The following is a 55,247-nucleotide window of genomic DNA, read 5'->3' on the forward strand; positions in this document are numbered from 1 at the left end:
CCCTGGGCATCTTCCCCGGCCACCTGGAATACCTTCTTCGCCAAATCCACGGCGACTGTCGTGCAAGCCGACACATCCACTGCAGACATGGGCTTCTTCGTCGTCGTATGCTTTTTCATGGCCTCACCCTCACTGTCGGTGGCTTCTTAGAATGCCACCGTGGCGCTTCGACGCCTCGGTGAGGGTGAGTCCATCCAATTACAGGGAAATGCCGTACCTCCCGGCAGACTGTAGGAGCGGGCCCTGCCCGCGAATCGCGCGCAGGGCGCGCTCCTACATGGGAATGGCGTGGGCGGGGCAGCGTAGGAGCAGATCTCATCCGCGAACCGCGCCGGTGGTTCCGGCTATCGCGGCCTTAGAACGCCGGCGGCCGGCGGGTGATCAGCCCCTGGCGGGCGACGCGGGTCAGCTCGTGGACCAGCGGCTGCAGTTCCTCGGCGCGCGGCGACTGGACCACGGCGAAGTCGAAATGATCGCGGGGGAAACGGGCGATTTCAGCGAGGTCGCCGGCGAACTGGATGAGGAAGGTGCGCGAGCCCTGCCAGCGCTTCGGCCAGCCTTCCAGGTAGCGGACCAGGGTGGGCTGGTGGTGGCCGCACAGGAGGATGCGCGGGTTGCGCCGCAGCAGGCCGGTGGTGATGGGGGCCAGGCGCACCTGGGGATTGGGACAGGTCATGGTGTCATGTCTCCGCCTCTGGGGTCCTGCTGGACGCGGCGAGAGGCACACCGAACCAGCGCTTTAGCGGTATTTCGATGCCCCAGGGGCATCAGCGCCCCGCAAGTTGCTACTTAAATCGGCGCTGTGCGGCATCCTAGAGAAGCCCCGGCGATACTGTCAAGGCGACTTCCGGCCAACGAGAGAGCCCCGATGAGCACCCCACCCCTGCGCCTGTTCTTCGCCCTGCCCTGCCCGGAAGAAATCCGTACGCCCCTGGCCGCCTGGCGCGACGGCCTGGCCATCGACGGCCAGCCGGTGACGGCGGCCAACCTGCATCTCACCCTGGCCTTCCTCGGCGCGGTGCCGCGAGCCCGCAAGGCCGAGCTGCTGGCCCTGGGCGCGAGCCTGCCGCGTACGCCCTTCGAACTGCTCCTGGACCGCCTGGAACGCTGGCGCAACGGCATCCTGCACCTGGCGCCGACGAACATTCCGCCTGCGCTGCCCAGCCTGGTCCAGGCCCTGCAGGACGCCCTGCAGGTCGGCGGCTTCGAGACCGAACGCCGGCCCTTCCGCCCGCACCTGACCCTCGCCCGCCACTGCCGCCGGACGCCCGAGGCCACGGCGCGGTTCGCCTGGCCGGCCCGCGAGCTGGTGCTGTACAGCTCGGAGAACAGCCCCCACGGCGTGCACTACCGGGCCATCGGGCGCTGGCCGCTGGACGGCGAGCCGCTCAGGAACGATTGAGCGCGGCCCAGCCTTCGGCGAAATCGAGGAAGCGGCGCAGGCCCGCGGTGGGGTACTTGTCCACGTGCAGGGCGCGGAAGAAGGTGCGCCGCAGCGGCCCCAGGGGGTTGTCCAGGGCCACCAGCTCGCCACGCGCCAGCTCGTCCGCGACCACCCGCCGCGACAGGCAGCTGATGCCCGCGCCGCTGGCCACCAGGTGCTTGATCGCCTCGGCATTGCTCACCTCCAGCGGCGCCGCCAGGCTGCCCAGGCGCGGCAGCACCTGCTGCTCGAAGGTCACCCGGGTGCCGGAGCCGGCCTCGCGGAGGATCCAGCGTGTCGCCGCCAGTTGCCCGGGGCTCACCTGCGCCAGGTGCGCCAGGGGGTGGTCGGGCGCGGCGACCAGCAACAGCTCGTCCTCGACCCAGGGCAGCAACTGCACCTGGGGATGCTGGATGGGCGCCTCGATGTAGGCCACGTCCAGGCGGAACTCGCAGAGCGCGGCGAGAATCTCGCGGCTGTTGGCCACCTGCAGCTGCAGGCGGCTGTCCGGCAGCTCGGCGAGGAATCCCGCCATCACCTGCGGCAGCAGGTAGCCGCCGATGCTGCGGCTGGCGCCCAGGGCCAGTTGCACCGGCGCATGCTGGAACAGCGTCTCCAGTTCGGCGCCCTGGGCCAGCAGCGCGCAGGCCCGGGGGTACAGGGCGCGGCCGTTGTCGTTGAGCGCCAGGCGCTTGCCGCTGCGGTCGAACAGGCGCGTCTGCAGGGTGCGCTCCAGCTCCTGCAGGGCCTGGCTGGCCGCCGACTGCGAGAGGGCGATGGCGGCGGCCGCCTGGGTGACGTTGCCGTGTTCGGCGATGGCGGTGAAGGTGGCGAGCTGGCGCAGGGTGATTCGCGGGCCCATATCGATAAAACCGTTTGATCCAATAAGAACAATCCGTTTTTACACTAAGCGCCCGCCGCGCACCATGGCAGCACCTTACACAAGGAGCCCGCCATGCCTACCCTGCTGCGCCGCACGCCCTACCTGGTCCCCGGCGCCCTGCTCTGCCTGCTGATCGCCGGCGCCACCAACCTGCTGGTGCGCATCCCCGCGATCCAGCACCTTGGCCTCGGCAGCCTGACCCTGGCCATCCTCCTCGGCCTGCTGCTGGGCAACCTCGGCCTGGCGCGCTTCGGCGGCCTGCGTCCCGGCGTCGAGCTGTCGCGCCAGCAACTGCTGCGCCTGGGCGTGGTGCTCTACGGCCTGCGCCTGACCTTCCAGGACATCGCCGCGCTCGGCCCGGCGGCCCTGGTGATCGACGTGCTGATGGTCGCCAGCACCCTGCTGGTGGCCGCCTGGGTCGGCGTGCGCTGGCTCAGGCTGCCGCGCGAGAGTGCCCTGCTGATCGGCGCCGGCAGCGCCATCTGCGGCGCCGCCGCGGTCATGGCGAGCAGCCCGGTGCTGCGCGCCCGCGCCGAGCACACCGCCGTGGCGGTGGCCACCGTGGTGCTGTTCGGCACCCTGGCCATGCTCCTGCACCCGCTGCTGTTCGCCCACCTGCCGCACCTGTTCGGCAGCGCCAAGGCCTTCGGCATCTTCAGCGGCTCGACCATCCACGAGGTGGCCCAGGTGGTCGCCGCCGGCCGCGCCATGGACCCGGCCGCCGCCGACGCCGCGCTGATCAGCAAGATGCTCCGCGTGCTGCTGCTGGCCCCGGCCCTGCTCTGCCTGGGGCGCTTCGCCGCCAGCGACGAGGCCGGCGAAGGCAGGCGCCGCCTGCACGTCCCCGGCTTCGCCGTGGCCTTCCTGCTGGTCACCGGCCTGCGTTCGCTGGGCCTGGTGCCGCACGCCTGGCTGGCGCCGCTGCAGCAGCTGGACGACGTCATGCTGGGCATGGCCATGGCCGCCCTCGGCCTGGCCACCCGCCTCGGCGACCTGCGCCGCGAAGGCCCCAAACCGCTGCTGCTGGGCGCCGGGCTGTTCGTCTTCCTGCTGGTCGGCGGCGGCCTGATCAACAGCGGCGTGCAGCACCTGCTGGGCTGAAGCGCAAAGCAAAGGAAAAAGGCGGATGCCGGTGGGCATCCGCCTTTTTCATGGCTGCCGGATCGCTCAGCTGGAGAGCTTGCGGTCCAGGGAGAAGGGGCCGGCGCCGCTGATGAGCAGCGCCACGCTGATCATGATCAGGGTGAAGGCGTACTCGAAGCCATTGTTGGTGATGAAGAAGCCATTGGCGATGTGCACGCTGAACACGGCCACCAGCATGGCGACGATCAGCGGGATGCTGGCCAGGCGCACCAGCAGGCCGAGCACCAGGAACAGGCCGCCGAAGAACTCCGCGCTGCCCGCCAGGGTGGCCATCAGGTAGCCGGGGGTCACGCCGAGGGATTCCAGCCACTGGGCCATGCCCGACAGGCCCGGACCGCCGAACAGGCCGAAGAGCTTCTGCGAACCGTGGGCCATGAAGGTCAGGCCGGTGGTGATGCGCAGCACGGCCAGGCCGGCGCCGGCGTTGGTGGACAGGACGGATTTGACGAGAGCGTTCATGGGGCATCCTTGTGCAGAGGGAGTGGGTAGGGGCAACCGTCGTTGCTTGAGGCGCAATATAAATCATCAATTCGATATAAAAAGCACAAAAATGCGCTTAAACATATCGAGCCAATCGATCAAATCACTTCTGGACGGAAGCTACCCGCTGCCGGGACTCCAACCCATCGCGCTCCCGCTGATAGGCAAGATAGTACTTGTTGACGCTGCTGACGTAGTTCACCACGCCCATGCCCACTTCCTCGGCCGCCACGCGCTCCACCTGGAAGAACCAGCGGTCCGGGTTCAGGCCCTGGCGGCGCGCCTGGGCGCGCAGGCCCTGGACGCGCTCGGCGCCGACGTTGTAGGCGGCGAGGATGAAGCCCAGGCGCTCGTGCTCGTCCATGCGCGGGCTGTTGAAATAGTCGCGGCGCAGCATGGCCAGGTACTTGCTGGCGGCCTGCACGTTGTTCTCCTTGCCCTCCACCGACTTGAGCCCAACGCTGCGCGCGGCCGCCGGGGTGACCTGCATCAGCCCGGTGGCGCCGGACGCGCCGCGGGCGCCCGGGGTGAGGTTGGATTCCTTGTAGGCCACCGCGGCCAGGGCCAGCCAGTCGAGGCGGTACTGCTCGGCGAAGCGCTGCAGGGTCGGGCGCACCGCCTCCAGCTTCTTGCGGTCGCCCTTCCCCAGCGGGTTGCGCACCTGGTAGGCATGGCGGTAGAGGCGCTGGAAATTGCCGTCCTGCTCCGCCGGGGCGCGGTAGTCCTTGAGGAAGCGGTCGACGCTGGCGTGCAGCATGGAGGCGTCGCGGCGCACGTACCAGGTCATGTTCTGGCGGTTGTCCAGCACCAGGTGGCGGTCGATGCGGAGCTTCTTGAACACCTTGGCCCAGCGCTCGGCGATCGGCTGCTCCACCACGGTGCAGGGGTAGATGCCGGCCTGGACCATCTCCAGCACGTCTTCCACCGCCAGGGACGGGTCCACCCAGTCGATGCCGATGGGCGCCAGGCGGCGTTGCGCGAGGCGTTCGTTGACCTGCCCGATGGCCTCGCCGGCGGCGCTGCCGGGAGCCAGGGCGATGCGCTTGCCGGCCAGTTGCTCCAGGCGCGCGTAGCGCCTGTTGCCCTGGCGCGAGACCAGCACCAGCGGCACTTCCTGGCGCCACGGCAGGCTGGCGGCGACGTCCTGGCCGTCACGGGCGACCAGCACCTCGCCGGGCGCGACCAGGTCGCCCTCGCCACGCAGCAGCGCAGCCAGCAACTGGTCCTTGGCCTTGGGAATGAACTTCAGGGTAAGCGGCTTGCGCCCGGGGGCGTTGTCGTTGAGGTATTGCTCGAAGGCGCGCAGGCGATTGTACTCGACGCCGATGGGCTCGCCCTTGATCTCGCCGGAGCTGTTGCGGCTCTGGTTGACCAGCACGCGCAGCACGCCGCTGCTGCGGATGGTGGCCAGGTCGCGGGTACCGGCGCTCTCGTGCTGCCAGTTGTCCGGCTGGCTGGTCAGGCGCGCGGCGGCCGGCTGCGGCAGCCATGCCAGCAGGCAGAGAGTGAGCAGCAACAGTCGCGTCATCCAGGTCTCCAAGGAGTGGTCATTCGCCAGCGGTCCTGAGAAACCGGCGTCCTCCACAAGTTCCCGGCCTCGAAAAAGGGGCGCGAGCGTCTCACAGGTGGAGATCGATGCCAATCCAAAATTCCCGAAGCACTTTCACAAGTGCATTCAACAGGCTGTTTTTTAAGACTTTCTTAAGAAAACAGGGGATTCTGCTATGCTGCCCGCCCGAATCCAGGGAAGAACCATGCAACTGATCGACATTGGCGTCAACCTCACTCACCCGACTTTCGCCAACCGGTTGCCGGCGGTCATCGAGCAAGCCATCGACGCCGGCGTGACGCAGATGGTGCTGACCGGCACCAGCCTCGACGAAAGCGAAGCCGCCCTGCGCCTGTGCCGCGAACGCGACGAAAGCGGCCAGCGGCTGTTCTGCACCGCCGGCGTCCACCCCCACGACGCCAGCCACTGGAACAGCGCCAGCGCCGCCGTCCTGCGCGGCCTGCTGGCGGAGGACAGGGTACGCGCGGTGGGCGAATGCGGCCTTGACTTCAATCGGGATTTCTCGCCGCGGCCGCAACAGGAAAAGGCCTTCGAGGAACAGTTGGCCCTGGCCGTAGAGTTGCAGCGCCCGGTGTTCATCCACGAGCGCGACGCCGGCGAGCGCCTGCTGGCCATCCTCAAGGGATTCCGCGACCCGTTGCCGGCCGCCGTGGTGCATTGTTTCACCGGCGAGCGGCGCACGCTCTACAACTATCTCGATCTCGACCTGCACATCGGCATCACCGGCTGGATCTGCGACGAGCGCCGCGGCACCCACCTGCAGGAGCTGGTGCGGGAAATCCCCCGCGGCCGCCTGATGCTGGAGAGCGACGCGCCCTACCTGCTGCCGCGCAGCCTGCGGCCGAAGCCCAGGCACGGGCAGAACGAGCCGGCCTTCCTTCCCGAGGTGCTGCGCGTCACCGCCCTGCATCGCGGCGAGACGGAAGACGACCTGGCCGCCCATACCACGGCCTGCGCCCGGCGTTTCTTCGGCCTGCCGGAAATTGTCGAACAAGGCTGACGAATACCCCTCAAGAATGTCCGGGAAGCGACGCTAACCTGGGAGGCGAAGCTGTCTTGACCCCCATCAAGGCAGACTTCTTCTCTTCAACGAGAATGAAGGCCAAAAGCCATCACTCCCACTACAAGAAGCATCCCATGGGCGCCTGGATCCGCGATATCTCACTGAAGTACAAGTTCTGGGCCGTGAACGCGGTCGCCTTCTTCACCACCTTGCTGCTCGTGCTGTTCGCCATGCACCAGGAAGTGGACGCGCACAACCAGGCCGCCCGACAGGGCGCCGAGGCCCAGGCCCGGCTGCTGCAGGGCTGGCCGGCCGGCACGGCGCTACCCGCGGCCGACAACCTGCTGAGCTTCGCCAGCGGCAGCGCCCCGCAGTTGCCCGGCGTCGATACCCAGGCCCTGGCCCGCGGCAACGGCTGGGTCGAGCTGAACGGCGTTTCCGGCCGCCTCGGCCTGCTGGCCGGCGCCTGGGTGCAGGACGCAGGCGACGGCCAGCGCATCGCGGTGCTGGCCCCCGGGGCCGACCTCTGGAAGGTGTTCAGCGAGCGCGCCCTGGCCTACGCCGGCGCGGTACTGGCGCTGATGCTGGCCCTGCTGGCCGCCTCGCAGTTGCTGATCCGCTTCATCCTCACCCACCTGCTGAAGCTGCGCGACGTGATGCTCCACGTCGAGCGCAGCGGCGACCTCTCGGCCCGCGTGCAGTTGGACAGCCACGACGAGGTGGGCCAGATGGCCACCGCCTTCAACGCCATGCAGGCCGGCTACCAGCGCGTGGTCGGTACCGTGGCGCAAGCCGCCGGGCGCCTCGACGAAGGCGCGCGCAGCCTCGCCCAGAGCATGGGCCAGGTGCGCCAGGGCATGCTCGGCCAGCAGAGCGAGACCGACCAGGCCGCCACCGCGATCAACGAAATGTCCACCACCGTGCACCACATCGCCCAGCACGCCGCCGACACCCGCGACCAGTCGCAGGAAGCCGACCGCCTGGCCGGCGCCGGCCAGCAGGTGGTCGGCCGCGTCGGCCAGTCCATCGCCGGGCTGTCCCAGGGCGTGCAGCAAACCGCGCAGATGATCCAGCAACTGGCCGAGGACAGCCAGAAGATCAGCAGCGTGGTCAGCGTCATCCACGGCATCGCCGAGCAGACCAACCTGCTCGCCCTCAACGCCGCCATCGAGGCCGCCCGTGCCGGCGAGATGGGCCGTGGCTTCGCCGTGGTGGCCGACGAGGTGCGCAACCTGGCCAAGCGCGTGCAGGACTCCACCGACGAGATCACCCAGATGATCAACGCGCTGCAGTCCGGCACCCGCGACGCCGTGGAGTTCATGCAGGAAAGCTCGATCAAGGCCGACGGCTGCGTCGAGCAGGCCCAGGAGGCCGGCGAGGCGCTGGCGGCCATCGCCGGGGCGGTGGCGCTGATGCGCGAGAGCAACACGCAGATCGCCGTGGCCGCCGAGCAGCAGAGCCAGGTGGCCGAGGAAATGACGCGCTCGGTGGTAGGCATCCGCGACGTCACCGAGCTGACCGTGCAGCAGACGGTGGATTCGGCCGGCACCAGCCACGAGCTGGCCGATCTGGCTGGCGAGCTGAGCCGGGCAATCCGCCAACTGCGCCTGTGAAGCACCCATCCCCACGCGGCCCGGCATTGCCCGGGCCGCGTCGTTTCAGGCTATCGAAACCATAGGCGATAGTCATTCGCCGCCCACCCGCTGCGGACCTAGACTGCGTGCAAAGGCCCGTGAAAACGGGCAAGACCGGAAAAGGAGTCCGCATATGGGCAAGCGTCATCCCAACCTGTTCGCCTGGCAATGGCAGGGCTACGCCGCCAACCACCGCAACCCGACCAACCTGGCCCTGCACCTGGTCGCGGTACCGCTGTTCATCGTTGCCGCCCTGGTGCTGCTGGGCGGGTTGTTCAAGCTGAGCCTGGGCAGCATCCTGCTGGGCATCATCGGCATGGCCGCGGCGCTGGCCATCCAGGGCCGCGGGCACAAGCTGGAGGAACAGGCCCCCGAGCCCTTCAGCGACCGCAAGGACGCCGTGGGCCGCCTACTCGCCGAGCAGTTCATCACCTTCCCGCGCTTCGTCCTCAGCGGCGCCTGGTGGCGCGCCTGGCGCAACCGCCGGCGCTGAGCCCTAGCCGAAGATGGTCGCGGTCTGCCGCGAGATCGCCAGCAGCTGGCCGTCCGCCGTCCAGCACTGGGCGGCGATGTGCCCGTAGCCGTCACGGGCGTGCTCGATGGTCGCCAGGTACTGGCACCAGCCATTGGCCGGCAGGGCCGGCTGCGGCTGGACGAACTCGATGGTCCAGGTCAGCGAGCTGGACGGCGCCGGCGCCTTGAGCATCGGCAGGGTGGCCGGCGGCCAGGCGTCGATCAGCGCCAGCAGGTGGCTGACCTCCATGGGCTCCTCGCCCACCCCGTCACCGCGGAAACGCATCCAGCCGCCCATATCCCGTGAAGCGCTCGACGAAAAGGGCATGCCGCCCACGGCCCAGCGCATGGCGATATGCCGGGTGAACTCGGGCATCAGCTTGCGGATGAAAGGCAGTTCCTGGCACTCCTCCACCGCCTTGAAAGCCGGCGCAGGCAGGCCCTCGACCTGTACCACCGACTCGCGCGGCAGGCCGAAGCTGGCCTGGGCCAGGGTCAGCACCTGGCCGTTCTGCAGCGCCCGGCAGAACACCTGGCTGACCGCCTTGCCCTCGCGCAGCACCTCGGCCTCGAAACTCACCGGCACCTCCGGCTCCACCGGGCCGACGAAGGTCACCGCCAGCGAGCGCAATGGCCGCCCGGCTTCGGCGACGGCCGCCATCGCCTCGTAGGCCATGGCCGCCACCAGGCCGCCGAAACTGGCGCGCCCCTGGCCCCACTGCGCCGGGATCACCACGTTTCCGGGCGCATTGCGCACCGCCTGGATGAGTTCGGGAAAGGTCATCGTCGCCTCCTGCTGACTGGTTCAGGCGGCATCTTAGGGGGAAAGGCGGCGGGGGTGGCAACCATCCTTAGGGATGAACGCGGGTCCACTCAGGGGGCGAATGTTTGTTCATAGATGGGAGTGAGGCATAACCGTTCGCGGTTATCCACCGATGCACCCACGCCACGAGCCGCGCCAAGGCTGAACCCGGCGCGGCCGGATGCCATGGTCAAACGGCGGATAACGCCGTAGGCGTTATCCGCCCTACGCCAAGGTCAGGCCTGGCGTAGGGCGCATAACCGTTCGCGGTTATACGCCGTCGGCCGTGCCACCGGGGCGTCCGGCGCGATTGCCCGCCGTTGAAATCGGCGCTCAACCCAATGCCTTGAGCAACCGCTCCAGGCTCTCGTCGGCATCCCGTTCGGCCAGGTCGTGCAGGGCGTTCCAGTGCGGCTGCAGGGGCATCAGGTCGAGCTCGCGCTCGCTGCGGATCAGCCACTGCTCGTAGTCGTGCCAGGTGCCCAGGGTGGACTGGGCTTCCTTCAACGGCACCAGCAGCTTCTGCGGCAAGGGCGAATCCTTCGGGTAGGCCTCCAGGGAATAGCGCATGCGCTTGATCAGCAGGCGCAGGCGATGGCGGTCGTGGGCCGGGTCCTTCAGGGCGATGCGCAGCTTGTGCCACTGCTTGGCCAGGCGCTTGCGCACCTGGGCATGCAGGCCTTCGAGCACGCCGTGGCGTTCGGCGGTGCGCCAGAGCATCGGCCAGCCGTCGAGCAGGCGCATCAGCCGGTCCCACTGCGGGCTGGCCAGCAGCGCCACGTAGCCCGAGGTCAGTGCCGGCCGGCGCAGCGCGGCAGCCTTCTCCAGGCCTTCGGCCTCCAGCACCGGCAGCAGCACTTCGAGGTCGCGCAGCGGCCCGCTCAGGCGGCCCAGCTCGCCCAGCGCCGCCTCGATCTCGTCGATGCCGGGCATGCCCTGGGCCGGGTGCAGCAGGCTGCGCAGGCGCCGCACGGCGATGCGCAGGTCGTGCAGGGCCTCGCTGTCGGAGCGCGCGCGCAGGCGTTCGGAGGCGGCGAACAGGGCCACTTCCTGCTCGATCACGTGGGAAACCAGATAGTCGCTGAAGGATGACACGGCGAACTCCGTCCGTCTGGGCCTGGAACTTATGAGGTTAGCTGGCAGCGCAACGGCGGCAAGCTGCCACCCGTGGCCGATGGTCGCAAGGCGTTTCAGCGGCCACGCCGGGGCAGCCGCCAGGGCAGTTGCCGGCGCAGCCGCGCCAGGTTCGCGCGCAACTCCTGCGGGGCGGAGCCGGCGCCGGCGTAGCGTTGGCGCTCGAACGCCGCCAGGTAGGCCTGGATGCCCGCGGCCTGGGCCGGCAGCGCGGCCATCGCCCGCTCGGCGAAGGCTCGCGGCCCTTCGCCGGCGTGGCGCCGCAGGCCCTGGCCGGCCAGCAGTTGCTCGAAGCGTTCGAAGCTGCGCAGCTGCGCATCCCGCGTCCGCCGCCAGGGCTTGAACAGCAGCAGCGCCAGCAGGCCCAGCGACAGGGCGCCACCGCCCACCAGCAGCACGCCGACCCACAGGCTGTCGCGGTCGCCGAACCAGGCCTGGAACAGCCCCGCCTGCTGCTCGCCCTGGTAGCCCAGCACCCAGCGCTGCCAGTCGTAGTTGAGGTTGTCCCAGCTCAGGCGCAGTTGGCTGAGCATGCCCAGGCCACCGTAGCGCAGGCGCGCGAAGGGCGAATCGGCGAGGAAGCTGCCCTCCTCCGCCAGCGCCGCCTGCAGGCCGCGCTCGATGCGCGAGGGGGCCACCTGGAAGGTCGGGTCGACGCTGCGCCAGCCCGCGCCCGGCGACCAGTACTCGACCCAGGCGTGGGCGTCGAACTGGTGCACCAGCAGGTAGTCGCCGGCCGGGTTCAGCTCGCCGCCCTGGTAGCCGGTGACCACCCGCGCCGGGATGCCGGCCGCGCGCAGGACGAAGGTCATGGCCCCGGCGTAGTGCTCGCAGAAGCCGCGCCGGGTGTCGAACAGGAAGCCGTCGATGCGCTCGTCGCCGGTGGCCGGCGGGCGCAGGGTGTAGGCGTAGGGCTGGTCGTGGAAGTGGCGCAACACCGCCTGCACCAGCGCCTCGGGTTGCGGGTGATGCTCGCGCAGCTGCGCCGCCCAGGCCCGCGCGCGCGGGTTGCCGCGGGCCGGCAGCTGCAGGTCGCGGCGCAGCGTCGTGGCGCTGCTGTCCGGCTCGCGCAGGGCCTGGGGCCAGGAGGTGGCGCGGTACATCAGCACGTCCTGCACCGGGCGCCGCCGCTCCAGGCGGAAGTCGCTCATCAGGCGCGCATCGTCCGGGCCGCCCTCGGCCACGTCGAGGGTGAACAGCCAGGGCCGCGCGCTGGGCTGCATGATCACCTGGTAGCCCAGCGCCGGCCCCCGCTTGCGCCAGTCCGGCGCCGGTCCGCCACGGCCCTGCCAGGACTGCGTCCAGCGCTGGCCGTCGAAGTTCTCCAGGGTCAGGGCGCGCCAGTAGAGCTGTTCCTGGGGTGGCGCGGCGCCGTCGAACTTGACACGGAAGGCCAGCTCGGCGGACTGGCTCAGCTCGACGAAGTCGCCGGGCATCATCGAGTCGCTGAGGCCGGTGGTGGCCTGGCCGCCGGGCAACGGCAGCGACCACAGCGGGCCCAGCCGCGGGAACAGCAGGAACAGCAGCAGCATCAAAGGCAGCGCCTGCAGCAGCAGGCCGCCGGCCAGGCGCAGGGTGCGCCAGGGGCCCTCGGCGAAGCTGCTCTGCTGCAGGCCGATCAGCGCCGCCAGCAGGGCGGTGACCGGCAGCAGGCTGAAGGCCGCGGCCAGCAGGCTGGCGTCGAACAGGTAGCTGGTGGCCACGGCGAAGAAGCCGAGCAGGATCAGCACCAGGGCGTCGCGGCGCGTCTTCAGCTCCACCAGCTTGATGACGAAGGCGGCGATCAGCAGCACCACGCCGGCGTCCAGGCCGATCAGCGAGCCGCGCGACAGCCACACGCCGATGCCGGCGGCGATCACCAGGGCCAGCTTGGCCAGGCCGTTGGGGTAGCGCGCGCGCATGCGGTAGACCTGCACGCGCCAGGCCGCGCAGCCGAGCCAGAAGCCCACCACCCAGAACGGCAGGTGCTCCAGGTGCGGCAGTATCACCAGGGCCTGGGCCACCAGCAGCCAGGTCAGGGCGATCCGCGGGATCGGCTGCTGGCTCACGGCCGCGCCCCGAACAGCGCCAGTTCGCGCAGGCAGGCGGCGCGGTGGGCGTCGCCGCTCGCCAGCGGCAACTGCACGCCGGGCAGGCGCAGGCCGAAGCTCTGGCCACGCAGGGACAGTTGCAGCACCCAGTGGCAGAGGCAGGACAGCCGCGTCTCGACGTCGCCGCCGAGCAGCGCGAAGTCCAGCCAGAGGTCGCGCCCGCTGAGCGCGGCGAAGTCCTTCACCAGCAGGCCCTGGCCGCGGGAGTAGGCCTTCCAGTGCAGGCGCCGGCGCGAGTCGCCGCTCTGGTAGGGGCGCAGGCCCTGGAAGTCGTCGGCGCCGCTGCCGCTGGCGCGCAGGCCCTCGTCGTGCTCGTCGGCGCGGCCGCCCTCCAGGGGCAGGTCGGCGGGCAGCGGGCGCGGGTAGACCAGGGCGGCCTGGTCCAGGTCGAGCCAGCTCCAGGCCACCAGCAGGCCCAGGGGGAAGCGGCTCTCCACCCGCAGGCGGCCCGGGCGCAGCCAGCCGCGGCGCTGCGCCGGCAGCGTCAGCAGCAGTTCCTCGGCGCCGCTGGCGCGCACGTCGGCGTGCAGCAGTTCCTGCTCCGACCAGCCCAGGCCGATGGCCCGCCGTTCACGGCCCTCGCCTTCCAGGCGCACGCGGAAGCAGACCTGCTCGCCGACGAACACCGGCAGCGCGCCCAGCGCGGTCAGGCGCAGGCCGCCGAGGTTACGGTAGGTATGCAGGATGGCGACGATGAACAGCGACAGCAGCAGGAAGGTCAGGCCGTAGGCCAGGCTGTTCTGGTAGTTGATGGCGGTGAGCAGCAGCAGGACCACGGCGACGCCGAAGGCCACGCCCTGCCCCGAGGGGATGATGAAGATGCGCCGCTGGTTCAGCTGCAGCGACGGCGAGGGCGGGATGCGCCGGGCGATCCAGCTCTGCCACAGCGGGCGGACCTTCACCAGCATGGCCGGGCCCCGCTCACAGCGCCGGGACTTCGCGCTGCAGCCACTGCACCAGGGCGCCGCCGCCGTGGCCGGAGGGGTCGGCCTGGTCGCGCAGGCGGTGCCCGGCCACCGAAGGCAGCACCGCCTGGACGTCCTCGGGGATGGCGTAGTCGCGCCCGGCGAGCAGCGCCCAGGCCCGCGCCGCGGCCAGCAGCGCCAGGCTGCCGCGCGGCGACAGGCCGAGGGCGAAGGCCGGCTGGCTGCGGGTGGCCTCGGCCAGGCGCAGCACGTAGTCGACCAGGGCGTCGCTGACGTGGACCTTGGGCACCTCGGCCTGCAGCGCCGCCAGCTCGGCGGGGGTGAGGATCGGCTCCAGGCGCGGTAGCAGGTCGCGGCGCGCCTCGCCCAGCAGCAGGGCCTTCTCCGCGGCGCGCCCGGGGTAGCCCAGGGACAGGCGCATGAGGAAGCGGTCGAGCTGGGATTCCGGCAGGGCGAAGGTGCCGCCCTGGGTCACCGGGTTCTGCGTGGCGATGACGAAGAAGGGCTCGGGCAGCGGCCGGGTGGCGCCCTCGATGGTCACCTGGCCCTCCTCCATGGCCTCCAGCAATGCGCTCTGCGCCTTGGGCGTGGCGCGGTTGATCTCGTCGGCCAGCACCAGCTCGGCGAAGATCGGCCCGGGGTGGAAGACGAACTGCCCGGTCTCCTTGTCGAACACCGAGGTGCCGAGCACGTCGCCGGGCAGCAGGTCGGAGGTGAACTGGATGCGCTGGAAGCTCAGCCCCAGCACCCGCGCCAGGGCGTGGCTGAGGGTGGTCTTGCCCATCCCCGGGAGGTCTTCGATCAGCAGGTGCCCGCGGGCCAGCAGGCAGGTCATGGCCAGGCGCACCTGGACTTGCTTGCCCAGCAGGATCCGGTCCACCGCTTCCAGGCATTGCTCCAGCTTGCCGCGCATCCTCACCTCGTGCCGTGCCATCGAAAGAATCCGATCCTACTGGCCCACCGCCACAGCGAACAGGTCACTTCGCCACAAACTGTGACGGGGCCGGCTCAACTGGCCAGCAGGCGTTTCACCAGCCAGCGCGCCGCCGGGCCCAGGCTGCGCTGCCGCGACCAGACCACGTCGACCGCCACGCTGCGCGGCCAGCCGGGCACCTGCAGCGGGTGCAGGCGGCCGTTGGCGAAGCGCTGGTTCATCCAGGTGGGCAGCTCCACCCAGCCGAAGCCGAGCACCGCCATGTCCAGCAGCAACAGGTAGGTCGGTGCCGACCAGCAGCGCCCGCCCAGGGGTGGCTCGGCGTCGTCGATGAAGGTGTTCAGGCGCAGGTTGCGGTGGGCCAGCAGGTCGCTGCGTTCCACCTTCTCCAGTTGCGCCAGGGGGTGCTCGCGGCTGACGAACAGGCCGAACTCGGCGCATTCGCCCAGGGTGGCCGAGCCGATGTCCGGCGGGTAGTTCGGCTGCGCGGCGAGCAGGCCGAGGGAGGCGCGGCCCTGGCCGACCAGGTCGATGACGTCGCCGTGCTCGGCGATCAGCCATTCGAACTCGAGGTCGGGGAAGTGCCGGTCGATTTCCGCCAGGCGCTTCTCGAAGGGTTCGGACTGGTAGGTGTCGGACATCGCCAGGGTCAGCCGCGGCTCCATCCCCGCCGAGAGCTGCCCGGCCAGCTGGCCGAGGCGGTCGTTGGCCATCAGCACCTCCTCCACGCGCCCGAGCAGGGCCTTGCCGGCCTCGGTCAGCTTCGGCTGGCGCGCGCTGCGGTCGAACAGCTCCAGGCCCAGGTCGATCTCCAGCCGCGCGATGGCCTCGCTGACGGTGGACTGGCTCTTGCCCAGCTTGCGCGCGGCGGCGCTGAAGGAGCCCAGGCAGGCGGCCTCGGCAAAGGCCTGGAGGGATTCGGGTGAGTATTGCATGGCGCCTCGTCCATCGGTTTTCCCGATGCTAGCCAACTTCGAAACGACCCTTCAACCGATGAGAATAGCTGCAACTCGGCCCCGAGAGGCCCGTTTTCACCCTGGAGAAACACCCATGAGCATGCAAAAGACGCTGAAGGAAAGGCTGTTCCACGCCCTGCTCTTCGAATTCATCGCCCTGGCCATCTGCGCCCCGACCCTGGCCTGGCTGATGGACCAGCCGCTGGGCCACATGGGCGCCCTGACGCTGATGTTCTCGTTGATCGCCACGCTGTGGAACATGGTTTACAACGCCCTGTTCGACCGCGCCCAGCGGCGCCTGCAGTTCGCCCGCACGCTGCCGGTGCGCGTGCTGCACGCCTCGCTGTTCGAGCTGGGCCTGATCTTCATGCTGGTGCCGCTGGCGGCCTGGTGGCTGGGCATCGGCCTGGTGGAGGCGTTCGTCCTGGATATCGGCCTGATCCTGTTCTTCCTGCCCTACACCATCGCCTTCAACTGGGTGTACGACGCGCTGCGCGAGCGCTGGGTGGAGCGGCCGCGGGAGGTGCTGGCGCGTTAGGCGGGGGCTTGTAGGAGCGAGCTTGCTCGCGAACCACACGGCACCACATCCGGTCGGAACACCTTTCGCGAGCAAGCTCGCTCCTACGAAGAGCACTCCATGCAGCCTGCCGGAGCGTTGCGTAGGGCGAATAACCGTTCGCGGTTATCCGCCGTTGGCCGGAACACTGGTGCCCGAGGACATTGGCGGATAACGCCTTGGGCGTTATCCGCCCTACGAATGAAAAAGGCGGAGCAGGTCACCCTGCTCCGCCTTTTTCATGCCCCTGCCGTTCAGGCCAGGGAGGCGACTATCGAGGCCAGGGCCGCGGCCGGGTCGGCGGCCTGGCTGATCGGGCGGCCGATCACCAGGTAGTCGGCGCCGGCGTCCAGGGCCTGGCGCGGGGTGAGGATGCGGCGCTGGTCGTCCTGGGCGCTGCCGGCCGGGCGGATGCCCGGGGTGACCAGTTGCAGGGCCGGGTGCGCGGCCTTCAGCGCCGGGGCTTCCTGGGCCGAGCAGACCAGGCCGTCCATGCCGGCCTTCTCGGCCAGGGCGGCCAGGCGCAGGACCTGCTCCTGGGGCTCGACGTCCAGGCCGATGCCGGCCAGGTCCTCGCGCTCCATGCTGGTCAGCACGGTCACGCCGATCAGCAGCGGCTTCGGGCCGTTGAAGGCGTCGAGGGTCTCGCGGCAGGCCGCCATCATGCGCAGGCCGCCGGAGCAGTGCACGTTGACCATCCACACGCCCATCTCGGCGGCGGCGCGCACGGCCATCGCGGTGGTGTTGGGGATGTCGTGGAACTTGAGGTCGAGGAACACCTCGAAGCCGCGGCCGTTCAAGGTCTCGACGATGCCCGCGGCGCAGCTGGTGAAGAGTTCCTTGCCCACCTTCACCCGGCACAGTTTCGGGTCGAGCTGGTCGGCCAGCGCCAGGGCGGCCTCGCGGGTGGGGAAATCCAGGGCGACGATGATCGGGGTCTGGCAGACGGACATGGGCTCTCTCGCGGGGGGAATCTGAAAAACGCCGCGCATTGTCGCAGAAAGCGCCGCCGCCGGCAGCCTCCGGCGACGCGCTGCCCGCCTCACACGCTCAGGCGCTCGCGCAGGCGGCCGAGCATGCCCAGCAGGCTGCCGACCTTCTCCCGCTCGCGTTCCTCGCGCGGCGCCTCGGCCTGGCGCGGCACCGCCAGTTGCGGTTGGCTGCGCCACAGCTGGGCCTGCTCGGCGGCGGCCTTCAGGCCCTTCTCGAACAGGCCGCGGCGGATCGGCTTGGGCAGGTAGCGGAAGATCTGCGCCTGGTTGATCAGCGCCAGCAGGTCCTGGGTATCGCGGAACGGCGTGACCACCAGGCTGAGCAGGCGCGGGTGGGCCTGGGCCAGGGACTTGAGCAGCGGCGCGGTGTCCTCGCCGGCGAGCTTCAGGTCGCTGACCAGGATGTCGATGGGCTCGGCGTTGAGCCGCAGCAGCGCCTCGGCCAGGTTGCGCGCGCGGTGCAGCTGGTGGTTGCCGGCGGCGCAGAAGTCGCCGACGCAGGCCAGGGCGTCGGCGTCGTCGTCCAGCAGCAGCACGTTGAGCGGCGCGGCCAGCCGGCTGATGGCCTGCAGGTCGGGCGCGGCGCCCGCCTGGCGCCCGGCGATCTCCGCCGCCTGGCGCAGGGTGAAGGCCATTTCCTGCGGGTCCCAGGGCTTGGTCAGGTAGCGGAAGATGCCGCCGTCGTTCAGCGCCTCCACCGCCGCGTCCAGGTCGGAGTAGCCGGTGAGCAGGATGCGCAGGCAGTCCGGGGCGATCTCGCGGGCCCGGGCCAGCAGCTCGGCGCCGCTCATCTGCGGCATGCGCTGGTCGCTGACGAGGATCTGCACCGGCTCGCTGCGCAGGCGTTCCAGGGCGCGCCGCGGGTCGCTCTCGGTGAGCACCTCGTAGTGCCGGCGGAACTGCATGGCCAGGCTGCGCAGGATACGTTCCTCGTCGTCGACGAAGAGGATGCGGGTCAGGCCGGTGGGCCGGGCCTGGCCGGACTGCGGCAGGGCCTTGAGCGGCTGGGTCATGTCAGGCACTCCGTTTCAGGTCGCTGGCCTGCGCGCGTGGCAGGCGGATGAGGAATCGTGTGCCGCGCCCCGGCTCGGAGGCGACGCGGATGCTGCCGCCGTGGTCCTGGACGATCTTGTAGCTGATCGACAGGCCCAGGCCGGTGCCCTGGCCCGGCGGCTTGGTGGTGAAGAAGGGGTCGAAGATGCGCGCCATCACCTCGGCGGGCATGCCCTTGCCGTTGTCCTGCACCGAGACGTACACCGCTGCCTCGTCGGCCCAGGTCCTGACATGGATGTGGCCGTAGCCGTCCATGGCCTGGGCGGCATTGGTGAACAGGTTGAGCAGCACCTGGTTGATCTGCGAGGGCGCGCAGGCGATGCGCGGCAGCTCGCCGAACTGGCGGATGATCTCGGCCTTGTCCTTGATGCTGTTGCGGGCGATCAGCAGCGCACTCTTCACGCACTCGTTGAGGTCCACCTCCTCGCTCATGGCGCGGTCCAGGCGGGCGAAGTCCTTGAGCCCGCCGACCAGCTCGCCGATCTGCGCCAGGCCGTAGGTGGTGTCGCCGAACAACTGGTCGAGGTCCCCCAGCAACGGCTCCAGGGCGGCTTCCCCGCGCACCCGCCCGGCGGCCTGCAGGGCCCGGGCCAGGCGCGCCTCGTCGCAGGCCGCATCGCCCAGGCAGTCCACCAGTTCGGCCTGGCTCTCGGCCAGCTGCAGCAGCGGCAGGAGTTGCTCGCGGATCAGCTCGAGGTTGTTGCGCACGTAGCCCAGCGGGGTGTTCAGCTCGTGGGCGACACCGGCGACCATCTGGCCCAGGGAGGCCATCTTCTCCGACTGCACCAGTTGCGCCTGGGACTCCCTGAGATCGACCAGGGCCTTGTGCAGCACGCGGTTGCGCTGGGCGATACGCGCCTCCATGGCCTTGAGCAGGTCGAGCACGGTGCCCAGGCCCAGGTAGGCGCCCGCGCCGTCGACCAGGATGAAGTCCTCGGTGATGGGGTACCTGAGCTGGGCGGTGACCTGCTGCGCCGCCTGCTCCAGGCTCCACTCGATGTCCACCCGCAGCGGGCTGGCGTTCATCATCTCGCTGACCGGGCGGCGGCCCCAGAGGTCGCGGCCGAAGCGCTGCATGAAGATGTCCTGCAGCGTGTAGCGGCTGATCAGCCCCAGCGGGCGGCCCTGCCCGTCCACCACCGGCAGCGAGAGGAAGGCGCGGTGCTCGGCGGTGAGCAGGCGGTCGGCGACGTCGCTTAAGCTCATCTGCGCCTGCAGCGGCTCCACGGCTCGCAGCAGTTCGTGCAGGGCGCTGGTGGTCATCGGCGGACTCCGCTGGCTGAAATGCACGCCAGTCAATCAGGTCCAGATTGCCATCATGTGACAGCGGTCGCGCGCCACACATCCTTCACCTCGGCGTCATACGCCGGCAACAAGCACGCTCACTGACAAGCCGACCGCGCGGGGTTATGGTGGAAGCCTGCATCCCCAAGGAGAACACCATGCCCTGGTACGCCTGGTTGATCATCGTCCTCGCCCTGGGCTCCATCCTCGGCGGCCTGTTGCTGCTGCGCGACAGCGCCCGCAAGCTGCCGCTGACCGAGGAACAGCTCAAGCGCATCCACCAGCGCAATGCCGAGATGGACGCCCAGGACGCCCGCGACGACAAGCGCTGAGCGCCGGTAGCCGTTGCCGACAGCCCCCGCGCCCGGGGGCATTTCCGCCATTCCCCGCCGCGGGCATGGATCAGGCTGGGCGAATTGCCTAGACTGCGGCCGGTGGATGGAGGACACGATGCTCAGGAAGCTACTCCCGCTGCTGCCAGGGTTGCTCCTGCTCGGCGGTTTCGCCCTCGGATTCGTCCAACCCCTGGGGCTATTGATAGGCGCGGTCTTCGTCGCCTGGACACTCTATGGCGAACAGCGCCTGCCCTGGCTGCTCTGGTGGCCGCTGTGCCTGCTGGCGAGCTTCGCCCTCGCCGCGCACCTGCTGCCCGGCACCCAGTCGTGGACGCTGTGGCCGCCGCGGCAACTTTCCGCCGACGCACCGGCCTACGCGCTGCGCCTGTCCTGGGACAAGGCGCTGGTGGGCGTCACCCTGCTGGCCTGGTGGCTGCGCCGCCCGCCCCTGGCGGGCGCTTCGCCGGACTATGCCGGCATCGCCGTGGTCGCCACCCTGTTCGCCGTGCCGCTGCTGGCGACCGCCTCGGGCCTGGTGGTGTGGCGGCCGAAATGGCCGGACGGCCTGTGGATCTGGCTGCTGGTGAATTTCGCGGTGATCGCCCTGACCGAGGAACTGATCTTCCGCGGCCTGCTGCAGACCTCGCTGGTGGAGCGCCTGGGCGCGCCCGCCGGGATCCTCCTCGCCAGCCTGCTGTTCGGCCTGGCGCACCTGCCCTTCAGCGGCCAGTTCGCCGTGGTGGCCGGCATCGCCGGGCTCGGCTACGGCCTGGCGCTGCACTTCAGCGGGCGCATGCTGGTGCCCATCCTGCTGCACGGGGTGGTCAACAGCGTGCACCTGTTGCTGCTGAGCTACCCGCTGCACCTGGGCCTGGGCTGATCAGGCGGCCTTGTAGACCAGCAGCAGGGCCTGCTCGGCCAGGTCGTCGAGGGTCATGCTGCCGTCCTGGCGGAACCAGGTCATGGTCCAGGACAGCGCGCCGGTGAGGAAACGCCGCAGGATGAACGGGTCGCCCTCGCAGAAGCCGGCGGCGCGCGCCTCGCCGAGCACGTCCAGCCACATCTGCTCGTAGATGTCGCGCAGGCCGAGGATGTAGGCCTGGCCCTCCGGCGACAGCGAGCGCCATTCGTAGACCAGCACCGCCATGGCCTCGCCGGTGCCGCCCATGATCGATTGCAGCTCGCAGCGGATCAGCGCCAGCAGGCGCTCGCGCAGGTCCTCGGCGTCGGCCAGGGCGGCGCGCATCAGCGCGGTGTTGTAGAGGATGGTTTCCTCCATCACCGAGCGCAGGATCTCGTCCTTGCTCTTGAAGTGGTGGAAGATGCTGCCGGACTGGATGCCCACGGCGCCGGCCAGGTCGCGCACCGTGGTGCGCTCGTAGCCCTTGGCGCGGAACAGGTGGGCGGCGGTCTGCAGCAGCTTGCCGCGGGCGCTCTCCGGGTCCGTCACCTGCCCGTTCGCCACCAGCTCCAGCATCACTTCGCGCGCTTTCTGGTCATCCACGCTCTGCTCTCCCCTCGTCCGCCATCCGGCCACCGCTGTTCAGGGCGATTTCATGATCGCCACGCAAGTACTTGTGCATACAGGTGAAATGTATGCCTGCGAGGGCAACCAAGCAAGCGCTTGGCCATCACTTGGTTGGGTTGCCTGGCGGTTACGCCCTCTTTTCAACCAAGCGCTTGCTTGGTAATGTCGGAACATCTCTCGACCGTTACGGGCAGAACAATGACCAAGACCGTACGCATCGGCTGCGCCTCGGCTTTCTGGGGCGACACCTGCAGCGCCGCCGCCCAGTTGGTGAAGGGCGCGGAGCTGGACTACCTGGTGTTCGACTACCTGGCCGAAATCACCCTGTCGATCATGGCCGGGGCGCGCCTGAAGAACCCCGAGGCGGGCTACGCCACCGACTTCGTCGAGGTGCTGGCGCCGCTGCTGGGGGAGATCGCCGGCAAGCGCATCCGCGTCATCAGCAATGCCGGCGGGGTCAACCCGCAGGCCTGTGCCAGGGCGTTGCAGGCCGCCTGCGAGAAAGCCGGGGTGAACCTGAAGATCGCCGTGCTGGAAGGCGACAACCTGCTGCCCCAGGCCAGCGAACTGGCCAAGGCCGGCGCCGTGGAAATGTTCAGCGGCGCCCCGCTGCCGCCCCTGTGCGTGTCGATGAACGCCTACCTGGGCGCGCCCGGCATAGTCGAGGCGCTGGCCCGGGGCGCGGACATCGTGATCACCGGCCGCGTGGTGGACAGCGCGGTGGTCAGCGCCGCCCTGGTGCACGAGTTCGGCTGGGCCTGGAACGACTTCGACAGGCTGGCCCAGGCCGCCCTGGCCGGGCACATCATCGAATGCGGCGCGCAGTGCACCGGCGGCAACTTCACCGACTGGGAAAGCGTGCCGGACTACGAGCACATCGGCTTCCCCATCGTCGAAGTGCAGGCCAGCGGCGACTTCGTCGTCACCAAGCCGCAGGGCACGGGCGGCCTGGTCACGCCGCTCAGCGTCGGCGAGCAGGTGCTCTACGAGATCGGCGACCCGCGCGCCTACCTGCTGCCGGACGTGGTCTGCGACTTCACCCGGGTGCGCCTGCAACAGGCCGGCCCCGACCGCGTCGCCGTCAGCGGCGCCCGCGGCCTGCCGCCCACCGGCCAGTACAAGGTCAGCGCCACCTACCCCGACGGCTTCCGCTGCACCGCCAGTTGCCTGATCGCCGGCATCGACGCGGTGAAGAAGGCCGAGCGGGTGAGCCGGGCGATCATCGCCAGGACCGAGGAGATGTTCGCCGAACGCGGCTGGGGCCCCTACCGCGAAACCAGCATCGAGCTGCTGGGCAGCGAGGCCACCTATGGCCCCCACGGCCGGCGCCAGGACAGCCGCGAGATCGTCGTGAAGCTCGCCGTGCGCCACGCCCGCAAGGAGGCGCTGGCGCTGTTCTCCCGCGAGATCGCCCAGGCCGCCACCGGCATGGCCCCGGGCCTGACCGGCATCGTCGGCGGGCGGCCCACGGTGTACCCGGTGATCCGCCTGTTCTCCTTCCTGGTGGACCAGGCCCGCTGCCAACTGGCGGTGCACATTGGCGAGGCCAGCCACGCCGTGGCCCTGCCGCAACTGGAACACTTCGACCCGGCGAACCTGGCCGAAGCCGCGCAGGCCCCCGCCGCCAGCGGCCAGGCCACGGCCAGCGTGGCGCTGGTGAAGCTGGCGGTGGCGCGCTCCGGCGACAAGGGCGACCACAGCAACATCGGCGTGATGGCGCGCCAGCCCGAATACCTGCCGTGGATCGCCGAGGCCCTGAGCGAAGGCGCGGTGGCCGAGTGGATGCAGCACGTGCTGGACCCGCAGCTGGGCCGCGCCAGCCGCTGGTACCTGCCCGGCACGCACAGCCTGAACTTCCTGCTGGAGCACGCCCTGGGCGGCGGCGGCGTGGCCAGCCTGCGCATCGACCCGCAGGGCAAGGCCTTCGCCCAGCAACTGCTGGAATTCCCGGTGGCGGTGCCGCAGCACATCGCCGATTCGCTTTGAAACGTAGGGCGCATAACGCCGCAGGCGTTATCCGCCACCCGGCAACGGCGGATGAAGCGTTCCGCTTCATTCGCCCTACATGAACGTGGAAGGCAGCCAAACCCATGGCATACGACTCGATCTTCAAGCCCGGCCTGTTCGCCGGCCAGACTGCAATCGTCACCGGTGGCGGCAGCGGCATCGGCCGTTGCACCGCCCATGAACTGGCGGCCCTGGGCGCCCACGTGGTGCTGGTCGGGCGCAAGGCCGAGAAGCTGGAGAAGACCGCCGGCGAGATCGCCGAGGACGGCGGCAGCGCCAGCTGGCACAGCTGCGACATCCGCGACGAGGAGGCGGTGAAGGCGCTGGTGGCGCAGGTGCTCGCCGAGCGCGGGCCGATCCACCACCTGGTCAACAACGCCGGCGGCCAGTACCCCGCGCCGCTCGCCTCGATCAACCTCAAGGGCTTCGAGGCGGTGGTGCGCACCAACCTGGTGGGCGGCTTCCTCATGGCCCGCGAGGTGTTCAACCAGAGCATGAGCAAGACCGGCGGCGGCATCGTCAACATGCTCGCCGACATGTGGGGCGGCATGCCCGGCATGGGCCACTCCGGCGCCGCCCGCGCGGGCATGGAGAACTTCACCAAGACCGCCGCCGTGGAGTGGGGTCACGCCGGGGTGCGGGTCAACGCCGTGGCGCCGGGCTGGATCGCCTCCAGCGGCATGGACACCTACGAGGGCGCCTTCAAGGCGGTGATCCCGACCCTGCGCGAACACGTGCCGCTCAAGCGCATCGGCACCGAATCGGAAGTGGCCTCGGCCATCGTCTTCCTGCTCTCCCCCGGCGCCGCCTTCATCAGCGGCAACACCATCCGCATCGACGGCGCCGCCAGCCAGGGCAGCCGCGCCTTCCCGCTGGCCAAGGGCAAGCCGGGGCAGAGCCGTTCCTACAACGGCTTCCACCGCGCCTACCTGCCCGACGTGCTGAAGGACCAGGAGTAAGCCATGCCGGTGATCCAGTCGGAAATCGACACCCAGGGCGAGGACTTCGCCCGCAACCGCCAGGCCATGCTGGCCGCCGTGGCCAGCTTCCGCGACCTGGAGCAGCAGGTGCTGGACAAGGCCGCCGAGGCCAGGCCGAAGTTCGACAAGCGCGGCCAGCTGCTGCCGCGCGAGCGCCTGAACCTGCTGCTCGACCCCGGCGCGCCCTTCCTCGAACTCTGCTCCCTGGCCGGCTACAAGCTGCACGACGACAAGGACGGCACCCAGGCCGGCGGCGGCATCATCTCCGGCATCGGCTACGTCGCCGGGGTGCGCTGCCTGGTCAGCGCCAGCAACAGCGCGATCAAGGGCGGCACCATCTCCCCCACCGGGCTGAAGAAGACCCTGCGCCTGCAGCAGGTGGCGCTGGAGAACAAGCTGCCGCTCATCGCCCTGACCGAGAGCGGCGGCGCCAACCTCAACTACGCGGCGGACATCTTCGTCGAGGGCGCCCGCGGCTTCGCCAACCAGGCGCGGCTGTCGGCCGCCGGCATCCCGCAGGTCACGGTCGTGCACGGCTCCAGCACCGCCGGCGGCGCCTACCAGCCGGGGTTGTCGGACTACGTGGTGGTGGTGCGCGGCAAGGCCAAGATGTTCCTCGCCGGCCCGCCGCTGCTCAAGGCCGCCACCGGCGAAATAGCCACCGACGAGGAACTGGGCGGCGCCGAACTGCACGCCCAGGTCGCCGGCACCGCCGAGTACCTGGCGGAGAACGACGCCGACGGCGTGCGCCTGGCTCGCGAGATCCTCGCCGCACTGCCGTGGAACGCCCAGCTGCCGGCCCGCGCGGCGCGGCACTGGGACGAGCCGCTGTACCCGGCCGAGGAACTGCTGGGCGTGGTCCCGGCCGACGCCAGGAAGCCCTACGACGTGCGCGAGATCGTCGCGCGCATCGCCGACGGTTCGCGCTTCCTCGACTTCAAGAACGAATTCGACGCCCAGACGGTGTGCGGCCACCTGCACATCGAGGGCCACGCCTGCGGCCTGATCGGCAACAACGGCCCCATCACCCCGCAGGGCGCGGCCAAGGCGGCGCAGTTCATCCAGCTGTGCGAGCAGAGCAACACGCCCATCCTGTTCCTGCACAACACCACCGGCTTCATGGTCGGCACCGAGTCCGAGCGCCTGGGGGTGATCAAGCATGGCTCGAAGATGATCCAGGCGGTGGCCAACGCCACCGTGCCCAAGCTCACCCTGGTGGTCGGCGGTTCCTACGGCGCCGGCAACTACGCCATGTGCGGCCGCGGCCTGGACCCGCGCTTCATCTTCGCCTGGCCCAACAGCCGCACCGCGGTCATGGGCGGCGCCCAGGCCGGCAAGGTGCTGCGCATTGTCACCGAGGAAAAGCACGCCAAGGAGGGCAAGCAGGCCGACGCGAAGATGCTCGACATGCTCGAACAGATGACCGCGCAGAAGCTCGACGCCCAGTCCACCGCACTGTACGGCACCGCCAGCCTGTGGGACGACGGGTTGATCGACCCGCGCGACAGCCGCCGGCTGCTGGGCTACCTGCTGGACATCTGCGCGGAGGCGGCAGCGCGACCGCTGAAGGGCAACAGTTTCGGGGTAGCGAGGTTCTGACCTGATAGGGGCTCCCTCTCCCGCTTGCGGGAGAGGGCGCCAAAGCGATCCGGCGTAAAGCGAACTTCCCGCCCGCTCCGAACAGCCCCCTCTCCTTTCAGGGAGAGGGTTGGGAGAGGGAAAGGGGAAGTGAACACCCAAGGCTCAGGAGGAAAACAACAAATGCTCTTCACCCAGGAACACGAAGAACTCCGCCGCACCGTCCGCAACTTCGTCGACAAGGAGATCAACCCCTACGTCGACCAGTGGGAGAAGGACGGCCGCTTCCCCATCCATGAAGTGTTCAAAAAGGCCGGCGCGCTGGGCCTGCTGGGCATCTCCAAGCCGGAGAAGTTCGGCGGCATGGGCCTGGACTACAGCTACTCGGTGGTCGCCGCCGAGGAGTTCGGCACCATCCACTGCGGCGGCGTGCCCATGTCCATCGGCGTGCAGACCGACATGTGCACCCCGGCCCTCGCCCGCTTCGGCTCCGACGAGCTGCGCGAGGAATTCCTGCGCCCGGCCATCGCCGGCGAGATGGTCGGCTGCATCGGCGTCTCCGAGGTCGGCGCCGGCTCCGACGTGGCGGGGCTGAAGACCACCGCGCGCAAGGACGGCGACGACTACGTGATCAACGGCAGCAAGATGTGGATCACCAACTCGCCCTCGGCCGACTTCATCTGCCTGCTGGCCAACACCTCCGACGACAAGCCCCACGTCAACAAGTCGCTGATCATGGTGCCGATGAAGAGCAAGGGCATCAGCGTCAGCCCGCACCTGGACAAGCTCGGCATGCGCAGCTCGGAGACCGCCCAGGTGTTCTTCGACGACGTGCGCGTGCCGCAGCGCTACCGCATCGGCGCCGAGGGCGCGGGCTTCATGATGCAGATGCTGCAGTTCCAGGAAGAACGCCTGTTCGGCGCCGCCAGCGGGATCAAGGGCCTGGAGTACTGCGTCAACGCCACCATCGACTACTGCAAGCAGCGCAAGACCTTCGGCCAGGCGCTGATCGACAACCAGGTCATCCACTTCCGCATGGCCGAGCTGATGACCGAGATCGAGTGCCTGCGCGCCCTCACCTACCAGGCCACCGAGCAGTACATCCGCGGCAAGGACGTCACCCGCCTGGCCTCCATGGCCAAGCTCAAGGTCGGCCGCCTGGCCCGCGAGGTCACCGACGCCTGCCTGCAGTACTGGGGCGGCCAGGGCTTCATGTGGGAGAACCCGGTCTCCCGCGCCTACCGCGACACCCGCCTGGTGTCCATCGGCGGCGGTGCCGACGAGATCATGCTCGGCATCATCTGCAAGCTGATGGGTACTCTGCCGGGCAAGAAAAAGGGCTAAGAGCTGTTGCCTTTGTAGGAGCGAGCTTGCTCGCGAACCAGCCCCGCAGCGGAAGCGTTCGCGAGCAAGCTCGCTCCTACGAAAAGACGACGAATAGACGAGGAATCCGGCATGAGCGAATTGCCGAACTGCGAAACCCTGCTGCTGGAGCGCGATGGCGGCGTGCTGCACGTCACCCTCGACCGCCCGGACAGTCGCAACGCCATGAGCCTGGCCATGGTCGGGGAACTGCGCGCGGTGCTGGCCGCCGTGCGCGATGACCGCGAGGTGCGCGCCATCGTCCTGCGCGGCGCCGGCGGGCACTTCTGTGCCGGTGGCGACATCAAGGACATGGCCGGCGCCCGCGCCGCCGGGCCCGATGCCTACGCTGCGCTGAACCGCGCCTTCGGCGCCCTGCTGGAGGAAGCCCAGGCACAGCCGCAGGTGCTGGTGGCGGTGCTGGAAGGCGCGGTGCTCGGCGGCGGCTTCGGCCTGGCCTGCGTGTCGGACATCGCCCTCGCCGCCGACAGCGCCCAGTTCGGCCTGCCGGAAACCAGCCTCGGCGTGCTGCCGGCGCAGATCGCGCCCTTCGTGGTCAAGCGCATCGGCCTGACCCAGGCCCGCCGCCTGGCGCTCACCGCCGCCCGCTTCGACGGCCGCGAGGCGCTGCGCCTGGGCCTGGTGCACTTCAGCGAGGCCGACACCGACGCCCTCGGCCAGCGCCTGGCGCAATGCCTGGAACAGGTGCGCCGCTGCGCCCCCGGCGCCAACGCGCAGACCAAGGCGCTGCTGCTGGCCACCGAGACCCAGGCCCTGGGCCCGCTGCTGGACGACGCCGCAAGACAGTTCGCCGCCGCCGTGACCGGCGCGGAAGGCGCCGAAGGCACCATGGCCTTCGTGCAGAAACGCAAACCGCAGTGGGCGCAGTAGCCGCCGGCCGCAGCAGACAGCCCCCTCTCCCTTCAGGGAGAGGGTTGGGGAGAGGGAAACCAGCATGCCCAGCTTCGACAAGATCCTCATCGCCAACCGTGGCGAGATCGCCTGCCGGGTGATCCGCACCGCCCAGGCCCTGGGCTACCGCACGGTGGCGGTGTACAGCGAGGCCGACGCCGAGGCGCGCCACGTGCAACTGGCCGACGAGGCCCTGTGCATCGGTCCGGCGCCGGTCGGCCAGTCCTACCTGAAGGCCGCGGCCATCCTCGATGCCGCGCGGCGCACCGGCGCCGACGCGGTGCACCCCGGCTACGGCTTCCTCTCGGAGAACGCCGAGTTCGCCCGCGCCTGCGAGGCCGCCGGCATCGTCTTCATCGGCCCGAGCGTCGAGGCCATCCACCTGATGGGCAGCAAGCGCCTGTCCAAGCTGGCCATGCTCGAAGCCGGCGTGCCCTGCATCCCCGGCTACGAGGGCGCCGAGCAGGACGACGCGAGCCTGGCCCGCGAGGCCGGGCGCATCGGCTACCCGCTGATGATCAAGGCCAGCGCCGGCGGCGGCGGCCGCGGCATGCGCCTGGTGCAGGCGGCCGACGAGCTGGCCGCGCAACTGCGCACCGCGCGCTCGGAAGCGCTGAACGCCTTCGGCAGCGACGAACTGATCCTGGAGAAGGCGGTGATCCGCCCGCGCCACGTGGAAATCCAGGTGTTCGGCGACCATCACGGCAACCTGGTCCACCTCGGCGAGCGCGACTGCTCGGTGCAGCGCCGCCACCAGAAGGTCATCGAGGAAGCGCCCTGCCCGGTGCTCACCCCCGGGCTGCGCCAGGCCATGGGCGAGGCGGCGGTGAAGGCGGCGGCGCGGGTGAACTACGTCGGCGCCGGCACCGTGGAGTTCCTGCTGGACGCCAGCGGCGCCTTCTACTTCCTGGAAATGAACACCCGCCTGCAGGTCGAGCACCCGGTCACCGAACTGGTCACCGGCCAGGACCTGGTGGCCTGGCAGATCCGCGTGGCCGAAGGCCAGCCGCTGCCGCTGAAGCAGGAAGACATCGCGCTGCGCGGCCACGCCATCGAGGTGCGCCTGTACGCCGAGGACGCCGGCAACGGCTTCCTGCCGCAGACCGGCGAGGTGCTGCGCTGGGAACCGCAGGTGCAGGACGGCATCCGCATCGACCACGGCCTGGTGGAGGGCCGGGCGGTGACGCCCTTCTACGACCCCATGCTGGCCAAGGTGATCGCCTACGGCGCCACCCGCGACGAGGCCCGGCGCAAGCTGGTGCGCGCCGTGGAGGACTGCGTGCTGCTGGGCGTGAAGGCCAACCAGCGCTTCCTCGCCAACCTGCTCAAACACCCGGAGTTCGCCGCCGGCAACGCCACCACCGCGTTCATCGGCGAGCACTTCGCCAACGACCCGAGCCTGCGCCCGCAAGCGCCGCAACCCGGCGAACTGGCCCTGGCCGCCGCCCTGCTCTACCAGGCCTCGGCCAGCGCCCGCGCGCACCAGGGCGGCCTGGCCGGCTGGCGCAACGCCGGCAACGAGCCCTGGCGCTACCAGTTGCACGACGGCGAGCAGAAGCACGCGGTGGAGCTGGAGGTGCTGGAGCCCGGTACGCAGCCCAGGCTGCTGGCCTGCATCGGCGACTCGGTGGTGGCGCTGTGGCTGATCGCCATGGACGCGCGCTGGGTGGTGGCGGAGATCAACGGCATCCGCCGGCGCATCGCCCACCACCGCCAGGGCGAACGCGTCTGGCTGTATGGCACGGGCGGCAACCTGGAACTGCGCGACGTCACCCACGAGCCCGCCGGCGCCCAGGGCGGCGCGGCCTCCGGCACGGTCAAGGCGCCGATGGACGGCGCCATCGTCGACGTGCTGGTCAGCGAGGGCGCGCGGGTCAGCAAGGGCCAGCTGTTGCTCGTGCTGGAGGCGATGAAGATGGAACATCCGCTCAAGGCCGGGGTCGACGGCATTATCCGCCGCATCCAGGTGAGCAAGGGCGAACAGGTCAAGAGCCGCCAGTTGCTGGTGGAGGTCGAGGCCGAGGAGGCCTGAAACGTTTTTCGTAGGAGCGAGCTTGCTCGCGAATGGAGTATCCCGGTAGCTACAGTGTTTTCGATGGACTCAGTACCCTCTCCCCAGCCCTCGGCTGCGCGCCCCGCCCTGAAGGGAGAGGGAGCTTGTCCGTGCCGAGAGAAGGTATGGTTTCAGTCGGTAATCACTGCGCTAGCCGGCTAACGCCGAACTATCAGCATCTGCCCAACGGTCCCCTCTCCCTTCAGGGAGAGGGTTAGGGAGAGGGCGCTCTTCAGGCCCAGCACCAGAACCGCCGGGAAACCCCATTCGCGAGCAAGCTCGCTCCTACAGCTGTAGTCCGAACACAACAAGAACACGGAGCCAAGCATGTCCCTGAACGCCAAGACCCTCTTCATCACCGGCGCCAGCCGCGGCATCGGCCGCGAGATCGCCCTGCGCGCCGCGCGCGACGGCGCCAACGTCGTGATCGCCGCCAAGAGCGCCGAACCCCATCCGAAACTGGCCGGCACCATCTTCAGCGTCGCCGCGGAAGTCGAGGCCGCCGGCGGCAAGGCCCTGGCCTTGCAACTGGACGTGCGCGACGAGAACGCCGTGCGCGAGGCCATGGCCCGCGCCGCCGAGCACTTCGGCGGCATCGATGCGCTGGTCAACAACGCCGGCGCCATCAAGCTGGTGGGCGTGGAACGCCTGGAGCCCAAGCGCTTCGACCTGATGTACCAGATCAACACCCGCGCGGTGATGGTCTGCAGCCAGGCCGCCCTGCCCTACCTGAAGCAGAGCCAGGGCCACATCCTCAGCCTGTCGCCGCCGCTGAACCTGGCCGGGAAATGGTTCGCCCAGCACGGCCCCTACACCGTCACCAAGTACGGCATGAGCATGCTCACCCTCGGCATGCACGAGGAGTTCAAAAAGTACGGCATCAGCGTCAACGCCCTGTGGCCGAAGACCATGATCGCCACCGCCGCCATCGAGTTCGAACTGGGCAGCCGCGACGCCTTCAAGCGCGCCCGCACCCCGGCGATCATGGCCGACGCCGCCCACGCCATCCTCGCCAGCGGCGGCCGCAGCATCAGCGGTCGCCTGCTGATAGACGAAGACATCCTGCGCGAACAGGGCGTGAGCGACTTCGAACAGTACCGCTACGACCCCCAGGGCGGGCCGCTGGTGCCCGATCTGTTTCTGGATTGAGGCGGCAGGCTTCAGGCGGCAGGCTACAGGCCAGAGCAGCTCGCTCTTGGCTTTTGCCTGCAGCCTATAGCCTGCAGCCTGCCGCCCATTTGCCCAACTGCCCGGCGCCGCGCGCGCCAGAGTCATAGCCCGCGGGCCGCTGGCGGCCTAGAGTCGGGCGGGCGTGCACACGCCACGGACAACAACGACAACAAGGGCAGCGTCAATGAGCCATGCCGATCTGATCACCCCCACCCGCTTCATCGCCCACCTGCCCGCCACCCTCGGGCGCGTGCCGCGCATGCTGCGCGGGCTCTACTACACCGGCATCCGCAACCGCGAGAAGAACCTGTCCCTTGGCTGGGCCCTGGAGCGCGCGGCGCGCCTGTACCCGGACGCCCCGGCGCTGCTGGAAGGCCAGCGGCGGCTGTCCTACGCGCTGTTCAACGGTTGGGCCAACCGCCTGGCGCGCAGCTTCCAGGCCGAGGGCGTGAAGCACGGCAGCGTGGTCGCGGTGATGCTGGAGAACCGCGCCGAACTGCTGGTCATCCTCGCCGCCCTGGCCAAGCTCGGCGCCGTGGGCGCGCTGATCAACACCACCCAGCGCGGCCAGGTGCTGGCCCACAGCCTGAACCTGGTCAGCCCCGGCCATTTCGTGGTCGGCGAGGAACTGCGCGAAGCCTTCGACGAAGTACGTGCCAGCCTGCAGGGCGGCGCCGAGCGCCTGTACTGGGTGGCCGACGACGACACCCTGCGCGACCCCGGCCAGGCCCCCGGCGGCTGGGCCAACCTGATGCGCCTGGCCCAGGCCCAGGGCTCCGACAACCTGGCGGAAACCGCCCAGGTACGCCTGAAGGACGCCTGCTTCTTCATCTACACCTCCGGCACCACCGGCCTGCCCAAGGCCTCGATCATGAGCCACGGGCGCTGGATCAAGGCCTATGGCGGCTTCGGCCACTCCGGCCTGGGCCTGTCCCGCGACGACGTGCTCTACCTGACCCTGCCCTGCTACCACAACAACGCCGTCACCGTGTGCTGGAGCGCGGTGCTGGCCGGCGGCGCGGCCATCGCCCTGCGCCGCAGGTTCTCGGCCAAGGCGTTCTGGAAGGACGTGCGCCATTACAATGCCACCTGCTTCGGCTACATCGGCGAACTGTGCCGCTACCTGCTCAACCAGCCGGCGTGCGAGGAAGAGCGCGACAACAGCCTGACCTGCATGATCGGCAACGGCCTGCGCCCGTCGATCTGGGGCGAGTTCAAGGCGCGCTTCGGCATCGAGCGGATCACCGAGTTCTACGCCGCCAGCGAAGGCAACATCGGCTTCACCAACGTGTTCAACTTCGACAATACGGTGGGCTTCTCCCCGGCCACCTACGCCATCGTCCGCTACGACCTGGAGAACGACCGCCCGCTGCGCGACGCCAAGGGCTTCATGGAGAAGGTCGGCAAGGGCGAGTCGGGCCTGCTGATCAGCGAGATCAGCGACAAGTGGCCGTTCGACGGCTACACCGACCCGGCCAAGACCCAGGCGGTGATCTACCGCGACGTGTTCAAGAAGGGCGACGCCTGGTTCAACACTGGCGACCTGATGCGCGACCTGGGCTTCAAGCACACCCAGTTCGTCGACCGCCTGGGCGACACCTTCCGCTGGAAGGGCGAGAACGTCTCCACCACCGAGGTGGAGAACGTCCTCGGCGCCTTCCCCGGCGTGGAGGATGCGGTGGTCTACGGCGTGGAGATCCCCGGCACCGACGGCCGCTGCGGCATGGCCGCGCTGCGCCTGGCGCCCGGCCAGGCAGTGGACGGCAAGGCCCTGGCCGAACACCTCGACCGCGAACTGCCGGCCTACGCCGTGCCGCTGTTCCTGCGCCTGCTGCAGCAGGTGGAGACCACGGGCACCTTCAAGTACAAGAAGGCCGACCTGAAGAACGCCGCCTTCGATCCGCGGCAGGTTGGCGAGGCGCTGTTCGTGCGGTTGCCGGGCGAGGTGGATTACCGGCCGCTGGATGAGGGGGTGTTCGGGGCTATCCAGCGCGGGGAACATCGGTTCTGACAGGTTTTTCGTAGGAGCGAGCTTGCTCGCGAATGGCGCTACCCGGCGGCTTCGGCACATCGGTTGAGGCCGTCCCCTCTCCCCAGCCCTCGGCTGCGCGCCCCGCCCTGAAGGGAGAGGGAGTCTGTCCGTGCCGAGAGGGGAAATGGTTTCAGCCGGTAATCACTGTGCTAGCCGGCTAACGCCGAACTATCAGCCTCTGCCCAACGGTCCCCTCTCCCTTCAGGGAGAGGGTTAGGGAGAGGGAACAGAGGTGGACCTGGCAGAGGAATCACCGGATAGCTCGCGCCTACGAAAACCCCCAACTCAATTCCGAAACTGAAACTGCAACTCCGCCCCGCGAATATCCGAATGCCAGCTGTCGTCGCCGGGATCGGTGCGCTCGCCGCGTTCGCGCTGGATCAGCCGGCCGCCGACCTGGAACGGGCTCTCCTTCTCCTCGAACAGCGGTGGCAGCAGCGGCTTGTCCAGGTTCTCGCGCAGGGCGTTGCCCGGCTCCATGCCGTGCAGCACGTCCCTGGGCAGGCGCAGGTCGAGCTTGGTGGGCGGCAGCGGCTTGTTCACGCTGGGTTCGGGGGCCTTCTTCGGCTTCGCATCGGCCACCGGCAGGCGCTCGGGGGCCATGGGCTTGCCCAGTTCCGCCTTGGGCGTGGCCGGCTTGGCCGGCGCCTTCACGACGCTGGCGGCGGGCGCCAGCGCGGGTTCGGGCGCCGGGGCCTTCTGCGCCGTGGCGGCAGGCGCCGCCGTGGGTGCCTGGGCCTTGGCCGGCGGCGCCTTGTCGGCATCGCCGCAGGCGGTCAGCAACAGCGGCAGGAGGGTCAGCAGAAGGATGCGTTGCAACATCACGGAGCGGGCAAATGGCCAGGGGCGCGCCATCCTCGCCTTAGTTGATCTGTAAGACAAGAGCCTCGGACAAAGCCGAAAAAAATTCCGACAAACGCGCTCAGGCGCTCAAGGCCGGGCCTCCAGGCGCCGCAGTTCGGCGTCGATGTCCAGCCGCGGGTAGCGCCGCTGCAGGTCCTCGCGCAGGGCCGTCGCGGCCGCCTGGTCGCCCTGTCGGCGCAGCTCGACCAGTTGCCGCAGGCTGGCCTCCGGCTCCAGCGCGGCCGGCTCGGCGCTGCGCTTGGCCATGGGCGCGGCTTCGTCGGCGGCCACCGCGCTTTCCGCCATCTGCTTGCGCTGCTCCAGCTGCGGAGCCGGCGCCGCGGCGGGGACGGCAGGCGCCGAGTACAGCGCCGGGGCGGCCTGCCGGGCGGAGCGGGCCATGGATTCGGCCTTGGGCGCCGGGGCCACGGCCGGCGCGGCGGCATCGAAACGCGGCGCCTCCTCGAAGGTACGCAAGGCCAGGCTGACGCCGATGCCGAGGGTCGCCACCCCGGCCAGGGCCACCGACCAGCGCTGCGGCCGGCCGAACAGCCAGCGGCCCAGGCGCTGCCAGGCATTCGCGCGCGGCTGCACGGCGGCGCGGGCCGCGGCCAGGATGCGGGCGTCCAGTTGCGCCGACGGCTGCTCGCCGCCGTGCCGGCGGAAATGCTCGAGCAATTCGGCCTCCTCGGCGTCCGGCCGCTGCGGGTGGCGATTCATGGGGACACCTCCTGGGTCGCCGCCGGGTCGGCAAGCAACCGGCGCAGTTTCTGCAACGCATAGCGCAGGCGGCTCTTCACCGTCTCGGCGGGCGTGCGGGTCAGTTCGGCGATCTCCTGCAACTCCAGGTCGCCATGGGCGCGCAGCAGGAACACCTCGCGCTGCTCGCCCGGCAGCGCCTGCAGGGCCTGCTGCAGGCGCTCGCGGTCGCGGCTCAGGCTCAGCTGCCGCAGCGGGTCCTCGGCCTCGCCGGGCAGCGCCTCGCCGTGCAGTTGCTCGTCGAAGGCCTCGTGCTGCGCCTGGCGCCGGCCGTTGCGCCGCCAGTGGTCGATCAGCCGGTTGCGGGCGATCTGGTACAGCCAGGTGCGGAAGCTGGCCCGGCCCTGGGGCTCGCTGTCGCTGCGGATCAGGCTCAGCCAGGTTTCCTGGAACGCTTCCTCGGCCTGCGCGGCGTCGCCGCCCAGGCCGCAGAGGAAGCGGTAGAGGCCCAGGCGGTGGCGCGCGTAGAGCGTGGCGAAGGCCTCGGCATCGCCCTTGCGGTAACGCCGCAGCAGCGCGGCGTCGTCTTCGTCCGTGGTCAAGTCAGGGGTTCCGTGCCAAAGGGGTTTGCAGGCTGCGCGCCAGTTCGACGAGCTGCAGGAACTCGCCGCGCAGGCCGAACGGGTCCTCGCCGCGCGCGCTCCTGGCCAGGGCCAGAGTATCGCTCATGTCGAAGCCGCCGGTGTAGCGCGCGCCGTCGAGCTGCTGGGCGAAGGCCGCCACCGCCGCGGCGAAGCGCAGGTCATCGCTGGCATAGGCCAGGTCGCCGGCGCCGCTGCTGGCGATGGGGCGCTCGACCAGGCGGCTGGGGCCGCCCTCCGGGGCCTGCCAGCGCACCCGCAGCCAGGCCAGTTCGTCGCCCTTGCCGGCGGGCCTGGCCTCGGCCTGGTAGCGCAGCGGCTCGAGCCAGCCCTTCTGCCCTTTTGGGACGATCTCGTAGAGCGCGGTGACGGTATGCCCGGCGCCGATCTCGCCGGCGTCGACCTGGTCGTTATTGAAGTCCTCGCGCTTCAGCGCGCGGTTCTCGTAGCCCAGCAGGCGGTACTCGCTGACCTGCGCGGGGTTGAACTCAAGCTGGAGCTTGACGTTCTTCGCCAGTACCGCGAGGGTCGAGCTGAGCTGTTCGACCAGCACCTTGCGCGCCTCGCGCAGGTTGTCGATGTAGGCGTAGTTGCCGTCGCCGGCGTCGGCCAGCTGTTCCATCAGCCGCTCGTTGTAGTTGTCCACGCCGAAGCCCAGGGTGGTCAGCGACACCCCGCTGCGGCGCTTCTCGGCAGCCATCGCCTTGAGGCTGTCGAAGTCGCTGACGCCGACGTTGAAGTCGCCATCGGTGGCCAGCAGGATGCGGTTGATGCCCTTGTCGATGAAACCTTGCTGCGCCATGCGGTAGGCCAGCTCGATGCCCGCAGCACCAGCGGTGGAGCCGCCGGCCTGGAGCTGGTCGATGGCGGCGCGGATCTTCGCCTTGTCCTTGCCCGGGGTGGGCTCCAGCACCACCCGCGAATCGCCGGCGTAGACCACCAGCGACACCTTGTCCTGCGGCCGCAGCTGGTCCACCAGCAGCTTGAGGGTGCCCTTCACCAGCGGTAGGCCCTCGCGGCGGTCCATGGAGCCGGAGACGTCCACCAGGAACACCAGGTTGGCCGGCGGCAGTTGCGCCACGCCACGCTCGGCGGCCTTGATGCCGATGCGCAGCAGGCGGGTGTGCGGGTTCCACGGCGAAGGCGCCAGCTCGGTGGTGATGCCGAAGGGGCTGTCGTCGGCCGGCGGCGCATAGGCGTAGGGGAAGTAGTTGAGCATCTCTTCCAGGCGCACCGCGCCCTGGGGCGGCAGGCGGCCCTCGTTGAGCAGGCGGCGGACGTTGGCGTAGCTGCCGGTGTCCACGTCGATGCTGAAGGTCGAGACCGGAGCCTCGGCGACGCTGTGCACCGGGTTCTGCGCCAGCTTCTGGTACTGCTCGCGGTCCTGGTCGCGGTAGCCCGCCGGCAGCGGCTCGGGCGCCACTGGCAGCGCGTAGCTTTCCAGCATGGGCGCGGCAGCCGGCGCGGCGCGGCGGGCTTCGCTCTTGGTGGCCAGGTCGGCGAGCGGCGCCTGTTTCGTCATCGAAGGCTGGGCGGCCTGTTGCGGGGTGGACTGGCCACAACCGCCCACGGCCAGCAGCAGGCCGATGGCGACGGGACGGAAGGCGGAAGCGGGAAGGGACATGGCGGCGGCCTCGGTGAAGGAGTCAGACCCTCAGACGAGGCCGTCAGCCAAAACGGGTTAAACCGCTTTTTGTAGGAGCGGGCCCTGCCCGCGATTCGCGCGCAGGGCGCGCTCCTACAGGGGTGCTCCCCGGCGGAAACGCGTCAGGCAGCGATCTGCTCCTCCTGGCACAGCTGGCAGGCCAGCATGCCGAGGGTCATGATCGCCCGCTCCGCCTCGCGGTTCCACGGGATGCCGCAGGTCAGGCGCAGGCAGTTGTTGAACTGCTCGGTGTTGCTGAAGATCAGCCCCGGGGCGATGCTGATGCCCTGCTCCAGCGCCCGCACGTGCAGTTCCTTGGTGTTCACCTTGGCCGGCAGGCTGACCCAGAGGATGAAGCCGCCCTTGGGCCGGGTCATCTGCGTGCCTTCGGGGAAGTACTGCTGCACCGCCAGCTGGTAGGCGGTCATGTTCTTGCGGTACTCCTGGCGGATGTAGCGCAGGTGGCGGTCGTAGCCGCCGTTCTCCAGGTACGCGGCCACGCCCATCTGCGTCACCGTGCACGCCGAGTGCGTGGTGAAGGTCTGCAGGCGGCGGATTTCCTCCTGGTAGCGCTCGGCGATGATCCAGCCGATGCGCACCCCCGGCGAGATGGTCTTGGAGAAGCTCGAGCAGTACACCACCCGGCCCTCGCGGTCGTGGGCCTTGAGTGACTTGGTCTGGCCCTCGTCGAACATCAGCTCGCCGTAGATGTCGTCCTCGATCACCCCGATGTTGTGCTCGGCGGTGAGCTTGAGCAGTTGCTTCTGGCGCTCCTCGGGGATGGTCCCGCCCAGCGGGTTGGACAGCCGCGCGGTCAGCACCAGGGCCTTGATCGGCCATTGGTTGGCGGCCAGTTGCAGGGCCTCCAGGCTGATGCCGGTGAGCGGGTCGCTGGGGATCTCGATGACCTTCAGGCCGAGGATGTCGGCCAGTTGCAGCAGGCCGTAGTAGCTCGGCGATTCGGTGGCGATCAGGTCGCCGGGGCGGGTCATCACCCGCAGCGCCATGTGGATGGCGTCCACGCAGCCGTGGGTGATGGTCACCTGGCTGGGGTCGACCACCACGCCGGCGTCGCGCATGCGGATCGCCACCTGGCGGCGCAGCGGCTCGTAGCCGGGGCTGAACATGTAGCTGAAGGCCCGCGGGCTGGAGAAGCGGGTGACCTTGGCCAATTGCTGGTGCAGAGCGCGCACCGGCAGATAGTCCACGTGCGGCACCGCCGCGCCCAGGGGGAACACGCCCTCGCGGCGGGCCTCGGCGAGCACCTGGTTGATGATGCTGCTGCGGGTGACCAGGCCGGGGCGCTCGACCCGCGCGATGTCCGGGGTCGAGGCGGTCAGCGCCGGGGTGTGGTGCACGTAGAAGCCGGACTGCGGGCGCGCGCGGATCAACCCCTGGTCCTCCAGGGTGGCGTAGGCCTGCAGCACGGTGGCGTGGCTGACGTTGAGCTGGGTGCTCAGCTTGCGCACCGAGGGCACGCGCTCGCCCGGCTGGTAGACGCCGCGGCGGATGTCCTCGGCGAGTTGCTGGGCGATACGTTGGTACAGAAGCAGATTGCTCATGGCGGCGATCCCTCGGGCATTGGACCGAAACAGTAGCCAAAAACTCAAAACTGTTCCAGAACAGTAGCAGGGAAACATGCCGATACAGCCCGCCGCCGATGGTCGGCGCAGCCCGCGCGCCAGAGCGCCTCAGAGTTCGCCGAGCCAGTCCAGCATGCCGGCGATCACCAGTTGCGCGTCGTTGGTCACGCCCAGCTTCTGCATGGCGTTGCGCTTGTGGGTGCTGATGGTGGAGACGCTGCGGTTGGTGCGCTCGGCGATCTCGCCGACGGTGGCGCCATGGGACAGCCGGCGCAGGATGTCGATCTCCGTGGGGCTCAGCGGCCGCCCGGTGTGGCGCTGCGGGCGCAGGTTGGGGTCGATGTAGGTCTGCCCCTGGCGGATGCGCTCCAGGGCCTCGTCCAGGGCGCCCAGCGGGCTGCGTTTGCAGATGTAGGCGCTGGCCCCGCACTTGATCGTGGCCCGGGCCATCAGCGGCGCGCCCATCACCGAGTAGACCAGCACCTTCAGCCGCGGGTGGTTGCGCTGCAGCCACTCGATCATGTGCACGCCATCGCGGCCACGGGAGCCGGGCAGCGCCATCTCGAGGATCAGCAGGTCGGTCTCGGGGTGCTGTTCGAGCCGCTGCAGCAGCGAGTCGGTGTCGTTCACCCAGTCCAGCACCTCGGCCCGGCAGTGCTCGGCCAGGTAGTGCTGCAGCCCCCAGCCGGTCAGCGGCTGGGCATCGGCGACCAGGACCTTGAGGGTTTCCTGTTTCAATGGCATGTGCGGTTCCTGCTGGCGGACGCCCCGGTGCGGGGTGGTCCCATGGCCCTATTTTCGCCAAGGTCGGCCTCGAAAATTTTCGAGATGGCCTGCCAGCAGGTTAGCAGCGCCGGGCCTGTCCGCCCGGCGCCGGGGGCTCAGCGCTGGGCGCCGAGCTGGCCCTTGTCGTCGGAGAAGACGATTTCCACGCGGCGGTTCTGCGCACGGCCCAGGGAGGAGGCGTTGTCCGCCACCGGGTAGGCCTCGCCGAAGCCCTGCACCTGGATGCGCCTGGCGTCGACACCGAGGTCGGTGAGCACGTCGGCCACCGCCTGGGCGCGGTCCCGGGACAGTTGCTGGTTCTCCTGCTCGTCGCCCTGGTTGTCGGTGTAGCCTTCGATGCGGATCACCCGCCGCGGGTTGAGCTGGAGGAACTGCACCAGCTTGAGCACGGTGCGGTTGGCGGCCGGCTTGAGGTCGGACTCGCCGCTGTCGAACAGCACGTCGCCCAGGGTCAGCACCAGGCCGCGCTCGGTCTGGTCGGTGGCCAGGCTGACCATCTGCTCCTCCAGCCACTTGCTCTGCTCCTGCACGCTGGCCAGCTTGGCCTCGCGCAGGGCCAGCTGCAGGCGCTCGCGGTCGAGCTGCTGGCGGGCCAGGCGCTCCTGGTTCAGCGTCAGGTTGCTGCGCTCGCGGGCGATCTCGCTGTAGCGCTGGCTGAGGTAGGCGTATTGCAGCACGTCGTCGTTGCTGCCCCAGTAGCTGGACAGGCGCTCGGCGCGGGCCAGGGACTCGCCGGCGCGGATGACGTCGCGCGGCGCGCTGTGCAGCACGCCGGTATCGTCCCTGACCGCCTGGAACTCGCTGCGCGCGCGCTCCAGGGACTGTTCGGCGAGCTGGCCGTGGGAGCAGCCCGCCAGGGCCAGGGCGGCGGCCACCAGGCCGAGCGGCAGCAGTGGGCGCAGGCTCATTTCACCTCCCCCAGCTGGCGGCGCAGGCGCTGGATGCTCTTGCCCTGCTCGGCCAGTTGCGCGGCGCTCTTGCCGGTCAGCACCTTGGCCTCGGCCAGGCGCGCATCCAGCTCGGCCTGCTCCGCGAGCTGCCGGGCGCGCTTGTTGGCGGCGCCGGCCATGGCCTCGCGGGCGGCCTGGTACTTGTCCTCGGCCAGCTTGAACTCGGCCACCTCGTCCGTGGCGCCGACCGCCCGGGCCTGGTCCAGGGCCTGCTCGGTCAGGCGCATCTGCTCGTTGGGAAGCGGGTCGTTGGCGCATCCCGCCAGGGCGCACAGCAACAGGCCCGTGAGGGTCATGCTTGGCTTGCTCACGAAATCTTCTCTACTGCGTGGAAGAAGCGGCGGACCGCACTTGCTCGGCCTGCCAGCGCTGCAGGTTGCGCTGCAACAGGCGCTGCGGTACGCCGGCGGCGACCAATTCTGTCATTTTTTCCTGCAGTTGTCCGCGCAGTTCCGGGCCATAGCAGGGCGAGGCGTGGGCCAGTGTCAGGTACAGCCCTTCGCTGGAGATCGGCGGCTCCAGCGGCTGCAGGCGCTGCTGCAGGCCCAGCCGGGCCGCCGTGGCCAGGCCGGGGAAGCGCTCGTAGAGCACGTAGTCGGTGCGCCCCAGGGCCAGCTTCTGGAAGGCCTGGGCCACGCTCGGCACCTCCTCCAGGGTCAGCTGCGCCTCGGCGAAGTCGTCGAAGGCGGCGCCGAAGCTGTTGTTCACCAGGGTGCCGCCCTTGTGGCCGCGCAGGTCTTCCCAGCGGGCGTAGGGGAAGCCCTCGCCCTTGTGCACCCAGACCACGTTGTCGGTGCTGAGGAAGGCCGGGCGGATGTAGTCCATCACCTCCTCGCGCTCGGGCGTCAGGAAGGCGCCGGCGAGCAGGTCGACACGGCCCAGGCGCGCCTCTTCCTGGGCGCGGGCCCAGGAGCCGGTGTAGCGCACGCGGATGCTCACGCCCATGGCCTTGCCCAGTTGCTCCAGCAGCTCGGCGCTGGCCCCGACCAGGCGCTCCGGCTGGGCCGGGTCGCGCCAGAGGAACGGCGGGTACTCCGGGTTGCCGCTGGCCACCAGCACCGAGCACTGGCTGCTCTGGGCGTGGGCGTGCAGCGCCAGCAGGCCGACCATGGCCAGCAGGGCGCGGCTGCGCCCGATCATGCGCGGTCCTCGCGAACCGGCGAAAGGGAGGGCGGTGCGTATGACGACGGCATGCTAGCTTCTGTAAGAAAAAGTTCTGAACAAAGGGTCAGACTAGGCGAATTCGGACGCCAGTGCAGCATGTCACTGTTCGGGTGGATACGCCAAGCCGGGAACCGCCGCGTTCCCTTCCCGACCCTCGATTTCCGCTACCCCGGTCACAAGGATCACCGATGAAGAAAGTCCTGCTCGCCCTCGTCCTGCTGCTGGCCGCCGGCGCCGGCGTGCTCTACGCCCTCCCCTCCAGCCTGCTGGCCAGCGCCCAGTTCGTCGAACGCACCCGCGCCGGCCTGAGCGAGCAGAGCGTGCGCGTCGACGGCCTGGACATCCGCTACTACGAGGGTGGCCCGCGCGAGGCGGAGACCGTCCTGCTGGTCCACGGCTTCGGCGCCGACAAGGACAACTGGCCGCGCTTCGCCCGCTTCCTGACCGACCGCTACCACGTGCTCATCCCCGACCTGCCCGGCTTCGGCGAAAGCAGCCAGCCCCGGGCCATCAGCTACGACGTCGGCACCCAGGCCGAGCGCCTGGTGGACTTCGCCAAGGCCCTGGGCATCGGCCGCCTGCACCTGGTGGGCAACTCCATGGGCGGGCAGATAGTCGCGCTGATGGCCGCGCGGCACCCGGACATGGCCTTCTCCGTGGGCCTGTTCGACAACGCCGGGATCGACGCGCCGCAGCAGAGCGAACTGTTCCGGCGCCTGCAGGGCGGCCAGCCCAACCCGCTGGTGCTGGGCCGCCCCGAGGACTTCTCCGGGCTGATGGACTTCGTCTTCTACCAGCGCCCGCCGATGCCCGAACGCCTGCAACTGTACCTGGGCGAACGCGGCGTGCAGCGCAGCCAGCTCAACGCCTACATCTTCGGCCAGCTGCGCGAGCGCTACATCCCGCTGGAGCCGGAGCTGCCGAAGATCACCGCGCCCACCCTGCTGCTGTGGGGCGACCGCGACCGGGTGCTGGACGTGTCCAGCGTCGAGGTGATGAAGCCGCTGCTCAAGCATCCCAGCGTGGCCATCCTGCGCGACTGCGGCCACGTGCCGATGATCGAGCGCCCGGAAGAGACCGCCGGCCACTACCTGGACTTCCTCGAACAGGCCAAAGCGCAGCGCACCGCGGCTCGCTGAGGCCGGAATGCAGAACCGGCGCCTGGGCGCCGGTTCTGCTGGAGCGAAGATCAGCTTTTACAGCTGGATCAGACCGGGAATCTGCACGTCCGGATTGACGTCCTGCTCGTAGTCCACCCCGGCGATCTCGAAGCCGAACAGGCGCAGGAACTCGGTCTTGTAGCCGGTGAAGTCGGTCAGCTGGTACAGGTTCTCGTTGGTCACCTGGTTCCACAGTTCCTTCACCTTGTCCTGCACGTCCGGCTGCAGCTCCTTGTAGTCGGCGCGCAGGCGGCCGTCGGCGTCCAGGTGCGGCTGGCTGCCGTAGAGGCTGTCGCGGAACAGGCCGTCGACCTGCTCGATGCAGCCCTCGTGGGTGCCCTTCTCCTTCATCACCTTGAACAGCAGCGACAGGTACAGCGGCATCATCGGGATGGCCGAGCTGGCCTGGGTGACCACCGCCTTGAGCACCGACACGCGGGCGTCACCGCCGTTGGCGGCCAGCTTCTCGCGAATGCCCAGGACCTTCTGGTCCAGGTCCTTCTTGGCGGCGCCGATGGAGCCGTTCCAGTACAGGTCGTGGGTGATCTCTTCGCCCAGGTAGGTGAAGGCGGTGGTCTTCACGCCGTCGGCCAGCACCCCGGCTTCCTGCAGCGCGTCCATCCACATCTGCCAGTCTTCGCCGCCCATCACCGCGACGGTGTTGGCGATCTCCTCGGCGGTCGCCGGCTCCATCACGCTTTCCTTGATCACTTCCTTGTCGGTGTCCAGGCCGCGGAAGTTGACGGCCTTGCCCACCGGCTTGAGCACCGAGTTGAAGACTTCGCCGGTCTTCGGATGGGTACGGCGCGGGGCGGCCAGGCTGTAGACCACCAGGTCGACCTTGCCCAGGTCCTGCTTGATGGTCTCGATGGTGACTTTCTTCACCTCGTCGGAGAAGGCGTCGCCGTTGATGCTGCGGGCGTACAGGCCCTTGGCCTTGGCGAATTTCTCGAAGGCCGCCGAGTTGTACCAGCCGGCGGTGCCGGCCTTGGTCTCGCTGCCCGGGCGCTCGAAGAACACGCCCAGGGTGGCGGCGCCGGCGCCGAAGGCGGCGCTGATGCGCGCGGCCAGGCCGTAGCCGGTGGACGAGCCGATCACCAGGACCTTCTTCGGACCGTTGGCGATGGGGCCATGCGCCTCGACGTACTCGATCTGTTCCTTGACGTTGGCTTCGCAGCCGGTCGGATGGGTAGTGACGCAGATGAAGCCACGCACGCGCGGTTTGATGATCATGAAAACCTCGTTTGCCAGGTGCCGTTAGAACAGGTTCAGGTACTGAAGACGTCGCGCATTGTAGATGAGACACCTTCTCTTGGGCGCAACCGGGAGAAGATTCGTGACCAATGGGTCGTCCCCTGCGGCGAACACGGGAAACCAGGGGCCCGAAATGAAAGAACCCGCTCCTGGGAGCGGGTTCCTTCGTCAGCGGGTCAGGCTCAGACGGCCTTTTCCAGCTCCGGCACGAGCTCGAACAGATCGCCAACCAGGCCGTAGTCGGCGACCTGGAAGATCGGCGCCTCTTCGTCCTTGTTGATGGCCACGATGACTTTCGAGTCCTTCATGCCCGCCAGGTGCTGGATGGCACCGGAGATGCCCACGGCGATGTACAGCTGCGGCGCGACGATCTTGCCGGTCTGGCCGACCTGCATGTCGTTCGGCACGAAGCCGGCGTCGACCGCGGCGCGGGAAGCACCGACGGCGGCGCCCAACTTGTCGGCCAGGGCGTAGAGGATCTTGAAGTTGTCGCCGTTGCCCATGCCGCGGCCACCGGAGACCACGATCTTGGCGGCGGTCAGTTCCGGACGGTCGGACTTGGCCAGCTCTTCGCCGACGAAGGCGGACTTGCCGGCATCGGCCGGGCCGGAAACCTGCTCGACGGCAGCCGAACCGCCTTCGGCGGCGACGGCGTCGAAGCCGGTGGTGCGCACGGTGATGACCTTGATCGGCGCCGAGGACTGCACGGTGGCGATGGCGTTGCCGGCATAGATCGGGCGCTTGAAGGTGTCGGCGCTGACCACGTCGATGATCTCGGAGATCTGGTCGACGTCCAGCAGCGCGGCGACGCGCGGCAGGTAGTTCTTGCCGTTGGTGGTGGCGGCGGCCAGGATGTGGCTGTAGCCCTTGCCCAGTTCGGCCACCAGCGGAGCGACGTTCTCCGGCAGTTGGTGGGCGTAGGCGGCGTTGTCGGCGACCAGCACCTTGGCAACGCCTGCGATCTTGGCGGCGGCTTCGGCCACGGCACCGACGTTCTGGCCGGCGACCAGCACGACGACATCGCCACCGATCTTCTGTGCGGCAGCGACGGTGTTCAGGGTGGCAGCGCCCAGGACGCCGTTGTTGTGCTCAGCGATTACCAGGATAGCCATCAGATTACTTTCGCCTCGTTCTTCAGTTTCTCGACCAGTTCAGCCACGGACTTGACCTTGATGCCGGCGCTGCGGGCAGCCGGGGCTTCCACTTTCAGGGTCTTGACGGTGGAAGCGGTGGAAACGCCGAGGGCGTCCGGTGTCACCACGTCCAGCGGCTTCTTCTTCGCTTTCATGATGTTCGGCAGCGACGCGTAGCGCGGCTCGTTCAGGCGCAGGTCGGTGGTGACGATCGCTGGCAGACTCAGCGCGACGGTTTGCAGGCCGCCGTCAATCTCACGGGTGACCTTGACCTGATCGCCAGCCACTTCGACCTTGGAGGCGAAGGTGCCCTGGGCGTAGCCGGTCAGCGTGGCCAGCATCTGGCCGGTCTGGTTGTTGTCGCTGTCGATGGCCTGCTTGCCGAGGATGACCAGCTGCGGCTGCTCTTTGTCGACCACGGCCTTCAGGGCCTTGGCGATGGCCAAGGAATTCAGTTCTTCGTTGGTCTCGACCAGGATGGCACGGTCGGCGCCCAGGGCCAGGGCGGTACGCAGTTGTTCCTGGGCCGCGGTCGGGCCGACGGAGACGGCGACGATTTCAGTGGCGACGCCCTTTTCCTTCAGACGCACGGCCTCTTCCACGGCGATTTCGCAGAAGGGGTTCATGGACATTTTCACGTTGGCGAGATCGACGCCGGAGTTGTCCGCCTTGACGCGGACCTTGACGTTATAGTCAACCACTCGTTTGACAGCTACAAGAACCTTCATGGATTCCTCGTTTTTCTCCGGTGAATAGGAAGTCGCCAGACAGGCCTGGCCGGTAGTGCACGCTATCTGCGACTACACGCAGCAAGACCGCGACCGCAAAACCGTGGCTATCTTGACCGCATCGCCCTGTCGGGTCAATACGCGTGAATGCCCGTTCATAAGGCGCGGAAGCCGATTCTATCAGGCTTCCGCGCATTTCAAACAAACGTTTGTATTGCCCAAAACGGGGGGTATAACTATGCTGGGCCCTGTCGCTATAATTGCGCCCCGCTCTGTCCGGGGTAGCGCCCCCGGCCCCATACCAACAAATAGCCTGTAGAGCCTTGAGTTAGGAGAGATCGAGAAGTGGAACGCGAATACATGGAATTCGACGTCGTCATCGTCGGCGCCGGCCCTGCCGGTCTGTCCGCCGCATGCCGACTGAAGCAGAAGGCCGCCGACGCGGGTCAGGAGATCAGCGTCTGTGTGGTCGAGAAGGGTTCCGAAGTAGGCGCCCACATTCTTTCCGGGGCCGTGTTCGAGCCGCGCGCGCTGAACGAGCTGTTCCCCAACTGGAAGGAACTCGAAGCCCCGCTGAACACCCCGGTCAAGCGCGACGACATCTATGTCCTGAAGAACGACCAGGCCGCCACCAGGGTGCCGAACTTCTTCGTGCCCAAGACCATGCACAACGAGGGCAACTACATCATCTCCCTGGGCAACCTGTGCCGCTGGCTGGCCCAGCAGGCCGAAGGCCTGGGCGTGGAGATCTACCCGGGCTTCGCCGCCCAGGAAGCCCTGATCGACGAGAACGGCGTGGTCCGCGGCATCGTCACCGGTGACCTGGGCGTCGACCGCGAAGGCAATCCGAAAGAAGGGTACTACACCCCCGGTATGGAGCTGCGCGCCAAGTACACCCTGTTCGCCGAAGGCTGCCGTGGCCACATCGGCAAGCAACTGATCAGGAAGTACAAGCTCGACAGCGACGCCGACGCCCAGCACTACGGCATCGGCATCAAGGAAATCTGGGACATCGACCCGGCCAAGCACGAGCAGGGCCTGGTGGTGCACACCGCTGGCTGGCCGCTGAACGACGACAACCCGGGCGGCTCCTTCCTCTATCACCTGGAGAACAACCAGGTGGTCGTGGGCCTGATCATCGACCTGTCCTACAGCAACCCGCACCTGTCGCCCTTCGACGAATTCCAGCGCTACAAGCACCACCCGGTGATCAAGCAGTACCTGGAAGGCGGCAAGCGCGTGGCCTACGGCGCCCGCGCCATCTGCAAGGGCGGCTACAACTCGCTGCCGAAGATGGTCTTCCCCGGCGGCGCGCTGATCGGCTGCGACCTGGGCACCCTGAACTTCGCCAAGATCAAGGGCAGCCACACCGCCATGAAGTCCGGCATGCTGGCCGCCGAGGCCATCGCCGAGGCCCTGGCCGCCGGCCGCGAGGGCGGCGACGAGCTGACCAGCTACGTGGACGCGTTCAAGGCCAGTTGGCTGTACGACGAACTGTTCCGCAGCCGCAACTTCGGCGCGGCCATCCACAAGTTCGGTGCCATCGGTGGCGGTGCGTTCAACTTCATCGACCAGAACTTCTTCGGCGGCAAGATCCCGGTCACCCTGCGCGACACCACCCCGGACTACGCCAGCCTGAAGAAGGCCAGCGAAGCGCCGAAGATCGACTACCCGAAACCCGACGGCAAGCTGAGCTTCGACAAGCTCTCCTCGGTGTTCCTCTCCAACACCAACCACGAGGAAGACCAGCCGATCCACCTCAAGCTGGCCGACCCGAGCGTGCCCATCGCCAAGAACCTGCCGCTCTACGACGAACCGGCGCAGCGCTACTGCCCGGCCGGCGTGTACGAGGTGGTGAGCAACGACGACGGCAGCAAGCGCTTCCAGATCAACGCGCAGAACTGTGTGCACTGCAAGACCTGCGACATCAAGGACCCGGCGCAGAACATCACCTGGGTCGCCCCGGAAGGCACCGGCGGGCCGAACTACCCCAACATGTAAGGCCGGCAGGGCCCCTTCGGGGGAGAAAGAACGCCGTTTCCCTCGCAGGGGAACGGCGTTTTTTGTGCCTGTGGCGCCTTGCGGCGTCATCCGCCGTTTTCAACGACGGCTGATCGCGGACGGAGTCTGCTCCTACGACCGTGCCTCACAGGAATTGTAGGAGCGGGCCCTGCCCGCGAATCGCGCGCAGGGCGCGCTCCTAGAGGGGAATGGCATGGGTGGGGCAGCGTAGGAGCGGACTCCGTCCACGATTGGATTCACTCTTCGTAGGAGCGAGCTTGCTCGCGAATGAGCCCCGCAGCGGAGTCTGTTCGCGAGCAAGCTCGCTCCTACGAGAAGCCGTGCCTCCCTTGGGGGCCCCAACCGCTGTAGCGGCACCTTTGGCGAACTACCGGCCACCTCGGGACCTGCCGGTCACGGCTGCGGGCCGATGGGGAAGAACTCGCCGCCGCTCCATACGCCCAGCCACTGCTGGCCATCGATCAGGCGCGGCACGGCCAGTTCGACCAGTTGGTAGAACACGTTGCGGTGGATCAGCGCCTCCAGGTTGCTGCGCACCAGCACGTAGGGCGCCGGCTCCTGGGTCTGCGGGTCGATGTCGACGCGGATCGGGTGGTCGGCGCCGGCGACGAACTCGTCCTCGACGTTGCTGGTGAAGCGCAGTTGCTGGGCCTCGCCCTGCCCTTCCACGCCCAGGGTCACGGCGACGAAGGGCGCGTCGTCGACGCGGATGCCGCACTTCTCCACCGGGGTGACCAGGAAGTAGTCGTCGCCATCGCGGCGGATGATGCTGGAGAACAGCTTGACCATCGGCTTGCGCCCGATGGGCGTGCCCAGGTAGTACCAGGTGCCGTCGCGGGCGATGCGCATGTCGATGTCGCCGCAGAACGGCGGGTTCCACAGGTGCACGGGCGGCAGGCCCTTGCTGGCGGGAATCTGCGCCAGCAGGTCGCCGGCCTTGCCTGTATCGGTCATTGGAACTCCTCGGTCGCCCTCACCCCCAGCAGGCTGCGGGCGTACTCTTCCAGCGGCGGCCCGATCAGGTCCTCGGGCCGGGCGTCGTAGAACGTCAGGAAACCGCCGCGGCTGCGGATGGTGGCGCTGTCCAGCAAGAAGCGGTTGCCGGTGTCGATCAGCATCACCTGGATCACGCTGCGGTCGCGTCCGACGTCGTTGTCGGTGTCTTCGTACTCTTCCCAGTTTCCCACATTGTCCTCGCCACGGGCGAAGCGCGTGTACAGCAGGTAGTCGGCGCCGGCCGCCCGCGCCTCCTGCATGGCCTCGTCCAGGCCCTCCGGAGCCTTGGCCCGGCGCACCTGCGGGAAGTATTCGACGAAGCCCTTGAAGGCCTCCTCCGCCACCACGTTGGGCCGCGCGTAGGGATGCCCCGGCGGCACGAAGTGCCCCTGGGCGATGTAGATGAAGGAGTCCGCCTGCACCCGCCAATTCCCCGTGCGGCGGGTCTGGCTGTGGTCGAGGAAGCCGGCGTCGCCCATGTAGTAGCCGGTGCGTTCGGCCATGTCGCTGGGCTTCATGCAGCCGGCCAGCGCAGCCAGGGCCAGGGTCAACAACAGGTAGCGCATTCGATCTCTCCACGGCCGGCGTCGAAAAACCGGCGTTGGCCGGACGGATGCAGCTTCCGCGCCATCATGGGCCGCACCGCCCTGCCTGGCGTAGCAATTGTCCCCGGCCAGCAGTCCTTGATCGTCCTATTCTTGTTTCCGACAGCTTCCTACTGGCTGCCTACCCCGCCCAGGGCCGGATGGTTCTACAAGGAGACAGTGTGTGAATCCGAGTCGGTTGATCATCGCATCCTGCTTGTCAGCGATATCGCTCCTGAGCATTGCAGTCGCGGCCCAGTCTCCTGAAAACTTCTTGCAAGGCCGTGTTTACGAGCTTCGCCGGAGCGCCTCTCCGCCGTCCTGCTTCGAGTGGGCATCGGGCCTGCCGAACGGCGTCTGGGGCAATGCCGGGGACTATGCAGCGGAGACTGCGGTCCTGTCCGACAACGGAGAAGTCCTGGTCGCCTCGGCGATCTACAAGCCTACGGGCGAGAAGGTCTCCCATCGTTTCTACAAAAGCAGGGCGGCCTGCCGGGAACAGCTCCCGGGAATGCCGGAAGCCACTTCCGGCAACAGGACGACCTCAGCCCCCGCAGCAGCCGAAAGCCATGTGGAAAACCCGGGTTATGTCGAACGCCTGCAGAGGGATTTCGGCGCGAGGCTGCACTACAGCTCAGCGATGGCGGAGGAGATAGTCAGGAAGATCAACATCGATTGCCGGTCCAGGGATGGGCGGTACCTGCCACTTTACAATGTGCTTCTTGCCCGGCTGGATGAAGCGAACGAAGCGGATGCCTGGATGGAGACGCGCATCGTCGACTCGGGAAACAACATCATGGTTTACGACAGCATCCACCTGAAGAGCGGAAAGCAGTTCGAGCCTCGATTGACCCTGGAAATCAATGAATGGGGCGGCGTGAAAATGCATGACGTCCGGCGCCAGGCGCTCTCAAATGCATGTTTCGGCGCCTACGGCCCTATCTGGAAGTTCTAGGTTTCGTCGAACGCGGATGAACGCTACGGCGCCCACTCCACCCGATGGTCGACAAGATAGGCGTCCACTGCCGCTCCGACCGTGGGATGGAAGATGTCGCCGCCAATCCTGCTCAGCACTTCCAGACGCTGGAGCTTGTCCTTCACCTCGGCCAGGTGCAGCTCGATGCCGGCGGCATGGAGAATCCGCTCCAGCTCGACCAGCATGTCGGCCGACGTAACGTCCACGCTGGTGACGGGTTCGGGCGGCGACGGACCCATGGGGTGCCTTGCCTCTATTGGCTGGAGTCGAGGCGGAGTCCGCCCATCGTTCAGGTCATGAGAAGCACTATAGCTGGTCGGAAGCACCGCCACTCTTCCGCCCTGATACTGCAGTCACGCCCCATGACACGGGCAATTGCCGTTTCGCTTGGCAGGGCTAGACTCGAAGCGGGTAAACACCCCTCACTGCCGCATCGGGCTACCGAGCATTACCGAACGCTGCGTGACGCTTGACCATTCGTGCCCGGCTGCGGGGCATGAGCCGAATCGAACCGACTCTCCGCCGGGATACGAGCAATCTGTTCGATGGCGTGGGCCACTCGAGGGGTCATGCTGTTGGGTTGCGACCATTCCTTGCTGGCCGGCCATCCATTTGAGCGATGCCATTTCGGCGAGGAGCTTTCATGGTCGATTCAACCAGCGACATGGACAGGCGGCAGAGAGTCCTTGAACCCGTCGACCGGGTGACCGAGGTGATTTTCGGGCTGCTGATGGCAATGACGTTCATCGGCTCGTTGAGCGTGGCCTCCTCAGGGCGCGAAGAGGCACGAACCATGTTGATCGCCGCCCTGGGCTGCAACCTTGCCTGGGGACTGGCCGACGCCGTCATCTACCTGCTGCGCACCTGGACCGAACGAACGCGAAGCCGCACGTTACTGGCTCGCCTGCAAGGCGCCAGCGAAGCGGAGAAGGGCCGGAGCCTGATTGCCGACCTATTGCCACCGCGCATCGCCGCGGCTGCCGATGCGGAAGTGCTGGAGATGTTGCGCGCGCGCCTTCTGCGCGATGTCAGCCGCCCTGTCCGCTCGCGCCTGGACCTGGAAGACTTCAAGGGAGCGCTGGGTACGTTCCTGCTGGTCGTCCTGGCGACCTTCCCCCTTGTGGTTCCATTCCTTCTGATCGACCGGACGGCCGTAGCCATCCGCGCCTCGAACATGGTGGCACTGGCGATGCTGTTCGCCGCCGGCTGGATGCTCGCCCGGTATTCCGGCGGCAACCCCTGGGTTGGCGGTGGCGCCATGGCGGTAGTCGGGACAGTCCTGACCCTCGCGATCATCGCCCTGGGTGGATGATCGGGCGCTCACCCGCGGATCGATGCCCGAGTCAATGCGGATGCCGGGCTTCAGCCGCCGATGATCTTCATCACCGTGACGCCGCCGGAGAAGGCCACTTCCTGCTTGTCCGCCAGGGCCTTCACCAGCAGCCGCTGCAGGGCCGGCAGGGCCTGGTGGCGCGGCTTGTCGAGCAAGTCGCCGACGTAGTGGCGGTTGCTGGAGGACAGGCAGCCGTGCAGCCAGCCGGTGGAGGACAGGCGCAGCCGCGAGCAGGTGCGGCAGAAGGGTACGCTCTCGTTGGCGATCACGCCGAAGAAGCCGCGTCCCGGCACTTCGTAGCGCAGGGCGGTGGCGTCCACCGGCGCGTCGGCCTGGACGTAGGGATGGTCGCGGCCGATCAGTTCGAGCAGCTCGCGCAGGCCGACGAACTGGCTGGCGAAGGCGTTGCCGTCACGGGCCAGGTGACCCATGCGCATCAGCTCGATGAAGCGCAGCTCGAAGCCGCGCTCCAGGCAGTAGTCCAGCAGCGGCACCACCTGGTCGAGGTTGCGCCCGCGCAGCGGCACCATGTTGACCTTGACCTTCATGCCCGCGGCGCTGGCCTCGTCCAGCCCCTTGAGCACCGTGGCCAGGTCGCCGCCACGGGCGATGCCGCGGAAAGCCGCGGCGTCCAGGGTATCCAGGGAGATGTTCAGCCGGCGGATGCCGCAATCGAGCAGCAGCGGCAGCTTGCGCGACAGCAGCTGGCCGTTGCTGGTCAGGCTGATGTCCTTGAGCCCGAGGCCGCTGACGCCATGGAGGAAGGCATCCAGCTTGGGGCTGACCAGCGGCTCGCCGCCGGTGACGCGCAGCCGTTCGATGCCGGCGGCCTCGATCAGGTAGGCCACCCCGCGCACCAGGCTCTGCGCGGAAAGCTCGTCCTGCGCGGCGACCAGCCGCTTGCCGTCCGGCACGCAGTAGGTGCAGGCGTAGTTGCAGGCGGCGGTAAGGCTGACGCGCAGGTTGCGGAAGCGCCTGCCCTGGCGGTCGACGATCATCGATCGGCTCCGGCGGAGAGTGTCCTGTCAGTATATCCCCGCCATGGCCGCGGCGGCTGCCCGAAAGCGCCGCCGGCATTGGCTCAGGCGGCGGGGGTGTCGCCGTCGCGCTTGCGCTTGTTGCCCATGCGCACGCCGATGTCCATGAGGAACTGGAAGAAGCCCTCCTGGTCCTCCAGCACCTCGCGCCAGAATGGCGAGTGGTACAGCGCCACGGCGCCGTGCACCAGGGCCCAGGCCGCGCAGTAGTGGAAATACGCGGGCACGTCTTCCAGCTTGCCGGCGGCGATGCGCTCCTTGATCAGTTGGCTGAGGCGCTCGAAGTTGGATTCGCGGATCTTGTGCAGTTCCTCGACCATCTCCGGCACCTGGCTGTTCTTCACCACCTTCTCTTCCAGGCGGTCGAACAGGCGGTAGCGCTGCGGGTCGCGCATGCGGAACTCGAAGTAGGCGCGCGACAGGCGTTCCTTGTCGCGGGCGACGTCCTCGGAATGGAACAGCGCCGCCAGGTCGCGCTCATAGTCGAGCATCAGGCGCAGGTAGATTTCCGCCTTCGACTTGAAGTGCTTGTAGATGGTGCCTTTGCCGATACCCACGGCATCGGCGATCATCTCGACCGTGACACTGTCCTCGCCCTGCTCCAGGAACAGCTTGAGGGCGGTGTCGAGGATCTCCTGTTCGCGACGACGGAATTCGCGAACCTTGCGTGGCTCTTTCTGCATAAAAAGACTGTTCGGTCAAAAATAGTCAAAATCCGGAGCCGCGTATTATGCCTATTCAGCGCCAAAATGCACGGAACATCCGCCATGAATCCGCTTTCTTTCGAGTTTCCCCAGGAACCCGGCCTCCGTTACCTGAACCATGCGGCCGTGGCGCCCTGGCCCAGGCGTAGCGCCGACGCCGTCGCCGCCTTCGCCAGCGAGAACATCCGCCTGGGCGCGCGCGACTATCCGCAGTGGCTGCAGGTGGAGAACCGCCTGCGCCAGCGCCTTGCGCACCTGGTCGGCGCCGCCACCACGGGCGACGTCGCCCTGGTAAAGAATACGTCCGAAGCCCTTTCCTTCGTGGCTTTCGGACTCGACTGGCGCGCCGGCGACCAGGTGGTGATCAGCGACCAGGAATTCCCCTCCAACCGTGTCGTCTGGGAAGCCCTGAAGCCCCGCGGGGTGGAAGTCATCCAGGTGGGCCTGGCCGGTGCCGACCCGGAAGCGGACCTGCTGGCCGCCTGCGGGCCGCGCACCCGCCTGTTGTCGATCAGCGCCGTGCAGTACGCCAGCGGCCTGCGCATGGACCTGGAACGCCTGGGCGCCGGCTGCCGCCAGCGCGGGGTGCTGTTCTGCATCGACGCCATCCAGCAGCTCGGTGCCCTGCCCTTCGACGCCCAGGCCTACGACTGCGCCTTCGCCATGGCCGACGGCCACAAGTGGATGCTCGGCCCCGAGGGCCTGGGCGTGTTCTACTGCCGCGCCGCCGAGCGCGACCTGCTGTCCCTGCAGGAATACGGCTGGCACATGCTGGAGAACGCCGGCAACTACAACCAGGCCGACTGGCAGCCGGCGCGCAGTGCACGGCGCTTCGAATGCGGCAGCCCGAACATGCTCGGCGCCGTGGCGCTGGACGCCAGCCTGGGGCTGCTGGAAGAAGTCGGCATGCCGGCGGTCGGCACAGCCCTGGCCGAACGGGTACAGGCCTTGCAGGATGGCCTGCAACGCATCCCCGGGGCGCGCCTGCACAGCCCGCTGCAACCCAAACGCCGCGCCGGCATCCTGACCTTCAGCCTGGACGGCTGGGACAACGCCCGCCTGCACGAGCGGCTCAAGGCCGAGCAGGTGGTGTGCATCCAGCGCGGCGCCGGGGTGCGCTTCTCTCCGCACTTCTACACGCCGGAAAACGTGATAGAGGACACACTGGCCATTATCGCCGCCCTGGCCCGGGAATAAGCCGCAACCCGCGAGCCAGGGGGCCTGGCCCCGCGGGCAAGCGGCAAATGGCGGGCCATGGGCGGCGCAGTATTCCAAATCCGTTTAAAAAACCGCCGGGCGGATGTGGAAGCTCCGCGAACTTGGCCAATACTTGAAGTTACTGGTGTGCGGCATCTCCCCCCAAGTGCCCCGCCAGTGAAGGTACCGAGGATCGCGTACCTTATTGTTACACTCCTAATGGTCTTGACCCGGATTCATCCCCCAGAACCCGGGTTTTTTTTTATGCGCGTGAAAGAGTGCCGGCCTGAAGGCCCTGTAGGAGCGAGCTTGCTCGCGAACCTTGGGCCTGTGCTCCGATCTCCATCCCTCGTCATTGAAAAGACGTCGGGCTTGGGTGTAGCGCGCCGCTCCGAGTGCGTTGATGTCTCTTGTTTCGCCCCCTCGGGCGAGTCCCTTTTGTCAAACGCCACAAAAGGAACCAAAAAGGCTTGCCCCGC

The 55,247-nt window shown here is 68.6% G+C and carries 51 protein-coding genes and 1 pseudogene; 21 read left to right on the top strand and 31 right to left on the bottom strand.

Features of this window, described 5'->3' with window-relative positions:
- Nucleotides 1–355: 355 nt before the first annotated feature.
- The gene (locus VV867_RS23550; RefSeq protein WP_109933154.1) at nt 356–676 is read right to left on the bottom strand and encodes a hypothetical protein; all 321 of its coding nucleotides are present in this window, start codon (nt 674–676) and stop codon (nt 356–358) included.
- Between the two features lie 192 nt (nt 677–868).
- On the opposite strand from VV867_RS23550, the gene thpR reads away from it, so the two are divergent.
- Nucleotides 869–1,402: an RNA 2',3'-cyclic phosphodiesterase gene (gene thpR, locus VV867_RS23555; RefSeq protein WP_328567692.1), complete on the top strand. Its 534-nt coding sequence runs from the start codon at nt 869–871 to the stop codon at nt 1,400–1,402.
- On the opposite strand, the gene VV867_RS23560 is transcribed toward thpR, so the two are convergent.
- Nucleotides 1,389–2,285, bottom strand: a complete 897-nt coding sequence (locus VV867_RS23560) for a LysR family transcriptional regulator (protein WP_109933156.1) — start codon at nt 2,283–2,285, stop codon at nt 1,389–1,391. The genes thpR and VV867_RS23560 overlap by 14 nt on opposite strands.
- 93 nt (nt 2,286–2,378) lie before the next feature.
- Here VV867_RS23560 and VV867_RS23565 point away from each other — a divergent pair, with 93 nt between their 5' ends.
- On the top strand, nt 2,379–3,407 hold the full coding sequence (locus VV867_RS23565; RefSeq protein WP_328567693.1) for a YeiH family protein: 1,029 nt from the start codon (nt 2,379–2,381) through the stop codon (nt 3,405–3,407).
- 66 nt (nt 3,408–3,473) lie between these two features.
- Here the strand turns inward: VV867_RS23565 and VV867_RS23570 are convergent, their stop codons facing one another.
- The gene (locus tag VV867_RS23570) at nt 3,474–3,908 is read right to left on the bottom strand and encodes a DoxX family protein (RefSeq protein ID WP_089391711.1); all 435 of its coding nucleotides are present in this window, start codon (nt 3,906–3,908) and stop codon (nt 3,474–3,476) included.
- A 124-nt stretch (nt 3,909–4,032) separates the two neighbouring features.
- Entirely contained in the window at nt 4,033–5,457 is a 1,425-nt protein-coding gene (locus tag VV867_RS23575; protein WP_328567694.1) for a transglycosylase SLT domain-containing protein, read from the bottom strand.
- Between the two features lie 226 nt (nt 5,458–5,683).
- On the opposite strand from VV867_RS23575, the gene VV867_RS23580 reads away from it, so the two are divergent.
- The 3 genes from VV867_RS23580 (at nt 5,684) to VV867_RS23590 (ending at nt 8,629) form a co-directional block, all read left to right on the top strand.
- Complete coding sequence (locus VV867_RS23580; RefSeq protein WP_109933159.1) at nt 5,684–6,499, top strand: TatD family hydrolase; 816 nt, start codon at nt 5,684–5,686, stop codon at nt 6,497–6,499.
- A gap of 137 nt (nt 6,500–6,636) precedes the next feature.
- On the top strand, nt 6,637–8,115 hold the full coding sequence (locus VV867_RS23585) for a methyl-accepting chemotaxis protein (RefSeq protein ID WP_109933160.1): 1,479 nt from the start codon (nt 6,637–6,639) through the stop codon (nt 8,113–8,115).
- Nucleotides 8,116–8,269: 154 nt separating this feature from the next.
- Complete coding sequence (locus VV867_RS23590; RefSeq protein ID WP_328567695.1) at nt 8,270–8,629, top strand: Mpo1-like protein; 360 nt, start codon at nt 8,270–8,272, stop codon at nt 8,627–8,629.
- A 3-nt stretch (nt 8,630–8,632) separates the two neighbouring features.
- On the opposite strand, the gene VV867_RS23595 is transcribed toward VV867_RS23590, so the two are convergent.
- The 6 genes from VV867_RS23595 to VV867_RS23620 all read right to left on the bottom strand — a co-directional run bounded on the left by VV867_RS23595 (nt 8,633) and on the right by VV867_RS23620 (nt 15,470).
- A complete protein-coding gene (locus VV867_RS23595; RefSeq protein WP_328567696.1) occupies nt 8,633–9,433 on the bottom strand; it encodes an acyl-CoA thioesterase in 801 nt (266 codons plus the stop codon).
- A 351-nt stretch (nt 9,434–9,784) separates the two neighbouring features.
- On the bottom strand, nt 9,785–10,546 hold the full coding sequence (locus VV867_RS23600; protein WP_109933163.1) for a CHAD domain-containing protein: 762 nt from the start codon (nt 10,544–10,546) through the stop codon (nt 9,785–9,787).
- A 95-nt stretch (nt 10,547–10,641) separates the two neighbouring features.
- Nucleotides 10,642–12,633: a transglutaminase TgpA family protein gene (locus VV867_RS23605; RefSeq protein WP_328567697.1), complete on the bottom strand. Its 1,992-nt coding sequence runs from the start codon at nt 12,631–12,633 to the stop codon at nt 10,642–10,644.
- Entirely contained in the window at nt 12,630–13,583 is a 954-nt protein-coding gene (locus VV867_RS23610) for a DUF58 domain-containing protein (protein WP_109933165.1), read from the bottom strand. The genes VV867_RS23605 and VV867_RS23610 overlap by 4 nt, the downstream gene beginning before the upstream one ends.
- A gap of 13 nt (nt 13,584–13,596) precedes the next feature.
- Nucleotides 13,597–14,514, bottom strand: coding sequence for an AAA family ATPase (locus tag VV867_RS23615; RefSeq protein WP_089391720.1), 918 nt, complete (start codon nt 14,512–14,514; stop codon nt 13,597–13,599).
- A gap of 95 nt (nt 14,515–14,609) precedes the next feature.
- On the bottom strand, nt 14,610–15,470 hold the full coding sequence (locus VV867_RS23620; RefSeq protein WP_328567698.1) for a LysR family transcriptional regulator: 861 nt from the start codon (nt 15,468–15,470) through the stop codon (nt 14,610–14,612).
- 115 nt (nt 15,471–15,585) lie between these two features.
- Between VV867_RS23620 and VV867_RS23625 the strand changes: the two genes are divergently transcribed.
- On the top strand, nt 15,586–16,029 hold the full coding sequence (locus tag VV867_RS23625) for a multidrug/biocide efflux PACE transporter (protein WP_109933166.1): 444 nt from the start codon (nt 15,586–15,588) through the stop codon (nt 16,027–16,029).
- 272 nt (nt 16,030–16,301) lie between these two features.
- Here VV867_RS23625 and pyrF read toward each other — a convergent pair whose 3' ends face one another.
- The 3 genes from pyrF to VV867_RS23640 all read right to left on the bottom strand — a co-directional run bounded on the left by pyrF (nt 16,302) and on the right by VV867_RS23640 (nt 19,355).
- A complete protein-coding gene (gene pyrF / locus VV867_RS23630) occupies nt 16,302–17,000 on the bottom strand; it encodes an orotidine-5'-phosphate decarboxylase (protein WP_089391723.1) in 699 nt (232 codons plus the stop codon).
- Nucleotides 17,001–17,089: 89 nt separating this feature from the next.
- Entirely contained in the window at nt 17,090–18,052 is a 963-nt protein-coding gene (locus VV867_RS23635; protein ID WP_109933168.1) for a response regulator, read from the bottom strand.
- A 1-nt stretch (nt 18,053) separates the two neighbouring features.
- Nucleotides 18,054–19,355, bottom strand: coding sequence for a sensor histidine kinase (locus VV867_RS23640; protein ID WP_328567699.1), 1,302 nt, complete (start codon nt 19,353–19,355; stop codon nt 18,054–18,056).
- Nucleotides 19,356–19,534: 179 nt separating this feature from the next.
- Here VV867_RS23640 and VV867_RS23645 point away from each other — a divergent pair, with 179 nt between their 5' ends.
- Nucleotides 19,535–19,708, top strand: a complete 174-nt coding sequence (locus VV867_RS23645) for a DUF2897 family protein (RefSeq protein ID WP_074979780.1) — start codon at nt 19,535–19,537, stop codon at nt 19,706–19,708.
- A 118-nt stretch (nt 19,709–19,826) separates the two neighbouring features.
- Nucleotides 19,827–20,591, top strand: a complete 765-nt coding sequence (locus VV867_RS23650) for a CPBP family intramembrane glutamic endopeptidase (protein ID WP_089391724.1) — start codon at nt 19,827–19,829, stop codon at nt 20,589–20,591.
- Here the strand turns inward: VV867_RS23650 and VV867_RS23655 are convergent, their stop codons facing one another.
- The gene (locus VV867_RS23655; protein WP_208604351.1) at nt 20,592–21,215 is read right to left on the bottom strand and encodes a TetR/AcrR family transcriptional regulator; all 624 of its coding nucleotides are present in this window, start codon (nt 21,213–21,215) and stop codon (nt 20,592–20,594) included.
- A gap of 222 nt (nt 21,216–21,437) precedes the next feature.
- On the opposite strand from VV867_RS23655, the gene VV867_RS23660 reads away from it, so the two are divergent.
- From VV867_RS23660 to VV867_RS23695, 8 genes are all read left to right on the top strand, one after another.
- Nucleotides 21,438–23,225 (top strand): acyclic terpene utilization AtuA family protein, encoded by a 1,788-nt coding sequence (locus VV867_RS23660; protein WP_328567700.1) that lies wholly within the window; start codon nt 21,438–21,440, stop codon nt 23,223–23,225.
- A 104-nt stretch (nt 23,226–23,329) separates the two neighbouring features.
- Nucleotides 23,330–24,205: an SDR family oxidoreductase gene (locus tag VV867_RS23665; RefSeq protein WP_109933172.1), complete on the top strand. Its 876-nt coding sequence runs from the start codon at nt 23,330–23,332 to the stop codon at nt 24,203–24,205.
- Nucleotides 24,206–24,208: 3 nt separating this feature from the next.
- Nucleotides 24,209–25,825 (top strand): geranyl-CoA carboxylase subunit beta, encoded by a 1,617-nt coding sequence (gene atuC, locus VV867_RS23670; protein ID WP_328567701.1) that lies wholly within the window; start codon nt 24,209–24,211, stop codon nt 25,823–25,825.
- Between the two features lie 162 nt (nt 25,826–25,987).
- Nucleotides 25,988–27,148, top strand: coding sequence for a citronellyl-CoA dehydrogenase (gene atuD, locus VV867_RS23675; protein ID WP_328567702.1), 1,161 nt, complete (start codon nt 25,988–25,990; stop codon nt 27,146–27,148).
- Nucleotides 27,149–27,259: 111 nt separating this feature from the next.
- A complete protein-coding gene (atuE, locus tag VV867_RS23680; RefSeq protein WP_328567703.1) occupies nt 27,260–28,057 on the top strand; it encodes an isohexenylglutaconyl-CoA hydratase in 798 nt (265 codons plus the stop codon).
- Nucleotides 28,058–28,121: 64 nt separating this feature from the next.
- The gene (atuF, locus tag VV867_RS23685) at nt 28,122–30,110 is read left to right on the top strand and encodes a geranyl-CoA carboxylase subunit apha (RefSeq protein WP_328567704.1); all 1,989 of its coding nucleotides are present in this window, start codon (nt 28,122–28,124) and stop codon (nt 30,108–30,110) included.
- A gap of 348 nt (nt 30,111–30,458) precedes the next feature.
- Complete coding sequence (locus VV867_RS23690) at nt 30,459–31,280, top strand: SDR family oxidoreductase (RefSeq protein WP_328567705.1); 822 nt, start codon at nt 30,459–30,461, stop codon at nt 31,278–31,280.
- Between the two features lie 205 nt (nt 31,281–31,485).
- Nucleotides 31,486–33,312 carry a long-chain-acyl-CoA synthetase gene (locus VV867_RS23695; RefSeq protein ID WP_328567706.1) on the top strand — a complete coding sequence of 609 codons (1,827 nt, stop codon included), beginning with the start codon at nt 31,486–31,488 and terminating at the stop codon, nt 33,310–33,312.
- A 306-nt stretch (nt 33,313–33,618) separates the two neighbouring features.
- On the opposite strand, the gene VV867_RS23700 is transcribed toward VV867_RS23695, so the two are convergent.
- The 9 genes from VV867_RS23700 to VV867_RS23740 form a co-directional block, all read right to left on the bottom strand.
- On the bottom strand, nt 33,619–34,155 hold the full coding sequence (locus VV867_RS23700) for a hypothetical protein (RefSeq protein WP_158546404.1): 537 nt from the start codon (nt 34,153–34,155) through the stop codon (nt 33,619–33,621).
- Between the two features lie 108 nt (nt 34,156–34,263).
- Nucleotides 34,264–34,896, bottom strand: a complete 633-nt coding sequence (locus VV867_RS23705; RefSeq protein WP_109933180.1) for a hypothetical protein — start codon at nt 34,894–34,896, stop codon at nt 34,264–34,266.
- Complete coding sequence (locus VV867_RS23710; protein WP_089391735.1) at nt 34,893–35,477, bottom strand: RNA polymerase sigma factor; 585 nt, start codon at nt 35,475–35,477, stop codon at nt 34,893–34,895. Before VV867_RS23710 ends, VV867_RS23705 begins: the two co-directional genes overlap by 4 nt.
- A gap of 1 nt (nt 35,478) precedes the next feature.
- Nucleotides 35,479–37,140 (bottom strand): vWA domain-containing protein, encoded by a 1,662-nt coding sequence (locus VV867_RS23715; protein WP_328567707.1) that lies wholly within the window; start codon nt 37,138–37,140, stop codon nt 35,479–35,481.
- 143 nt (nt 37,141–37,283) lie between these two features.
- Nucleotides 37,284–38,723: an aminotransferase-like domain-containing protein gene (locus tag VV867_RS23720; RefSeq protein ID WP_058071001.1), complete on the bottom strand. Its 1,440-nt coding sequence runs from the start codon at nt 38,721–38,723 to the stop codon at nt 37,284–37,286.
- Between the two features lie 129 nt (nt 38,724–38,852).
- On the bottom strand, nt 38,853–39,488 hold the full coding sequence (locus VV867_RS23725) for a response regulator transcription factor (RefSeq protein ID WP_109933182.1): 636 nt from the start codon (nt 39,486–39,488) through the stop codon (nt 38,853–38,855).
- A 137-nt stretch (nt 39,489–39,625) separates the two neighbouring features.
- Nucleotides 39,626–40,438: an OmpA family protein gene (locus tag VV867_RS23730; RefSeq protein ID WP_109933183.1), complete on the bottom strand. Its 813-nt coding sequence runs from the start codon at nt 40,436–40,438 to the stop codon at nt 39,626–39,628.
- Complete coding sequence (locus tag VV867_RS23735; protein WP_109933184.1) at nt 40,435–40,776, bottom strand: DUF4398 domain-containing protein; 342 nt, start codon at nt 40,774–40,776, stop codon at nt 40,435–40,437. Before VV867_RS23735 ends, VV867_RS23730 begins: the two co-directional genes overlap by 4 nt.
- A gap of 25 nt (nt 40,777–40,801) precedes the next feature.
- Nucleotides 40,802–41,620 carry a substrate-binding periplasmic protein gene (locus VV867_RS23740; protein ID WP_328567708.1) on the bottom strand — a complete coding sequence of 273 codons (819 nt, stop codon included), beginning with the start codon at nt 41,618–41,620 and terminating at the stop codon, nt 40,802–40,804.
- A 212-nt stretch (nt 41,621–41,832) separates the two neighbouring features.
- Between VV867_RS23740 and VV867_RS23745 the strand changes: the two genes are divergently transcribed.
- Nucleotides 41,833–42,783, top strand: coding sequence for an alpha/beta fold hydrolase (locus VV867_RS23745; RefSeq protein ID WP_328567709.1), 951 nt, complete (start codon nt 41,833–41,835; stop codon nt 42,781–42,783).
- A 57-nt stretch (nt 42,784–42,840) separates the two neighbouring features.
- Here VV867_RS23745 and fabV read toward each other — a convergent pair whose 3' ends face one another.
- The 3 genes from fabV to VV867_RS23760 all read right to left on the bottom strand — a co-directional run bounded on the left by fabV (nt 42,841) and on the right by VV867_RS23760 (nt 45,919).
- Nucleotides 42,841–44,037 carry an enoyl-ACP reductase FabV gene (gene fabV / locus VV867_RS23750; RefSeq protein WP_109933186.1) on the bottom strand — a complete coding sequence of 399 codons (1,197 nt, stop codon included), beginning with the start codon at nt 44,035–44,037 and terminating at the stop codon, nt 42,841–42,843.
- Nucleotides 44,038–44,240: 203 nt separating this feature from the next.
- On the bottom strand, nt 44,241–45,170 hold the full coding sequence (locus tag VV867_RS23755; RefSeq protein ID WP_328567710.1) for an electron transfer flavoprotein subunit alpha/FixB family protein: 930 nt from the start codon (nt 45,168–45,170) through the stop codon (nt 44,241–44,243).
- Entirely contained in the window at nt 45,170–45,919 is a 750-nt protein-coding gene (locus VV867_RS23760; RefSeq protein WP_328567711.1) for an electron transfer flavoprotein subunit beta/FixA family protein, read from the bottom strand. The genes VV867_RS23755 and VV867_RS23760 overlap by 1 nt, the downstream gene beginning before the upstream one ends.
- A 345-nt stretch (nt 45,920–46,264) precedes the next feature.
- On the opposite strand from VV867_RS23760, the gene VV867_RS23765 reads away from it, so the two are divergent.
- A complete protein-coding gene (locus VV867_RS23765) occupies nt 46,265–47,920 on the top strand; it encodes an electron transfer flavoprotein-ubiquinone oxidoreductase (RefSeq protein WP_328567712.1) in 1,656 nt (551 codons plus the stop codon).
- A 414-nt stretch (nt 47,921–48,334) separates the two neighbouring features.
- Here the strand turns inward: VV867_RS23765 and VV867_RS23770 are convergent, their stop codons facing one another.
- On the bottom strand, nt 48,335–48,895 hold the full coding sequence (locus VV867_RS23770) for a DUF1285 domain-containing protein (protein ID WP_109935556.1): 561 nt from the start codon (nt 48,893–48,895) through the stop codon (nt 48,335–48,337).
- Complete coding sequence (locus VV867_RS23775; RefSeq protein ID WP_109935555.1) at nt 48,892–49,503, bottom strand: DUF4823 domain-containing protein; 612 nt, start codon at nt 49,501–49,503, stop codon at nt 48,892–48,894. The genes VV867_RS23770 and VV867_RS23775 overlap by 4 nt, the downstream gene beginning before the upstream one ends.
- 202 nt (nt 49,504–49,705) lie before the next feature.
- Between VV867_RS23775 and VV867_RS23780 the strand changes: the two genes are divergently transcribed.
- A complete protein-coding gene (locus VV867_RS23780; protein WP_177412084.1) occupies nt 49,706–50,476 on the top strand; it encodes a hypothetical protein in 771 nt (256 codons plus the stop codon).
- A gap of 23 nt (nt 50,477–50,499) precedes the next feature.
- Here VV867_RS23780 and VV867_RS23785 read toward each other — a convergent pair.
- Nucleotides 50,500–50,718, bottom strand: a pseudogene (locus VV867_RS23785) (sodium-independent anion transporter); the annotation flags it as partial.
- Between the two features lie 422 nt (nt 50,719–51,140).
- Between VV867_RS23785 and VV867_RS23790 the strand changes: the two are divergent.
- Nucleotides 51,141–51,809: a hypothetical protein gene (locus VV867_RS23790; protein ID WP_328567713.1), complete on the top strand. Its 669-nt coding sequence runs from the start codon at nt 51,141–51,143 to the stop codon at nt 51,807–51,809.
- A 50-nt stretch (nt 51,810–51,859) separates the two neighbouring features.
- Here VV867_RS23790 and VV867_RS23795 read toward each other — a convergent pair whose 3' ends face one another.
- A complete protein-coding gene (locus tag VV867_RS23795) occupies nt 51,860–52,828 on the bottom strand; it encodes a GTP 3',8-cyclase MoaA (RefSeq protein WP_328567714.1) in 969 nt (322 codons plus the stop codon).
- An 83-nt stretch (nt 52,829–52,911) separates the two neighbouring features.
- Complete coding sequence (locus tag VV867_RS23800) at nt 52,912–53,550, bottom strand: TetR/AcrR family transcriptional regulator (RefSeq protein ID WP_009621451.1); 639 nt, start codon at nt 53,548–53,550, stop codon at nt 52,912–52,914.
- Between the two features lie 84 nt (nt 53,551–53,634).
- Here VV867_RS23800 and VV867_RS23805 point away from each other — a divergent pair, with 84 nt between their 5' ends.
- Nucleotides 53,635–54,768: an aminotransferase class V-fold PLP-dependent enzyme gene (locus tag VV867_RS23805; protein WP_328567715.1), complete on the top strand. Its 1,134-nt coding sequence runs from the start codon at nt 53,635–53,637 to the stop codon at nt 54,766–54,768.
- Nucleotides 54,769–55,247: the final 479 nt, after the last annotated feature.

Origin of the sequence: Pseudomonas sp. JH-2 (assembly GCF_036231725.1) — a bacterium.
Classification (GTDB): domain Bacteria; phylum Pseudomonadota; class Gammaproteobacteria; order Pseudomonadales; family Pseudomonadaceae; genus Pseudomonas; species Pseudomonas delhiensis.

Bases quoted from the DNA above. Each gene is read 5' to 3' on its own strand.
- VV867_RS23720 (WP_058071001.1), bottom strand. From the start codon at position 38,723: ATGAGCAATCTGCTTCTGTACCAACGTATCGCCCAGCAACTCGCCGAG.
- VV867_RS23635 (WP_109933168.1), bottom strand. From the start codon at position 18,052: ATGACCCAGCCGCTCAAGGCCCTGCCGCAGTCCGGCCAGGCCCGGCCC.
- VV867_RS23755 (WP_328567710.1), bottom strand. From the start codon at position 45,170: ATGGCTATCCTGGTAATCGCTGAGCACAACAACGGCGTCCTGGGCGCT.
- VV867_RS23640 (WP_328567699.1), bottom strand. From the start codon at position 19,355: ATGACCACCAGCGCCCTGCACGAACTGCTGCGAGCCGTGGAGCCGCTG.
- VV867_RS23715 (WP_328567707.1), bottom strand. From the start codon at position 37,140: ATGTCCCTTCCCGCTTCCGCCTTCCGTCCCGTCGCCATCGGCCTGCTG.
- VV867_RS23620 (WP_328567698.1), bottom strand. From the start codon at position 15,470: ATGCAATACTCACCCGAATCCCTCCAGGCCTTTGCCGAGGCCGCCTGC.
- VV867_RS23560 (WP_109933156.1), bottom strand. From the start codon at position 2,285: ATGGGCCCGCGAATCACCCTGCGCCAGCTCGCCACCTTCACCGCCATC.
- VV867_RS23795 (WP_328567714.1), bottom strand. From the start codon at position 52,828: ATGATCGTCGACCGCCAGGGCAGGCGCTTCCGCAACCTGCGCGTCAGC.
- VV867_RS23760 (WP_328567711.1), bottom strand. From the start codon at position 45,919: ATGAAGGTTCTTGTAGCTGTCAAACGAGTGGTTGACTATAACGTCAAG.
- VV867_RS23550 (WP_109933154.1), bottom strand. From the start codon at position 676: ATGACCTGTCCCAATCCCCAGGTGCGCCTGGCCCCCATCACCACCGGC.
- VV867_RS23770 (WP_109935556.1), bottom strand. From the start codon at position 48,895: ATGACCGATACAGGCAAGGCCGGCGACCTGCTGGCGCAGATTCCCGCC.
- VV867_RS23705 (WP_109933180.1), bottom strand. From the start codon at position 34,896: ATGAATCGCCACCCGCAGCGGCCGGACGCCGAGGAGGCCGAATTGCTC.
- atuE (WP_328567703.1), top strand. From the start codon at position 27,260: ATGAGCGAATTGCCGAACTGCGAAACCCTGCTGCTGGAGCGCGATGGC.
- VV867_RS23580 (WP_109933159.1), top strand. From the start codon at position 5,684: ATGCAACTGATCGACATTGGCGTCAACCTCACTCACCCGACTTTCGCC.
- VV867_RS23790 (WP_328567713.1), top strand. From the start codon at position 51,141: ATGGTCGATTCAACCAGCGACATGGACAGGCGGCAGAGAGTCCTTGAA.
- VV867_RS23690 (WP_328567705.1), top strand. From the start codon at position 30,459: ATGTCCCTGAACGCCAAGACCCTCTTCATCACCGGCGCCAGCCGCGGC.
- VV867_RS23695 (WP_328567706.1), top strand. From the start codon at position 31,486: ATGAGCCATGCCGATCTGATCACCCCCACCCGCTTCATCGCCCACCTG.
- pyrF (WP_089391723.1), bottom strand. From the start codon at position 17,000: ATGTCCGTCTGCCAGACCCCGATCATCGTCGCCCTGGATTTCCCCACC.
- VV867_RS23610 (WP_109933165.1), bottom strand. From the start codon at position 13,583: ATGCTGGTGAAGGTCCGCCCGCTGTGGCAGAGCTGGATCGCCCGGCGC.
- VV867_RS23585 (WP_109933160.1), top strand. From the start codon at position 6,637: ATGGGCGCCTGGATCCGCGATATCTCACTGAAGTACAAGTTCTGGGCC.
- fabV (WP_109933186.1), bottom strand. From the start codon at position 44,037: ATGATCATCAAACCGCGCGTGCGTGGCTTCATCTGCGTCACTACCCAT.
- VV867_RS23645 (WP_074979780.1), top strand. From the start codon at position 19,535: ATGCCCTGGTACGCCTGGTTGATCATCGTCCTCGCCCTGGGCTCCATC.
- VV867_RS23735 (WP_109933184.1), bottom strand. From the start codon at position 40,776: ATGACCCTCACGGGCCTGTTGCTGTGCGCCCTGGCGGGATGCGCCAAC.
- VV867_RS23595 (WP_328567696.1), bottom strand. From the start codon at position 9,433: ATGACCTTTCCCGAACTCATCCAGGCGGTGCGCAATGCGCCCGGAAAC.
- atuF (WP_328567704.1), top strand. From the start codon at position 28,122: ATGCCCAGCTTCGACAAGATCCTCATCGCCAACCGTGGCGAGATCGCC.
- VV867_RS23565 (WP_328567693.1), top strand. From the start codon at position 2,379: ATGCCTACCCTGCTGCGCCGCACGCCCTACCTGGTCCCCGGCGCCCTG.
- VV867_RS23660 (WP_328567700.1), top strand. From the start codon at position 21,438: ATGACCAAGACCGTACGCATCGGCTGCGCCTCGGCTTTCTGGGGCGAC.
- VV867_RS23730 (WP_109933183.1), bottom strand. From the start codon at position 40,438: ATGAGCCTGCGCCCACTGCTGCCGCTCGGCCTGGTGGCCGCCGCCCTG.
- VV867_RS23775 (WP_109935555.1), bottom strand. From the start codon at position 49,503: ATGCGCTACCTGTTGTTGACCCTGGCCCTGGCTGCGCTGGCCGGCTGC.
- VV867_RS23590 (WP_328567695.1), top strand. From the start codon at position 8,270: ATGGGCAAGCGTCATCCCAACCTGTTCGCCTGGCAATGGCAGGGCTAC.
- VV867_RS23800 (WP_009621451.1), bottom strand. From the start codon at position 53,550: ATGCAGAAAGAGCCACGCAAGGTTCGCGAATTCCGTCGTCGCGAACAG.
- VV867_RS23615 (WP_089391720.1), bottom strand. From the start codon at position 14,514: ATGCGCGGCAAGCTGGAGCAATGCCTGGAAGCGGTGGACCGGATCCTG.
- VV867_RS23570 (WP_089391711.1), bottom strand. From the start codon at position 3,908: ATGAACGCTCTCGTCAAATCCGTCCTGTCCACCAACGCCGGCGCCGGC.
- atuD (WP_328567702.1), top strand. From the start codon at position 25,988: ATGCTCTTCACCCAGGAACACGAAGAACTCCGCCGCACCGTCCGCAAC.
- VV867_RS23740 (WP_328567708.1), bottom strand. From the start codon at position 41,620: ATGATCGGGCGCAGCCGCGCCCTGCTGGCCATGGTCGGCCTGCTGGCG.
- atuC (WP_328567701.1), top strand. From the start codon at position 24,209: ATGCCGGTGATCCAGTCGGAAATCGACACCCAGGGCGAGGACTTCGCC.
- VV867_RS23725 (WP_109933182.1), bottom strand. From the start codon at position 39,488: ATGCCATTGAAACAGGAAACCCTCAAGGTCCTGGTCGCCGATGCCCAG.
- VV867_RS23745 (WP_328567709.1), top strand. From the start codon at position 41,833: ATGAAGAAAGTCCTGCTCGCCCTCGTCCTGCTGCTGGCCGCCGGCGCC.
- VV867_RS23625 (WP_109933166.1), top strand. From the start codon at position 15,586: ATGAGCATGCAAAAGACGCTGAAGGAAAGGCTGTTCCACGCCCTGCTC.
- VV867_RS23575 (WP_328567694.1), bottom strand. From the start codon at position 5,457: ATGACGCGACTGTTGCTGCTCACTCTCTGCCTGCTGGCATGGCTGCCG.
- VV867_RS23805 (WP_328567715.1), top strand. From the start codon at position 53,635: ATGAATCCGCTTTCTTTCGAGTTTCCCCAGGAACCCGGCCTCCGTTAC.
- VV867_RS23700 (WP_158546404.1), bottom strand. From the start codon at position 34,155: ATGTTGCAACGCATCCTTCTGCTGACCCTCCTGCCGCTGTTGCTGACC.
- VV867_RS23665 (WP_109933172.1), top strand. From the start codon at position 23,330: ATGGCATACGACTCGATCTTCAAGCCCGGCCTGTTCGCCGGCCAGACT.
- VV867_RS23650 (WP_089391724.1), top strand. From the start codon at position 19,827: ATGCTCAGGAAGCTACTCCCGCTGCTGCCAGGGTTGCTCCTGCTCGGC.
- thpR (WP_328567692.1), top strand. From the start codon at position 869: ATGAGCACCCCACCCCTGCGCCTGTTCTTCGCCCTGCCCTGCCCGGAA.